Source organism: Variovorax beijingensis (assembly GCF_003951285.1).
GTDB classification, from domain to species: Bacteria; Pseudomonadota; Gammaproteobacteria; order Burkholderiales; family Burkholderiaceae_C; genus Variovorax; species Variovorax beijingensis.
Window position 1 is genome coordinate 1 of the sequence record NZ_RXFQ01000026.1, and the last position, 55984, is coordinate 55984.

Consider the following 55984-nt stretch of genomic DNA (forward strand, 5'->3'; position numbering starts at 1 on the left):
GCGTGATGAACAACTGCATCCGCCAAGCCATGCTCAACGGCACTGCCATGGCGGAGCCTGAGACAGGCCTGTGGTACATCGCAGTCCAGGTAGCACGCCTCGAGCAAGGGCAGGAGACAGCCGTTCTGGATGAGTCGCTGTTGCCGTTCTTGGGTAAGGGGCGCCTGGTGGTGCATCCCACGCCGGACTCGACGTGGTGGCACATGTTGCCCTTCACGCTGACGCTGGACACTGGCAACACGCTAGCGTTCATCCAGCGGGAGGTGCTCATCTTTGTGGTGGTCGACGTAATGCACGCAAAGGAGCTGTTCCGCCAGGCCGGCGTCCATGCGGTGGCGCTGTTCGACGGCACCTGGGCATTTCAGATTTCGCGGGACGCAGAGGACTTCTCGGCTGGCGTTTTCCGTATCGCAGAGCAGCACTTCCTACGCGTTACCCACGACTTCCTGTCTTTACGCTGGTTCGTGGAGGAAAACGCTGCGTTCCTGTCGGCATCGCTGGAAAAGTCCTTTCCGCACGCTGAGCCGGGAACCGAGGGTGAGGTAGCCGGCCGCTTCATGTTTGACGAGGGCCAAATGGCGGAGTGGAGGAGCGTCCGAGACGTTTGGGACCGCGAGGATGAGGCGACGCCCTCGGAAGAGGATGGCCGGGGGCGGCCCGACCCCACCCGCTAAGGCAGCTAATGGCTTGCACGCCGCCTTTGGTTGCGGCGTGGTGTAGCCCATTGCTCAACACACAACCTGTACATTCCAGAAAAAACACCGGCGTCGTGTGTGTGCACGTTCGCGCCGGCAGGGAGAGAACATGTACATCGAACAGGTCATGCTAGCCAACTTCCGGTGCTTCGGTCCTCAATCGCCGATGCCCGAATCCCCATAGCTTCGTCGCCCTCTTGAGCCGCAGCGGTGCATTCCGCGGTTTCCTCCTTAGAGGCTTGTCCAACACCTGCCCTCACGCCGTTGTCGTGCGCGGGCTCGCCCACGTCGGTTTGCATCACGATGGGCTGGTATCGGGGTGGCGGCTCAGCAGGCCATTCAGATCATCGGCGCCGATGACATCGGCCGGCCCCAAGATGAAAGGCTTGAAAAGCTCGATCAGCTTGTCCTTGTCAGCCGGTGAAAGCGGCAGCGAAGTCACAAGGACATAGCGCTGCGGGCGAAGCCGCTCAACCTTTGGGAGCTCGCTGCTACGCAGATGCGACAGCAAATTGCTGATGGACGATGATGCGTAGTGCTTGCACTGCACGATTGTCGTGCCGCCTGCCAGCGGCGCGTAGCGGAGATCAATGCCTTGATCGCGTCCGCACTTGAAAGCCTCCATCGCGACATGCCACTCGGCCTGCAGCAGATCCCGTGTCAGCTCTTCGAAGTCCAGGGGAGACAGCGATTTGTAGTCATAGCGGCTCATCCATCACCTGCCTTTATTCGCCGACTTCGACTTCCATTTCCGCCTCGGCCTCGATCTCTTCCGTCTGGGCTTGCAGTTCGGCAATGGCAGCGCGCAGAGGTTCGTAAATCGTGATCTCACCGCCCTGGATTTCAAACGTCACCGCAAGGGCGTAGCGGGCGACTGAACCCGGATCGTGGCTCCAACCCTGGTGACCTACCACGGCGATGCAGAAGTGGTCGGGCAGCGCGTTCGAGCGAACGATGGCCCAGTCCTTTTGCACCGTGCCGCTGTTGCGCTTGTGATCGCGGATTACGCCCCACTGCGGCTTTTCGTGCAAGGTCCATGGCAAGGTCGATCCAGGCAAAGGCTCATCGTCATTCGCGGCGTTTTTCAAGGCGCGTACCCTGAAATCGTTGAGGCCTTCGCCGAGGTTGCTGGTCTTCCAGTCAACCCAGGTCGAGAGATAACGCCGCAAGTTCCGGCGCGTGCGGCGAGGCTGAGCCACGTAGGACAGCGTGACATCAATCCGCACATCGAATTCATCCGCCTGTTGGCGAAGCTCCGGCGGGATCGGCACCTGATAGACGTGGCACTCGGCCGCGTGAATCTGGGTTTCGCCGCTGGTGATGAAGGTCGTGCGGTGATCGGTGTTCGCCGTCGCGCGTTGCTCATCAGGAATGCCGTACCCCAGGCAGCGCAGCGCATGCGATGCCGCACCCAGCAAGGCCTGCTTCTCTGCCTGAGGCTGGTTATCGGGAGGATTGCGCAGGCGCGTCAGCACGTCTTCCGCCCAGGTCGGCCATTGCGCCGATTGCACGACAAGCGCGCGGTACAGCAGCGCCGGTTCGTCGGGCAGCACGCGTTGCACGTGTGCCGCGATGCGGGCGACTTTGGGAGCGGCATAAGAGGTGCCGGCATCGTCGCGATCGGATGCCGGGCCTACTGTATGCAGCGTTGACCTGACCAGCTCGGGGCAAGCAGCCGGGATGCGGCCGCCACCTTGGATATCGGGCGGGTTGTTGGTCGTGCGGACAGCATCGCCGCCGTAAGCAACGACTTCCGGCTTGATGACGTTCCAGATGCCTGGCCCCGTCCGCGAAAAGGCAGACGGGCCATCGGGCTGGATCGCGAAGGTGCGCCATGCGCCTGATTCCGCAACGTCGTAGGCCACGGAGCCGACGGTCAGCGCTTGCAGGCTCTGACCTGGATTGGCGACCCGGACGGAATCCTCGGTGAGATAGCCGGGGTAGTCCCGGCCAGCGGCAAGGTGCTCACGGATGCCAAGCAGCGGCGCGGCCCCTTCGATTGGCAGGTTCCCCGCGCTCTGCACGACCAGCACGTCGCGCTCATTGCAAAGCTGGTCGATCTCCGCCGCCCATGCGGACATGTAGCGCGTGCGGCAATAGCCGCGCGCGTTGATGGAGTGATTGAAGATGCGCGTCTGTCGCACCCCGTCGTTGAAGCGCTCGACGGCTTGCCGTATGGCCTCCGGCGGGAAGAACGTGACGGGCATCAGGTTTTGCGCATTGAGCACGCGCGCGTTCTGAATCCAGAACGGCAGTGCCGGCGCACCGGCCGTGGGGATTTCCTCGCCGTAAAGCACGGCTCCGGCCACCCTGGTGCCGTGGCCTCCGGGCGCGACTTCATCCGCTACCGCTGTGGCGGCCGTTCCAGGCAGAAAGCAGTGCGATGCGGCCTGATCGACGGCCGGCTCAAGCAAGGCATGCCCTTCCTGAATGCCGCTGTCGATCACGCAGACCGCTGGCGCATCCGCATTGGGCGGAGTCGGAGCGACCTGTTGGCCTGCCTGACCGGACTGGGCCGCGACCGCTTGCGGCAGAACGATGTCTTCGGGCTCCAAAACTTCGAAGATGTAGGGATAGTTCAGGACGAAGTCCTTGAGCCCCTTCCCCGAAATCTTGAGCCGAACCGTGAAGCTGTCGGGCAGCACGCCGGCGCTGAACGGCGCGCCATCGATATTGTGGAGGATCTCGCCCTGGTAAACCGCGCGGAAGCTCTCAATCTGGTTCTCGCGCTCGATCTTCAGCGCTTCCCAGGTGTCGTAGGCGGCATTGCGCTTTTGCGACCAGTCGAGTTCTTTCGCGGCCCAGGAGGCGTCGGTATCGCGCTTGCCGCGCTTTGGCACCGCTGGGATTTCCTGGGTGCCGGCACAGGCGATGCCGACATCGACAATGAAGTCTTGAGCGTCGGCGATGTTGCCCCATTCGGCAAAGAGCCGGTCCGACAAGATGCGGCCGAGCCGGTCGGTCTGATTGGGGTCATCAAACAACTGATGGATGCTGGCAATCGTGGCCGAGCCATGAACGTTCACGGCAAAGCCATTGACCATGGCGAGGAACGACGCCACGTCGATGTCTGCCGACGCGACGATGACATAGCCCTCTTCCTGCTCCGCCACGATCTCGAAATCGAAGTACTCCCGCAGCACATCGAGGTCCAGCCTCGGGTCCACCTTAAGCAGGATGGGGATGCCGTTCGGTATGACCGGCAGTGCTTGGCCTTGGCGTTGTGCCTGGCGCTGCTTCCAATTGCCCGACAGTGCTTGTGCGGCACCTTGCAGCGTGGCGCTGTGCGCCTGCCGGGCGTTCTTGTTGGCAAGCGTTTGGGGATTGGTCTTGCCTCCACTGGGCAGGCGCGCACGACCTTGATAGCGGAGTAAGAGCGGCAGGTGTTCGAAGTTGTGCTGGCCGGGCATGCCTTATCCCCTGTGCGCCCCGTCGTGCCGCTGCAGTTCTTCGATGGTTTGCGCCAGCATGCCATGCGCCAGGGTCTGGCCGCCTGCGAGAACAGCGGCCTTTGCCGCATCCTGCGCTGCTTTGACCACCATCGCCGCAGAAGAGCCGTTCAGCTTCGAAGCCAATTGGCCCCAATGCATCGGCTGTTCAAAGCGCACAGTGGAGAGCGTCATGCGCAGCAGCTTTTCGATCTCCCCGGGGCCTGGCAGCGGGATCGAGAACACATCATCAAAGCGGCGGAACAACGCGGGGTCGAGAGCCGATTCCAGATTGGTTGTTGCCACCAGCAGGCCCGGTGCGTCGTACTCCTCCATGAGTTGGAGCAGCGAATTGACGATGCGGGATACCTCGCCGATGTCTTTTGACGCGGTGCGCGACCTCGCGATGAAGTCGCATTCGTCGAGCAGCAGCACGCAGGGCTTTTCTCGCGCGGCGCTGAAGATCGAGCGTAGGTTTTGCGCCGACTCGCCGAAGAAGGATGAAATCAGCACGTCGAACCGCACCTTCATCAGCGGCAGGCCTGTGTTCCAGGCGAGACGCTTGGCCCCCAGGGACTTGCCGCAGCCGGGTGGGCCGTAGAGCAGCACCGTCTTCCGCGGCTTGAACCCGAAGACGCGCAGGCGATCGCGCGCGGCATATTCCGCCTCGATGCGCGCGAAGCGCTGCTCGACCGCGTCCGGCAGCACCATGTGGTGCTCAAGCTGATCGTGCGGGATGAGCGTGGCCAGGTTTTCGCCATGGCGGCGGCTGAGGGGCAGCTCTTTGAGCGTCCGATCGACATTCACCGCCGCTGAGGGCGTGTCGGACCGTTTGGCCTTGGGCTGCTTCAGGATCGCTTCGAGCTGAGCGGCGAGCCGGACATGTCCGGTCTTCCGTTCAGCTTCGACGATCTTGCTCGCCAGCCGATCCAGGTCACTCTGTGAGCCATCTGCAATGGCTCGTACTACTCTTTTGAGAATATCGGCGTTCATGCGACATTACCTTTACTTGCGAGCCGTCGGACGAGTGGTAGCACGCCGACGAGCTGGATTCCATTGCCAAAGGCTGGTCCGCGCACTTGCGGCCTGATCGAGTGTTGCCGGAGCATCGCAGTCATGCGACGGCCTCCAGGCCCCGCTTCTGAACCAGATGCAGCAGCTTGAGCGCAGTGCCTGCGGGCTTCTTCTGCCCGATCTCCCACTTCTGAACAGTCGAGAGACTCGTGTTCAGTAGGCGCGCAAACACCGCTTGGCTGACATGCGCGCTTTCGCGGATGCGCTTGATCTCGGCAGGCTCCAACGGCTCGACCGGCGGCAGCCAGAGCGGGTCAAATTCGCGCAGCGTGACTTGATGATCCATCTCGCTGGCCTTATGCAGCCCTTTGGCCGTGTCGCGCACGGCTTCAATGATGGGTGACCTCGTCTTGCGCATCGCAATCCACCTCTGCCGGCACGCTATCAAGAAAACTTTGCAGTTTATAGCACCTGGTGCTACAGGCTCGCAAGCTGAGTTCCTTGGTATGGCGTCGCCACCACAGGCGGCCGGCTGCCACGCTCTGCGCGCCCCGAGCCCCGAGCCCCAGGTCTCGGTCTCCGGAAACGCCCCGCTCAGGTGGCCGACGCCGATGACAGCAGTCAGTCTCGAGCTGGTGTTCGCGAAGGTCTGCTTTGCGCGGCCGCTGACGCTCAGGAGGCCGCGGTCGACCGTCAGCAACCAGTCTGAAGCGGGCGCACGCGAAGGACGGTTGTGCAGCGATTGCCGTCTGTCGGGGCATGAGGCCCGGCTCACGCTCTGTAGACCAAATCGGTCAACGGCTCACTGGTTGACCTACGTTCACCAATGGCTGCTGTCGATGGCGGAGTAGCCGTCCAAGCATTCGGCCCGCCGCCGGCGCAGCCCGGCCGGCGAGCCGCGAATCTGCGCAGTTTGGGGCGTTAAGCTACGATCTGTTGCAAATCGAAAATGGCAAGAGGGCCGCGAATGAGTAGCGAATATCTGATGAGATTCCTCGAGATTGGTGCTATCGATCTGAAAGGCGATGACACCAAACTCGAAAAGCTGCGCGCGACAGCGAAAGACCTTTCCGCGGTCTTGAAGAAGGCCCCTGCCAAGACGGTCTGCTTCACCATGGCAGCCGCTGACCCTGGCATCGCATCGGACGATACGACCATCCAAGAGGCGATGACGGCGCTGCGCAAGCAGTGGGAGACCGTGTCCAACGCGTACGCCCGTCCTCCCGTGGCCATCCTGCGAGCAATCCTCCTTGATGCCATCGTCCTGGCCGCCCGGCTGGATGACGCAATCGCGGTTGCGTTCGTCAACACGGCGCGCAACGCCCTGGCACAGGCAGAGACCTCTGACGAGGAGGAGGTCTGGCGCGAGGCGGTTGGCGAGATTGAAACCAAAGTCGATGCCCGCGCTGAGGAGGAGTGGGCTACGCCGGAAATGATTGCCGTCGCGGCGCTGCAGTACAGCCCTCCAGCTGCTGTCACCGCTTCTTTCAAGCCCACTAAGGTCGAGCGCAGCAGTCTGAGCACCCAGATGCATGCTGCAGCTGGTCCTTGGGGCGGTACGAATTCGAACCAGTATCAGCCGAGCCACCATCCTCAGCAGTGGTCGGCAGAGTTCGCCAGCAAGATGAGCGAGGCCGTTGCCCAAGCCATCGACTCTGCAGTTGAGGGATTGAAGCCCGCTCCCGTCGACCTGTCGAAGCCATTGACGGCGTTGGCGAATGCAGTTGCGGTTCACGTGGACAACGTCCTTGCTAGCTTCAGCACTGCCACGGCCGGTCTGCAACGCCGCACCAACCTCCTTTGGTGGAAGGAAGCCCTCTACTCGCCCAGTGCCCACGAGAGTTATCTCGACCTGCCTCCCTATGAGGCGGCCGCCCTGATGGCGCTGGACCTCCATGAGCAGGTTCCGACGTACTCGCCAGCCAGCGTATCGTCGTTTCTGAAGGAATCGATCCGCTGCCTGCCCGCAGAGCCGTCTGGTGCGGATGGCGGCAAGCGGGAAGTCGCCGTGCTAGTTCAAGATGCCCGTACGACCGCATTCATGCAGCCGTTCCGCAGCCTCGCGGCGCAATACGCGCAAGCAGCGGAAGGACGTGGCCCGCTGCTGTCGGTAATTGGTCACCCGCAGAACCCTGGAGCCATCGACGCCGGGAAGTTCCGCGCGCTTGTCGGCATCGATGCAACCGCAAAGATGACGCCCGCCGAGTGGGGCACCTACCTTTTCCGAGAACTCCAGAGCGCGCGAGCGACCAACACTGGCATCAAGCGTTCGAAGCGGAAGTAGGTCGCCATGGACCGCTGTCCGCACCCCAAATGCTCCGCTGACGACAACATCACATGCTCTCTGGGCCACATCAAGCTCGCAAATTGCCCTGAGTGGAAGAAGGCCGTCCAAACCTCCACGTCCACGCAACCTAATCAACAAGACGAGCTGGCCGTGCCGTGGAGCGGCTCCGCCCTGGGCGAGTCCGACCTCAACTTCATCAGCGGCAGGGGCAAACCCATCACCGTTGGAATCGTGGGCCCGGAAAGCTCAGGCAAAACCACGGTGCTGGCCGCGTTCTACTTGGTGCTCGGTCGTGGCAACCTGACATCCGAAGACAGCCTCTTCAGCAGCTCGTACACGCTGGCTGGTTGGGAGGCTGTCGCCAATAACCTTCGCTGGAAACCTGGCCAACAAGCCCCTCACTTCCCACCGCACACCACCAGCCGGGCCGCACGAGCACCGGGCATGCTCCACCTGGCCTTCCGTCGCCAGGATGGATCGCTGCGCGATCTGCTTTTCGCTGATGCCCCGGGAGAGTGGTTCCAGAAGTGGTCCGTCAATCAGCAATCTTCGGAAGCCGAAGGCGCCCGCTGGATTGCCAAGCATGCTGACGTCACCTTGCTGATTGCCGACCGCCAAGCGCTCGCTGGGCCCGTGAAGGGAACCGCCAGAAACGAGTTCCAGCTGCTGGCTCAGCGTGCGGTCGCTGAATCACAAGGCCGGCGCTTGGCTCTTGTTTGGACCAAAGGCGATGTGGAAGTGGCGCCAGCGATGGAGGCGCAAATCAGGAAGGCATTGGGCTCCACTGCATCCAATGTGCCCGAGTTCACGGTCAGCGTTTTCAAACGCGGCGAGGTCGAAGCCGCGGAAGGCTTTCAGAAGCTGTTCAGCTGGATCCTTGAGACCAAGCGCCTAGGCGTGCAGCTGCCCACATCGGAAGTGGCCGGCCACGACCCGCTGTTCCGCTACGGTAGGAGATAACCGGTGCTCGCCCAACACAGCATACTTTTGGTCGGTGAATCGAATGTCGGCAAGACCCACTACGGCGCGCAGTTCTTGAAGCGACTGATGGTCGAGTCGTGCGCGCTCAAGCGCAATGGCGCCGCGACGAACCTGGAAGCCTTCACCACTGCGCTCAGCTGCCTGGCCGACGGCAAAGCGACCGACCACACCCCCGCCAGCACCTACGTCGAGAGCGTCTGGCCCATCAAGGACGAGGCCGGCCGCACCGCGGAACTCGTATGGCCAGACTACGGTGGCGAGCAGGTGCGCAACCTTGTGAAGCAGAGGCGCATTCCTGCTGCGTGGCGTGAGCGCGTCCTGGCCGCAACGGATTGGGTCGTGCTGCTTCGTTTGCACTCGCTGCGTGCAGAGGACGACCTGTTCTCCCGGCCGCTGCAGGCCTTTACCGGCCCTGAGATCAAAGAAGTCACCGAGTACGAGCCGTCAGACCAGGCCAGGACGATAGAGCTCCTGCAGATGCTGCTCTACCTCGCCCAGCTGAACCTTGACCGCAAGCTACGCAAGCCTCGCCTGACGGTGCTGCTGAGCTGCTGGGATGAGCTTGAAACCAGCGAGACGCCAGAGAAGATGCTTGCAGCAACGCTGCCGATGTTCTGGTCGTTTGTCCGGAGCAACTGGGAATCCCCCACCGTAATGGGGCTGTCGGCCCTAGAGAAGGCGCTCAGCAAGACCGAGTCGAATGAGGAGTACGCGATTCGCGGCCCAGAGGAATTCGGCTACGTCATCTTGCCTGATGGCAAGAAAGACAAGGACATCACGCTGCCTATCCAGCGGCTGATGGCCCAACCGGCCTGAGCGCAAATGCGAGTTGAACAGGCCGTCTACGGTCAAGTTGGCGAGCGTGGTCATGGCTTGCGGGAATCGAGCGACAAATCTCGGCTTGCGGCGGAAATCTACGGCCGGCTGGACCTTCCCGACGGCGTTCCCGGCGGGGTGCAGGGGTGGTCGCCGTTCGTCCGTGGCTTCCCCGTTGGCGACCACTATGTGATTGCCAAGACGTTCCTGGACTCCAGTGCGTCCCGCGGAGGTATGGTCCTATCTCACGCGCTCATAGTGAGCTTGGACGACCTATGTGGCCTCGGCAGCCTGGCCCCGCTGTTCGGGCTTCTGGCAATGGCCGTAGACCAGTTCCCGATTTGGATCACGACTCTCGACCTTCAACTTGCTGGCAGTCATGAGCTGTATGCACCTGATCTGGTCGGAGCGGCCAATGCGCTGGCGACGCAGCAGCAACTGCCGGTCGTGAGCGTAGGCGTGCCAGGATTTGAGGGTCTGGTCGATGCGCTTTGGCAGAACCTCAGCCTCGAGATGCGTCGCTCCTTTGCGTTTCGACTGAGCTTTGGGCCAACCGACTTGGTGGAGCAGCCGCTGCCCACAATTGTCTGCACGCCTGAGCAGCTTCGCGCTCGCTGGCTGAAGCATGCGGTGGTCAATCCGGATGACGCTGTGCCGGCGTCGGCGGTGGCTGCGGTGCTTTGTGGTCAACGGCCGCTCGCCCCCTTGGTGGCGCTCGCGGCCGACCTCGGGGTTACGCTTTCGACGGTCAAGGATTTAAGCCGTCTTGAGAGACTACACACCTTACTTGAAGGCAGGGGCGATTTCGATGACCTCCTTTCGGCGGTTCGCATGGTCGACGGTATCTCCTCGGACCCGAAAGTTGGCGTTGCCACCAAAAGCGCGCTCCTGAGCAGGCTTGTGGGACTCGTCCCTTCTGCCAGCGCTAGCCAGCTGCTCGTCTTGCGGAATCTGCTCTTGGCCGGGTTCTCGCAGGCCGAGCAGTTCTGGTCGGCTGTCGAGCTTGCTGTGGCCAAGCTGAAGTTCGAGCCGGCGCAGGACGCTGAACTCGGTGAACTCGCACAAGCCGCTGGAGATGAGGAGCTTGCGTTCGAACCGTGGCGGGCCGCTGCTACCTCGGGGCTGCTGGCCGCGTCACGCAAGGACGGTGCGCCAATTTACAACGCGGTCTGGCGGTGGGCCGAGGGCAACTCGCCCGCGTTTTCTGCGGTCGTGGATGCCCTGCCGACTGAGCGCGCATTTGAGCAGCGTCTCGCCGCTGCTGTGCCCAAGAAGCTCTCGGTCGTCAAGCCGGAGCAGGTGCTCGCGCCTATGTTGAAGAAGCGCTGGCTGGTGGCCCATGGCACCGTTCTGGCTGCGACGCTCGCACCGAGCGATGCAGCGCGCCAGCAGCTCAAGGTCGACAAGGCCGCTGGCCATTCCGAAGGCTTGAAGGCTGCGCTTGGCCACGCGAACGCTGCGCAGGTGTTGGAGTGCGCGGTCAGCGAGAAAGACTCGCGGCTAGTAGACATGGCTGCGGACATGGCGGTTTCTGACCCTAGAGTGCTCTCCGGCATCCGTGGCCAGCACGTCTCCGCTCAACAGGTCTGGGCCGCTGCAATCAAGAAGAAGTCCTCGCTGTGGAATGCGCCTAAGAAGCCCTCTGATGTTCGAGACACCGTCTTGGAGCAGCTAGTCGACGGGCATGCAGTCGAGCCGAGCCTGCTCGAAGTCTTGGCGCACACACCGCTCGCGGATGTCTGTTCGTTCCCGAGACGAGCTGAACTTTGGCATCGGCTGCCCCAACGCGATGCCTACCTGCAGGCAACAGCAGCCGGATGGCTGGAACAGGCTGGGACTAGCGGCAAAGCAACAGCGCCCGAAGACACACTCGAGCGAGCCATCATTGCAAGCCCCCACCTGCGAGCTCTCCTTGGTAGGCCGTCTGTGCCAGTCGACGCAAGCCTTTCGATCGTCGCCGCGCTTGCGTCGCTCTCGGAGTCGATGTTCATCACATGGCTCGAAACGATGCTGCGGGGCATGAGTGTGCTTTCCACCGCCTCCTCGGGGAGGCTGGGGACGCTCGTTGCATCGCGGCGCTGGGACCGTGCTGCGAATATTCTCGCCGACTTTTATTCGACGCGTCGGAGCGCCGACCTTTTGCCGGCGCTCCGCGCGTGTTCGGGGTTGCTGGGCATGTTTACCCGCTGGCGGCTGGGCGTGTCTGCTCCGACTGTCACTGAGAAATGGGCCGCTCTGGAAGATGCAGCATGCGATCTTTACCCCGCCGGTCCTGATGACGAGCAGCTTTGGTCACGGGCAGGAGGAAAGAAGTCTGACCTTCCCGGAGGATTCCAGAGCGGCGCCGCCCGTTGGCATGCGGCGCTGAGTTCAGTTCGGTTCGGTGGCCGACCTAAAGCTCGAGAGCTTCTTTTCCACATGCTGAAGGACTTCCCCGACAACGAGCAGTTGCGGCTCTACGCCAGCGACACCGACATCGTGGGCTATCGCTAACCCGCGCATCACAACCCATTTCAGTCATGAGTTCGCCTAGCTACCACCGAGGACATGCGCTGCTGGTCGGCGTTTCTACGTACCAACACATCTCATCCCTGCCGACCGCAATCCTCAACGACGTGAAGGACATCGCCGCGACGCTGTCGTCGGCTGACTACTGCGGCTACGCGCAGGACAACGTCGTGTCGCTGCTCAATGCCGATGCCACGCGACAAACGGTGTTGGCTGGTCTGGGCGCTCTGGCCGCCCGCGCCGGGGAAGATGACACCGTCTGCGTGTACTTCTCTGGCCACGGTGCAGTTCTGCCGAGCGCCGGTGGCGATGACAGTGCGCTGCTCACCGTGGACAGCGACCTTGCCGACCTCGCACGCACCGCCATCAGTTCCGCTGATCTGGCTGCCGCGCTCGGCCAAATCCAGGCAAAGCGCGTCCTTGTTTTCATCGACTCCTGCCACGCTGGCGGCGCCGCCCTTTCCAAGGGCCTGAGGGACGGCCAAGGCCACGAATTCAAGTCTGGTTACAGCCCAAGCGCTTTCGCCAAGCTCGCGGTCGGCACAGGGCGAGCCTTGATGGCATCGTGCCGCGCCGATGAGGAGTCCGGCGTCTTCTCGGGAGCGAGGAACAGCATATTTACCACGGCGTTGCTTGCAGGGCTAAAGGGCGCCGCGGAAAAAGACAACAGCGGGGTCATCAAGGTCTTCGACCTGTTCGAATACGTGGCCGAAGAGGTTCCTAAGGCTGTCTCGGACGACCAGCATCCCGTCTTCAAGGCTGACAACCTTGAGCAGAACTTCCCGATCGCGCTGAGTCGTGGCGGAAGGAAATCACCCACCAGCGCTTCCACGCCGTCAATGCCGGTCGATGCTGACCGTTGGCGCCAGCTGGAGCAGTGCCTCGTCGAACTCTTCCCGACTGGGCCGCGTGAACAGGAGTTGTGGACGCGGGCCGGTGGCGACCTTTCGAAGCTTCAACTCCATGGCTCGGGTCAAGCCATGTGGCATTCCGCGATGCGGACCCTCAAGCAAGGCGGAGGCGGCAAGAACATCAACTTTGGCTCTCTGATAGCGGCGGCGAAGGAAGACTTCCCGAATCACCAGCTGCTGACATCGCTGTAGGACCGTCGTTGAGCACAGCCGACGAGGGGCTGACCATTGACGTTGAACGTCATCTTTGCGCGGCTCATTCGCAGAACTCTACTTCCGCCTAAGGTGACATGAGTCTGCCGCGACACGAAGAAGCTGCCATTCGGACGTGTGCGCGGCCGGCCACACGGCCGAGTAACCGATTCCGAGGGTGACGCGGCCATTCGCAGCCGGCGACGCTCAATGGCTGGTGTTGGCGGATGCTGCCGTCCAAGTACGGATGCGCGAACGACTCACATCAGTCTTAAGCGGAAAGCTGAGGCCCTACTCTTCAGGGGGCCGAAGGAATGTCGGCTGTAACGCCCCCCGCACGCCAGGGACTCGTTTCAGCGGAGTCAGCGAGCTTTCCCATTTCACGATCGTTTAGTTCCAAGTTAACTGAGAAGAATTCTGAGTCAGCTGAGAACCGACACCGGTGGCGGCGAAGCGTTCATCGTCTGGTCCACCACCTCGCGCACCAGCTCGAGAACGGCCTGCTGGGTCAGCGTGGCCGGCCGCTGCGAACTGACGGCCAGCGCCAGCCGGCTGCGCAGCGGCGGATCCACGATCCGCCGGATGCCGAAAGCCTCCGGCCGAGGCGCGGTGAGCACCGCATTCGAGGACAGCACCGCCGAGCCCACGCCGTCGATGACGAGATCGAGGATCGCGGCCACGCCGTCGATCTCCATCGCGATGGCCGGGCGGCATCCGATGTTGGCCAGCTCCGCCTCGACCAGCATGCGGATGGAGTTGGGCTGGGTCGGAATGACGAGCGGCTGCGACGCCACTTCGCGCAGCGGGACCTCCCCGCCGGGCTGCGTGGCAGGTCCGACCAGGTAGAGGTCTTCCTCGAGGATAACCACGCTGTCGACGTCGGCCGAGGGCGCAGGGTTGTAGAGCAGCGCCAGGTCGATGCGGCCCGCGGTCACCGATTCCTGCAGGGCGCTCGAAAGCGCCTCGGTGATGGCAAGGCGCGCATCGGGCAGCTGCTGCCGGAAGGCGCGGGTCAGCGGCACGGCAATGCGCTTGGCGATGCTCGGCGGCAAACCTACCGCGACGCGGCCGGCCAGCGCGCCGCGCATGCGGCCGAGGTCTTCCTTGGCCCGCTCGATCTGGTGCAGGATGCCCCTGGCATGCGCCAGCAGCAGCGTGCCCGCATCGGTGAGCGTGACGCCGCGGCCATTGCGCGTCAGCAGGTTCTGTCGCAGCTCCACTTCGAGCTGGCGCACCTGCCGGCTGAGCGCGGGCTGGGCCACGTCGATCATGATCGACGCGCGCGTGAAGCTCCCCAGCTCGGCCACGCGAACGAAGTACTCCAGCTGCTTGAGGTCCATGAAGTGGAGTCTAGGCCCGCCATCCCCTGCGGCAAGCGCTTGCCGCTCTCAGGCCCAGTACAGCCGCATCGGGTTGTCCACGAGCAGTTGCTGCTGCAGCTGCGCGGTGCGCGCAATGCGCGGAATCATGTCGACCAGCGTGCCGTCGTCGGGCATGTGCGTCCTGAGGTTGGGATGCGGCCAATCGGTGCCCCACAGCACGCGGTCCGGGAAGGTCTCGACCAGGCGCTGCGCGAACGGCACGACGTCATCGTAGGCCGGCGGCCCGGAGACCGACATGCGCTCGGGGCAGCTTACCTTCGACCACACGTTCGGATGCTCGCGCATCAGCCGAACGAAGTGCTCGAACTGCGGCCCATTGATGGGCTGAGTCACGTCGGGCCGGCCCATGTGATCGACCACCACGGTCGTCGGCAGGCGGGTGAAGAAATCCCAGAGCTCTGGCAGGTCCTGCGCCTCGAAGTACACGACCACGTGCCATCCGAGCGGCGCGATGCGCTCGGCGATGTTCATCAGCACCTCGCGCGGCGTGAAGTCCGCCAGGCGCCTGAGGAAGTTGAAGCGCACGCCGCGAATACCGGCCTCGTGCAGCCGGCGCAGGTCCGCCTCGCTCACGTCCGGCGCAACCGAGGCCACGCCGCGTGCGCGCCCGTTCGAATGCGCGATGGCATCGAGCAGCGCACGGTTGTCGCTGCCGTGGCAGGTGGCCTGCACGATCACGTTGCGCTCGAAGCCCAGCAGGTCGCGCAGCGCGAAGAGCTGGTCCTGCGAAGCATCGCAGGGCGTGTACTTGCGCTCGGGCGCGTAGGGAAACACGGCCGCCGGGCCGAAGACGTGGCAGTGCGCGTCCACCGCGCCGGGCGGCGGCGTGAAGCGCGGCTTCGACGGATCCGGGTGAAAGCACAGCCAGTCCTTGTCCATCGTGCTAGCCGGCATGGCGTGCCTCCATGGCGGCATGGACCGAAAGGCAGGGAACCGGTGTTTGCATGGCTCGCATCTTGCGCAGATTGCGGCCCGCGAGCGAGCGCCAAGGCGCACTAGCAGCTAGCGCATTTCGGTATGGCTCTGCGCCTGCGCGGTGGCCAGGTACATGGCCGTGGTACCCACCGAGGCGTGTCCGAGGTTGTTCTGCACGACCTGGATCGGCACCGGCACCTGCCCTTCCCTGCCCCGCAGCGCATGGGATCCATGCGAGTGTCGCAGCCAGTGAGTGCTTGCTTTCTTTAGCTGCTGCGCTTCGGCGCCGCGCAGGCCGGCCGCGGCCTGGGCGACAAAGGCCTTGATCGCCTGGTACAGGCCCGAGGCGGACCATGCGGCCGGCCGGCGCAGTTCGGCATCGAAGCGCGCCAGCACGTGGATGCCGCGGTTGCTCACGGCGCCGACCTGCCGCTCGAAGCCGTGGCGGGCGAGCTCGTCCTCCAGCTCGGCCACCAGCGCCGACGGCACCGGCACCCGGCGGCAGCGCCCGGCCTTGCCGGCCACTGCCAGTTGCCAGCCGGTGACCAGCGCACCATCGGCGCTGCGGTACTCGATCTGCTGCAGATCCTCGCACTTGGCGCTGGTGATCTCGGCCAGCCGCAGGCCCGTCGCATAGAGCCAGCGCATGCCGCGCCGCAGCCGGCGCCTGGCTTCCGTGTCGGCATGCGCCTGAAGCAGTGCATCGACGTGGTCCCACTGCGCGAAGCTCAGCGCGCGGCTGGAGTCCAGCGGCTGCTGCAGGCTCGCGGGCGGCGCCAGGGTGGCAAAGGGGTTGCCCACCAGGTAGTTCCGGTTCACGAGGAAGGCATGCAGGCTGCGCAGGATCGCGATGGCCTGGCGCAGCGCCGACGGCGCCAGCGGCCCTTCCATCGGCCGCCACAGCGGCGACCAGCGCTGGTGATGGCGCGCGCCGCACCAGTGGGCAGGCGGATCGAGCAGGAAGTCGCGGTAGTCGATCGCATCCTCGACGGTGAGCGACGACAGGGCCTTCCCGCGCTCCAGCACGGCCCAGAGCAGCAGGCGCTCGGCCTCCTTGCGGTAGGCGCGCTGGGTGGCCGACAGGTCGCCGGTGGCCTCGCCCGCACGCTTGGCGCTGAGCCAGGCTCCCACGGCCTCGTGGTCGTTGGCGGCCATCAGAAGGCACTGCCCGCGCGGCGCGCGGTTGGTGCCTGCGCTGCCGTCGAGCTCGGCGGGGAGCACGAACTTTTCATAAGGCACGAGCGCGGTGCCGCCCGGCACCACCGCGGCCAGCGCCAGCGGGCCGAGCTGCGCCCGGGGCGTCATCGCGTGGGCGCCGATGCGCAGCCCCAGCACCTGTTCGTTGGCGCGCAGCCAGTCGAGGATGCGCGCCGCCTTCAGCTCGCCCACGCCCGGCACATGCACCCACCAGCGCGAGCCGATGCCGTTGATGTGCTCGACCAGCGCATGGAGCGTGCGCAGGCCGGCGCGCTCCAGCCGGCCTGCCACCGAGGGATTGAGCCATGCCGACACGCTGTCCAGCGGTCGCGGGTCCTGGGCGACCAGGTTCTCGAGCCAGCGCAGCGCTTCGAGCTGGCGCTCGACCACGCGCGCGCGCCGCGAGGGCCGGGCGCCCTGCCCTGTTCTGCCCGCGGCCGGGTAGGCGGCCTCGTAGGCCTCGACCTGTTCGGATTCGGAGAAATCCTCCAGGCCGTTCGCCACGGCGAACTCGGCCAGGCTCGGCAGCGCCGGCGCCGCGGAGAAACGGTCCGCATCGAGCAGGATCAGCCGGGCGGTGCCTGGCTTGTGCTCGCGCCGCGCCGCCGCCGCGAATTCGTCGCGGATCCACGCGATGGTGCGGCGCACGGTCCGCAGGTCGGTGTGTTCGCCTTCCAGGCGCAGGTAGCGGTCCCAGCTGGCCCGTTCGTCGAGCCCCTGGGCCAGCGCCCGCATGAACGCGAAATGTCCGCGGTGCAGCTTGCGCGGAATCAGGGCCTTCATGAGGCCGATGTCGGGTTCCGCTCGCCGGCCGGTTGCCAGAACTTCCACCACGGGCGCGGCGGCGGCCCGGGGTCCTCCGGCAGCTGCTGCAACTGGCTCACGCGCGTGCGCCGACGCTGCTCGACCTCGAGCGCATGCGCGATGCCGAAGGCCTCGCGGTCGCCGCGGCCCGCAAGGGCCCGCCAGCTCGACGCCAGGCGCGCGAGCTCGTCGTCATCGATGTGGGACAGTTGGGAGGGTGTGGGAACGGCAGGCATGTCTGTCGCACTCATGCGGAGGTCCATCTCGCCGGTACGGCGGGATGGACCATGGCCTTGGCAGATGCCGGCCGGCCGTCTGGTACGGGGGTCGTTGTCATGATTGGCTGATGATAACTGAAGTAATCATCAATACACATTTTGTGTTGCAACCAAGCATCTTCGCGAGCACCTTCGCCTAAGTCGTTGATTTGATTGGATTTTATCCGGGTTCGTCGAGCTGCAGATCGCCACGGGAACCCCGTGGGAAGCTTGCAACAGCCGCCGACCCCCGGGTCCCCGGCTCGAGCGGCCTCTGTCCATGCAAGCCCTGTGGCCTGTCCGTATGGGCCCCACGAGGCGCCGGCCGTGCTGCCCTCTCGTACGATATTCGGCATGGGAACAAATCACATTCGAGGTCTTTCATGAACCCCCTTGTGCGCCCCCTGGCCCTGGTTGCCTTGCTCGCCGCCGGCGTCATTGCACCCGCCGCCGCGGACCCGTACAAGGACGAGAGCGGCCACGGCCGCGGCAAAGGACGGCACGGCGGCCGCGAGTACAAGGAAGAGTTCCGGGACGGCCGGTGCAAGGTCGAGCGCAAGTGGGAGAAGCACGGCGAGTACAAGGAAAAACGCAAGTGCAAGGACCACGCCTCGCGCGCCCCCGTGTACGAAGCGCCGGTCTATTCAGGCCCGCCGCCGGGCGTTGTCGTCCAGCCCCCTGCGATCGTCATCCAGCCCCCGGCCATTGTGGTCCGCCCCTAGGCGGCGAAAGCCCGAACCGGCCGGTTCCCACGAGGCGGGCCGGGCCGGGCCGGGCCGGGCTTTGATTCCCTGCCCTGCCCGGCGACTTCCTGACGCCGGCCCGGGTGCCGTTGCGGCCGCCGGATGCCCGGGAGTCGCGGCGGAAGGAAATCCCAACGGTTCTCACATTGGCCCTGCCGTCCTCCCCCGGCAGGCGAATCTACAGCGTGCGGGCCTTGCGCAAGGCCTCAGCGATGCCGGCTTCGAGCGCGTCCTGGCTGGCCTCGGTTGCAGCGTCCGGAACGATCGTGATCGTGATCTCTCCGCTCTTGGCGCGCACCAGCGTGCCGATCTTCTGTCCCGCGGACAGGATGTCGAGCTTTTCCGAGCGTTCGAAACCGGGCTTGGCATCGAGCAGCCTGGCGACGACCATGGCCGGCGCGAGGCTGTGGCCGCGCAGCCTTTCCACGCGCTTGAGGACGCCGCGGCGGTCCTTTTCCATGGCGGCGTTGATCTGCTCGGCATGGCGAAAGCTGATCTCCAGCGGGCTGCGGAAGCACTCCACCACGGCCGTCGGCAGCTGCGCCACCATGAGCGCCTTGCGCACCCAGGTATGGCTCACGCCGAGCGCCTCGGCCAGCTGGCGCTGCGTCGGGAACAACTGCTCTTCCAGCGCGCGCTGGTACATCAGGCCCTGCTCGTAGTTGGACAGATCCGCGCGTTCGCGATTCTCCCGGTCCATGGCGGCGAAGAGCGCCGCGTCGCCGAGTTCGTCGACCCAGATGGACGCCAGCACCGGAATGCCGAGTTCCAGCGCGGCCCGATGCCGGCGATGGCCGAAGACGATCTCGAACTGGCCCGGTTCGTCCTTGAGCGGCCGCACCAGGATCGGCTGGACGTTTCCGCCGGCATGCTCGATGTCCGCCTTCAGGCCCGCGAAGGCACTGCTTGTGAACGAGGCGTCGTGGCGGTTCGCCCAACGGCTCGGATGGATGGTTTGGGGATCCATCTTGCGCGTTGGCAGCGAGCCTTCGTACTGGCTGAGCTTTTCGCGCAGTGCCGCCATCTCGCCCTCGACCTGCTGGATCTGGCCACGGAAAGCCATCATCTGGCCAGGGCCGGTGCGCGGTGCGAGCGAGCCGCCGACGGCTGGTGGAAACCTGGTTTCCACGGCGTTCGAGGCCGACGGGTGCACGGCGGGAGCGGCGGCCGGGGCCGGCGCATCGGCCGGATCCTTTGCCGCCTCGGGAAGCATCAGGCCGGCAGTCAACGCCTCCAGCCGCTTGCGGGTGCTAGCCATGATGGACACTCCTTGGCGCGGGTTGCGCCGCCGTCAATGCCGGAAAGCTGGGACCTTTGCAGCCGTGGCCCGCCGTCGTCGTACGGCGGCGCTTCGGCACCGCGGCGCCGCGGCCGGCAACGGCAGCCCGCGGCCGTGGAAACCAGGTTTCCACGGCTTGCGGCGCGGCGCGTACAGACAAGGAAGGCAGGCCGGTGGAAACCAGGTTTCCACGCGAGGCGCCTTCCGCAAACATCGCCGGCCTTCTCATTGCTTGGCCTTTCCTTGCGCCGTCCAGGCGCCGATCACCGACTGCTCCACGAGTTCCACGAACGAATCGTAGGCGTCCACTGCGCGCTTGTAGGTCTTGGCTGCGCCCTCGTATTTCTGCACGTCGTAGACCGTCGCGAATTCCGCGGCCTTGTTGCTGGTGACGCTGGTTTTCGGAATCTCGACCGGCAGCGTGTACTCGCCATAGGTGGCCTGGATCCACTGGCGCACTGCAGGCATCGCCGGGTCGGCCGCGTCCACACGGCTCAGCAGCACGTGCAGGAAGTCGAAGGCCTTGCCCTCGCGGTCCTTGCTCTGGCCGTCCAGGTTGCCGCCCAGGTCCGCGAGCAGCGACCAGAACTGCGCCGACGAGGCGAAGTCCAGGCCCGAGGGCGGCACCGGAACGACGATGCCGTTGGCCGCCCACAGCGCGTTGATCGTGACGTACGAAAGGGAAGGGGGCGTGTCGATCACGATCACGTCGTACAGGTCGCGCACCGATTCCAGGCCTTCGTTCAGCACGTCCCAGAACTTGGCGCCGGGCTGCTGCATCTGGCGCGCGGGGAGGGCGAACTCGGCCGAGAACAGGAAAGGTGCGGCGGCGACCAGATCGATGCCGTCCCAGTAGGTCGAGCGGATGGCGTAGCGGATGTCGTTCTCGGACCCGTCGCACAGCGGCCCGATGGTCATGTCCTCGGTGACCTCGGCTTCGGGCAGCAGGCCGTGCAGCGTGGTGAGCGAACCCTGCGGATCGGTGTCGATCGCGAGCACGCGGTGCCCGCGCAGGCTCAGCCCCTGTGCCAGCACCATGGCCGTGGTCGTCTTGGCCACGCCGCCCTTGAAATTGCCGACGGCGATGGTGATGGCCTTGCGGCCGGCCGGCCGCATCTTTTCCGCACGGTAGGTCCGGGTCCAGCGGCGCAGCTCGTCGAGCTCGAAGGTGCGCTTGCCGCCCGACGGGGTCAGCCGGCCGGCCGGCAGGTCTTCCTTGGTGATGCGGTAGGCCACATGCGCCTTGTCGACGCCGCACAGGGCGGCCAGCTGGGCGGTGGAGTAGGTGGGCGGGATCTTGCGGGCTTCCGGCGCCAGCAGCATGCCCCGGATCTGCTCCACCATCGACCCGGCCCGGGTCGCCAGCGCGGCGATCTTCTGCATGTTGATGGTTTGGCGGGGAGGCACCTGGACGTCGTTGGAAACCAGGTTTCCACCGGTCAAAGGAACGGGAACGGACATTTTGTTTGGCCTTATTCGACAGAATACGGCAATTCTATGAGAATCTGTCGAATGAACAAGTTTCGCGGAGAACTCAGCTACAGCGCCGCGAAGTATTGTGAGGAAGATTGGGGACCAAGAGCCCGGCGCCTCGCAGGCCAGCGGCCGCAGGACCCGAAAACCGCGGGCAGGGCGCCTCGTGCGGGTCTTTTGCGCGCCAGGCCGCCGCTGCGGGCCCCAAACAGGGGCGCTGCCCGGGGCGGGAACCCATATCCACTCACATTGGAACCCATCCGGACTCACAAAAGTGGCGCTTGTCTCCCAACCAGGCTCACTCCAAATCCCAGCCGTTCTCACATTCAATCCCAACCGATCTCACATGAGAGGGCCTAAGTGGCTGTCACGATGGAGGAAAACGGAATTCCAATTCTTCAATTCCCCAAGTGTTTATCTGCAAACATACCAAGGCACCATGGCCGGTGTAATGTGAATTGACTGAATCACAATGCAGAGGCATGATGTGAAACCATCTGATTGCCGCAGCGGACCATGGTCGAAGAAGACAATTCACAATCCCGGTCTCCGCCGCGGCAACCGCCCACGGCGGAGGAGCAGAGCGTTGCCAAGGCCAACGAAGCCATCGCCATCCGTCCCAAGCGCGGCCGGCTCACCCTGCTGTCTCGGCGCATCTACAACGCGCTGCTCTACCACTCGCAGCGCCAGGGCGTGGACGAGCCGGTCTACCGGCTGACCTTGAGCGAACTGATCGGCGACGCCCGCTTCAACTCCAACAACACCGAGCTGCTCAAGTCGCACCTGCGCGACATGCAGGCCACGACCATCGAGTGGTCGACCAGCAGCAGCTCGCTGAAGCGCTGGGTGTCCTCGCAGCTGCTCGGCACGGTCACGATCGAGGAGCAGGGCAGGGGGCGCCCCTGCATGGTGACCTGGCGCTATCCGGACGAGATCAAGGAGCGGCTGGTCAAGCCGCACCAGTACACGCGCGTGCTGCTGGAGATGAGCAGCCAGATGCGCAGCTATTCCGCCGCGGTGCTGTACGAGATCGGCGCGCGCTATCTCACCTCGCCGGGGCGGCTGTCGATGCGCGAGGACGTGGTCTGGTGGGCCGCGGTGCTCACGGGCCGCAGCGACATCAAGGAAGTCGACTACCGCTTCCTCAAGCGCGACGTCATCAGCAAGGCGCTGGCCGAGATCGACGCGCTGTGCGAGGACTTCGGGCTCGAGCTGATCGAGCACAAGCGCGGCCGCAAGATCGAGGAGATCCAGTTCCGGGTCGTTCCCAAGGTCCAGCAGCGCCTGGGCGACATCAGCGCGTCGAACCGCAACGTCTTCGACCTGGCGCTGGTCGGACGACTGATCGCGCTGGGCCTGAAACAGGACGAGGCGCAGGATCTCTACGCCACCACCGACGAAGGACAGATCCGCGCCACGCTCGACCATGTGGACCAGCGGCTGCGCAATGCCTCGATGCCGGTGCTCAAGTCGCCGGCGGCGTATTTCAAGGATGCGCTGAAGAAGGGCTATGCCGGCGTGACCGCGATGGAGCCGGCGCCCAGCAGCGGTCCGGCCCCGGCGCTGGCGCCGCCCGCGGCGGTGCTGTCGGAGGCCGACCGGCTGCGGCGCATCCGCGAGCTCTGGGAGAACGACCGCATGGGGCAGGCGCGCGCCGTATTCGCCGAGATGCCGCAGCCCATGCAGGCCGAGGTGCGCACGCGCTTCGAGGCCGAGCGGCTCGATCAGGTGGCGGCCCCCATCGCGCGCGCCTGGCGGCGCGACGGCCCCGCCAGCCGCGTGGCCGCGACCACTTTCTTCCGCTGGCTGGCCGAGGACACCTGGCCCGAAGAGCCCTCCGACCGCGTGCTGCTGGACTTCGCGCTTCAGCGCGGTGTGGCGGGTCTCTGACGGCGTCGTTTATGTGAGCGCACACTCATCGATCGAGGCGCATAACAGCGCGTGCTTCAGCCGGCCTCGCACTCGTCGATGAAGGTCTCCAGCAGCTTCTTGAGCTGGCTGGTCTTGCGCGGGCCGAGTGCCTCCTCGATCAGGTGGTGGTGCGCGTCCACGCTCTTCTTGAGCCGAGACACCGTCTCCAGCCCGAGGTCGGTGATGTAGACCAGCACGCGCCGGCTGTCGGCCGCGTCGGCCGCGCGCTGCACCAGGCCGCGGCTCACGAGCTTGTCGATGTTCTTGGTGAGCGCCGGGTGGTTGAGCAGCACCAGCTCGGCCAGCTCGCCCATGGAGCGGCCCTGCTCGTCGGCGAGCACCTGGAGGATGCGCCAGTGCTCCTCGGTGACCTCTTCCGCCGCGATCGACTGGGCCAGGCCGATGCGCATGCGCCGGTTGGCCGAGGCCAGCAGATACGCCAGGTATTGCGAAATGTCTTGCTCGGGCATGGGGCGAGGCAACGGTCTTTGTCGCGTGGTTGGAAGCCGCCAGTTTAGCAACGATCCTTTTCCCAGGAAAGTATTGGCGCGATTTTTGCGATAGCGTCTGCCCCTGTTGCCGTCTTGGTGCGTTGCCCGGGAGCTCCCGATGTTTTCATCCCCTGGATCGGTCATGCCTCGCCCGCCCGCCTTCGCGCCGGGCGGCGCGCCGCGGCGCCTGCCGCGCTTGCGCGCGCCGTTCGCACGGGCCGAGCGGCCGGCGCTCGCGCGGCAGGAACTGCAGATCGCGCTGTGCGTGCCGCTGGGCGGCACGGCCGGCATCTGGGGGCCGTCCGCGATGTCGTCGGCCAAGCTGGCGGTCGCCGAGCTCAACCGCGAGGCCGGCATCGGCGGGCGCGGCTGCCGGCTCCTGACCGTCAACGCCGCGGACGACGCCCCCGACATCGAGGCCACGCTGATCGAGCTGGTGCAGGCGGGCGACATCGACGCCATCATCGGCATGCACACCAGCGCCGTGCGCCAGCGCATCCTGCGGGCCGTCGGCGGGCAGATCCCGTTCGTCTACACCCCGCTCTACGAAGGCGGGGAGTCGACGCCGGGCGTCTTCGCCATCGGCGAGACGACCGCGCGCCAGCTCGGGCCGGCCATCCGCTGGCTCGGTGCGCGCAAGCGCCCGCGGCGCTGGTTCGCCATCGGCAACGACTACGTGTGGCCGCACGTGTCGCACCGCATGGCGCGCGGCTACATCGCCGAGGCCGGCGGCGAGCTGGTGGGCGAGATGTACGTGCCCTTCGGCACCACCGACTTTTCCGAGGCGCTCGACGCGCTGCGCCGGGGCCGCGCCGACGCGGTCGTGCTGTCGCTGGTCGGGCAGGACGCGATCGAGTTCAACCGCGCCTTCGGCGCCGCCGGCCTGTCGCGCGCGATGTTCAGGCTGTCCTGCGCGATCGGCGAGAACGAGCTGCTGGGCATCGGCGCCGACAACGCCGAGGACCTCTACGTCGCCTGCGGCTACTTCGCCACGCTCGACACCGAGGCCAACCTGGCCTTCAAGGAACGCTACCGGTCGCACTTCGGCGAGCGCGCGCCCACGCTCAACACCTTCGGCCAGTCGACCTACGAGGGCATGCACTTCCTCGCGGCGCTGCTCGAGCGCCAGCGGCGCCCGGCGGCCGGCCACGAGGGGCTGGGCGCGTCGCCGCTGCGCTACCGCAGCGCGCGCGACGCGGCCTACGGCGCCGACGGCATCACCCACACCCCGATCTACCTGGCCCGCGCCGAGGGCAATGCGTTCCGCGTGATCACGCGGCTGTGAGTGGCAGGGCGACGCATTTTATTTTCCAAAGAAAATAAAATACTTGACTTGGAAAATATCAGATTCCAGAATCCCTCCGTGCCGCGCCCCTGCCCGATGGGCAGCAGGCGAGCCCTTCCACCCGAAACACGGAGTCGTTCATGGCCATCAAGCGTCCCACCCTGGATCAGCTGCAAGACGTCGCGCTGAGCCTGGGCATCCACCTGTCCGAAGCGCAGGCGAGCAGCTACCACGCGCTGCTGCAGCCCAACTTCGATGCCTACGACGCGGTCGACGCGATGCCCGACTACCTGCCCGTGGTGAGCTACGCGCGCACGCCCGGCTACCGCCCGCTGGGCGAGGAGAACAAGTACGGCGCCTGGTACGTCAAGACCACGATCAAGGGCAAGCCAGAAGGCAAGCTCGCCGGCAAGACGGTGGTGCTCAAGGACAACGTCTGCCTGGCCGGCGTGCCGATGATGAACGGCGCCTCCACGCTCGAAGGCTATGTGCCGAACGTCGACGCCACGGTCGTCACGCGGCTGCTCGATGCCGGCGCCACGGTGGTGGGCAAGTCGGTCTGCGAGTACTTCTGCTTCTCGGGCGGCTCGCACACCAGCGCCTCGGGCCCGGTGCACAACCCGCACCGCATGGGCTACTCGGCCGGCGGCTCGTCGTCGGGCAGCGCGGCGCTGGTGGCCGCGGGCGAGGTCGACCTGGCCATCGGCGGCGACCAGGGCGGCTCCATCCGCATGCCGGCGTCCTACTGCGGCATCTACGGCATGAAGGCCACGCATGGCCTGGTGCCCTACACGGGCGTGATGCCGATCGAGCTCACCCTGGACCACACGGGCCCGATGACGGCCAACGTGACCGACAACGCGCTGATGCTCGAGGTGCTGGCCGGCCCCGACGGGCTCGATCCGCGCCAGCATGCGGGCCAGGCCGCCAAGCCCTACAGCGAGCTCATGAAGGACGGCGTGCGCGGCCTGCGCATCGGCATCGTCAAGGAGGGCTTCGGCTGGCCCCAGTCGGATGCCGCCGTCGGCGCCAAGGTGCGCAAGGCGGCCGAGGTGTTCACGAAACTGGGCGCCATCGTCAGCGAGGTGTCGGTGCCGATGCACGCGGTCGGCCCGGCGATCTGGCTGCCGATCGCGGCCGAGGGCGCGACCCAGCAGATGATGAAGGACAACGGCCACGGCTTCAACTGGAAGGGCCTCTACGTCACGAGCATGGTCGACTTCCACGCCGGCTGGAAGCAGCGCGCCGACGAACTCTCGGAAACGCTCAAGCTCACGATGGTGCTGGGCGAGTACTTCATCAAGCACTACCGCGGCCACTACTACGCCAAGGCGCAGAACCTCGCGCGCCAGCTGACCGCGGCCTACGACAGCACGCTGGCCGACTTCGACCTGCTGCTGATGCCCACGCTGCCGATCACGGCCACGCCGCTGCCGCCGCCCGGCGCGAGCATCGAGGAAGTGATCGCGCGCGCCTTCGAGGTGCTGCCCAACACCTGTCCCTTCGACGTCACGGGCCACCCGTCGATGAGCGTGCCCTGCGGGCTCGTCGACGGCCTGCCGGTCGGGATGATGCTCACCGGCCGCCACCACGACGAAGCCACCATCTACCGCGCCGCCTATGCCTTCGAGCAGGCCGGCGACTGGAAGGCCATCTGAGGCTTTCATCCGCTTTCCTTCCGTTCCTGCCTTTTTCATGAACACAGCGGCGGCTGCGCCCGCCGAACACCGAGGAGTTAGTCCCATGGATCGTCGTTCCTTCATCCAGTCGTCGGCCGCCGCGCTGGCCGGCACCGCGGTGCCGCTGTTCCCGATGGCCGCCATGGCGGCCGACGAGATCGTCGTCGGCAGCATCATCGACATGTCGGGCGGGCTGGACATCTACGGCAAGCCGATGGCCGACTGCATGGCGCTCGCGGTCGAGGAGCAGAACGCGGCCGGCGGCCTGCTGGGCAAGAAGCTCAAGCTCGCCACCTACGACCCGCAGTCGAACATGCAGCTGTATGCGCAGTTCGCGCAGCAGTCGGCGCTCAAGGACAAGTCGACGGTGGTGATGGGCGGCATCACCTCGGCCTCGCGCGAGGTGATCCGGCCGGTGCTCACGCGCAACAAGACGCTGTACTTCTACAACACGCAGTACGAAGGCGGCGTGTGCGACCGCAACACCTTCTGCACCGGCGTCACGCCCGGGCAGACCGTTGCCAAGCTCATTCCCTACGCCATGAAGAAGTGGGGCAAGAAGGTCTACGTGGTGGCGGCCGACTACAACTACGGCCAGATCACCTCGCAGTGGGTGAAGAAGTTCGTGCAGGACAACGGCGGCTCGGTGGCTTCCATCGACTTCTTCCCGCTCGACGTGACCAACTTCGGCCCGACCATCTCGAAGATCGAGGCGGCCAAGCCCGACATGATCGTCTCGGCGCTGGTGGGTGGGGCGCACATCTCGTTCTACCGCCAGTGGGCGGCCGCGGGCCTGACCAGGAAGATCCCGCTCGCGTCCACCACCTTCGCGGGCGGCAACGAGCACATCGTGCTGTCGCCGGCCGAGACCGACGGCTTCCTCATTTCGTACAACTATTTCCAGAACCTCGACACGCCGCAGAACAAGGCCTTCAAGGAGCGCTTCTACAAGCGCTTCGGCGCCGACTATCCCAACATCACCGAGCTCGCGATGGGTACCTACCAGGGCTTCAAGCTCTGGGCCGAGGGCGTGAAGAAGGCCGGCTCGCTGGACCGCGAGAAGATGATCGCGGCGCTGGAGACCGGCATCAGCATCGACGGCCCGAGCGGCAAGGTCACGCTCGATGCGGCCACCCACCACTGCGTGCTGAACGTGAGCATCGCGGAGGTGCGCAACAAGCAGCTCAACATCGTCGAGACCTTCCAGCAGCAGCCGCCGGTGGACACCAGCGCGGTGTGCAACCTCGTGAAGAATCCGAAGGACAACCAGCAGTACGTGATCAAGGCCTGAGGGCAGGGCGCCGGCATGGATCTCGCGTTCGTCGTCCTCATCCAGGTGCTCTACGCGGTGGCGAGCCTGGTCATCGTCTCGGCCGGGCTGGCCGTCATCTTCGGGATGATGAAGGTCATCAACCTCGCGCACGGCGAGTTCATGATGCTCGGCGCCTATGCCGTCATCGCGGCGCTCGGCCTCGGCATCAACCTGTGGATCGCGATCTTCGTCGTCGCGCCCATCGCGGTGGGCGTCGTCGGCGTGGTGCTGGAGCGGCTGGTCATCCGGCGCCTGTACGGCCGCATGGTCGACACCATGCTGGCCACCTGGGGGCTGTCGCTGCTGCTGGTGGGCATCGTCACCTCGGTGGCGGGCAACACCACGGCGGGCGTCTCGGCGCCGCTTGGCAGCTTCTCGGTCGGGGCCTACTCGGTCAGCGGCTACACGCTGGTGATCATCGCGGTGGCCGTGGCGCTCGCGCTCGCGATCCGCTTCGTGCTCACGCGCACGCAGCTCGGCCTCATCGCGCGCGGCACCATGCAGAAGCCCGACATGGCGAACGCGCTGGGCATCAGCCCGAGCCGCGTGTACTCGGTCACCTTCGCGGTCGGCGCCGCGCTCTCGGGCCTGGCCGGCGGGCTGCTCGCGCCGCTGACCGGGGTGGTGCCGACCATGGGCGCGGCCTTCGTGGCCAAGGCCTTCATCACCGTGATCGGCGGCGGTCCGGCCATCCTCGCGGGCCTGCTCGGCGCTTCCGGCCTGTTCGGTGCCATCAACCAGCTCGCGACCTTCGTGACCACGCCGGTGCTCGGCGAGGTGGCGCTGCTCGTCGCGGCCATCGTGATGCTGCGGCTGCTGCCGCAAGGCATCACCGGACGTTTCTTCAAGGGGTCCCTGTGAACCGTTTTGCCAAGTCCTGGGCCAGCGCGGCGGTCAGCCTGGCGGTGGGCATCGCGCTGCTCTTCGGCCTGCCCGGCGTGATGGACGACTACACGCTGATCGAGGTCACGATCTACGCCGTGATGTCGATCCTCGGCGTCAGCCTGGCCTTCATCTGGGGCTTCGGCGGCATCCTGTGCTTCGGCCAGGCGGCCTTCTTCGGCCTGGGCTCGTACACCTACGCGATCGCGGTGATGAACATGGGCGACAGCACCGTGCCCTTCCTGCTCGCGATCGTGGTGCCCGCGCTGTTCGCCGCGCTCTTGGGCTACGTGATCTTCTACGGCCGGCTGTCGGACGTGTACATGGGCGTGATCACGCTCACCGTCACGCTGATCCTGTTCAACCTGATCAACTCCACCGCCGGGCCCGAGTGGCGCATCGGCAGCGCGCCGCTGGGCGGCTTCAACGGCATCCCGGCGATACCGACGCTCAACTGGCCCGGTCGGCAGGACGAGGTGCTGACGCCGAAGGACCTGTTCTACGTCGCCTTCACCTGCCTGCTGCTGGTGTACCTCGGGCTGCGCGTGCTGATCGCCTCCAAGATCGGCCGCGTGATCGTGGCGGCCAAGGAGAACGAGCAGCGCGTGCTGCTGCTGGGCTACGACGCGCGCGTCTACAAGCTCCTGTGCTTCACGCTGGGCGGCGCGATCGCGGGCCTGGCGGGCTGCCTGTTCGCGAACTGGGGCGCGTTCACGAGCCCGACCATCTTCGGCCTTGCGCAGTCGGCGCAGATCATCATCTGGGTCATCGTCGGCGGCCTGGGCACGCTGGTCGGGCCGATCATCGGCTGCGTCGCGATCCAGTGGCTCACCTCGCAGATCGGCACGCAGCAGGCCTTCAACGCGAACCTGGTGCTCGGCGGCATCCTGGTGGTCTTCGTGCTGCTGGTGCCGCGCGGCATCGTGCCGACCCTCGGCGACCTGATCGACATGGCGTGGCGGCGCTGGCGCAAGGCGCCGGCCCACGCTCCGAACGTGGCCATGACCGCGGCGGCCGCGACGGAGACGGCGCCATGAGCACGCCCCTGATCGAGACGCGCGACCTCAACGTGCGCTTCGGCGGCGTGCACGCCACGCGCGACGTCAACTTCACATTGGCCGAGGCCGAGCTGCGCTGCGTGATCGGCCCCAACGGTGCCGGCAAGAGCACCTTCTTCAAGCTGCTGACCGGCCAGGTCAAGCCGACCTCGGGCCAGATCCTGTTCCGCGGCCAGGACATCTCGAAGATGCAGCCGCACGACCCGGGCCGCCTGGGCATCGGCATCAAGACCCAGGTGCCCAGCCTGTTCAACGGCCTGAGCGTGTGGGAGAACGTATGGCTCTCGGCGCGGCGCCTCAACAGCACCGCGCAGGCCGACCGCATCACGCGCGAGACGCTCGAGCGCGTGGGCATGCACGCTTACCGCGACGTCACGGCGGGCCTTCTGGCGCACGGCATGCGGCAGTGGGTGGAGATCGGCGTGGTGATCGCGGCCGATCCGCCGCTGATCCTGCTCGACGAGCCGGCCGCCGGCATGAGCGACGCCGAGGTGGCGCGCACGGCCGAGCTCATCCTGGAAATCAACCGCCAGCATGCGCTGGTGGTGGTGGAGCACGACATGAACTTCATCCGCATGATCGCCAGGAAGGTGACGGTGCTGCACCAGGGCGCCGTGATCAAGGAGGACACGCCGGACCGCATCATGAGCGACCCGCTGATCCAGCAGATCTACCTCGGCAAGAAGCCGCACTGAACCCGGAAGGCACGCATGCTCGAAGTCAGGGGTCTCCATGCCGGCTACGGCGCCATCCCGGTGCTGCACGATGTCTCGCTCGCCATCGCCCGGGGCGAGTCGGTGGGCATCCTGGGCCACAACGGCATGGGCAAGACCACGCTGCTGCGCACGCTGGTCGGCGCGCTGCGCGCCACCGCCGGCACCGTGCGCTTGGGCGGCGCCGACATCACGCGCCATGCGCCGCACGCGCGGGCGCGCCTGGGCATGGCCTACGTGCCGCAGGGGCGCGAGATCTTTCCGGCGCTCAGCGCGATGGACAACCTGCGCATGGGCCTGGTGAAGACCGGCGAGCGCACGATGGACACCATCGAGGCGCTGCTGGAGGACTTTCCGCGCCTGAAGCCGCTGCTCGAGCGGCCCGGCGGTTCGCTCTCGGGTGGCGAGCAGCAGCTGCTGGCGCTGGCGCGTGCGCTCGCCGGCAGGCCCACGCTGCTCCTGCTCGACGAGCCGACCGAGGGCATCCAGCCTTCGATCATCGAGGAGATCGCCGAGACGCTGGCCGCGCTGCGCGACCGCATGAAGCTCACGATCGTGCTGGTGGAGCAGAACCTCGAATTCATCGCGGCCGTGTCGCAGCGCGTGCTGGTCATCAAGCGCGGCCAGATCGGCGGCGAGATCCCGCGCGAGCACCTCGGCGATTTCGAAATCATGAGCCAATACACAGGAGTCCACGGATGAGCAACGAACTGCATTACCTCGAGCTGGTCGACGTCGGCCGGCGCATCCAGCGCAAGGAGCTCTCGCCGGTCGAGGTCACGCAAGCGCAGCTCGCGCGCATCGAGAAGGTCGACGGCGCGCTCAAGAGCTATGTGATCGTGATGGCCGAACACGCGCTGGCCGACGCGCGCCGCGCCGAGGCCGAGATCGCCCGGGGCGAGATCCGCGGGCCGCTGCACGGCGTGCCGGTGGCGGTGAAGGACCTGTGCTGGACAAAAGGCGTGGCCACGGCCGCCGGCATGACGCTCTACCGCGACTTCGTGCCCACCGAGGACGGCACGGCCGTGCGCAAGCTGCGCGAAGCCGGTGCCGTGATCCTCGGCAAGCTGCAGCTCACCGAGAGCGCCTATGCCGACCATCACCCCAGCGTCACGCCGCCGGTCAATCCGTGGAACGCGGCGCACTGGTCGGGTGCCTCGTCGAGCGGCTCGGGCGTGGCGACCGCGGCGGGGCTTTGCTATGGCTCGCTCGGCACCGACACGGGCGGCTCGATCCGCTTTCCGTCCTCGGCCAACGGCCTGACCGGCCTGAAGCCGACCTGGGGCCGCGTGAGCCGCCATGGCGCCTTCGAGCTGGCCGCCACGCTCGACCACATCGGCCCGATGACGCGCAGCGCGGCCGATGCGGGTGCGATGCTCGGCGCCATCGCGGGAGCCGATCCGAAGGACCCGACCGCGAGCCTCGCGGCCGTGCCCAACTACCTCGCGGGCATGGAGCGCGGCTTGCGCGGCCTGCGCGTGGGCATCGACGCGCGCTGGAACGCGGAGGGCGTCGATGCGGCCACCGCGCAGGTGATGGAAGGCGCGCTCGCGGCCGTGCGCGAACTCGGCGCCGAAGTGCGTCACGTGACATTCCCCGACCCGGCGCAGGTCATCGCCGACTGGTTCCCGCTGTGCGGCATCGAGGCGGCCGTGGTGCACGAGTCGACCTATCCCGCGCGCAAGCAGATGTACGGCCCGGCGCTGTCGGGCCTGCTCGAGCTGGGCCGTGCGCAAAGCGGCATCGACTACCAGAAGATCGTGCTCCGCCGCCACGCCTTCAGCGGCAGGGTGCGCGAGATGTTCGAGGGCATCGACCTGCTGCTGATGCCCTCGCAGGGCGTCGCCTCGCCCACGCTCGCGCGCATGCTGAGCTTCGGCGAGGACGCCGAACTGATGTCCGCGATGCTGCGCTACACCTGCCCGCTGGACATGAGCGGCAGCCCGACGATCACGCTGCCCGGCGGCTTCACCGATGCGGGCACGCCGGTCGCATTCCAGTTCGTCGCGCGCCACTTCGAGGAAGAGCTGCTGGTGCGCGCCGGCTGGGCCTTCCAGCAGGCGACCGACTGGCACCGGCGGCACCCGGCGCTGTAGCCCTTCCTTCATGTACGACACGATCATCGTCGGCGCGGGTTCCGCGGGCTGCGTGCTGGCCAATCGGCTGTCGGCCGATCCGGCGCGCAAGGTGCTGCTGCTGGAGGCCGGCCGCGCGGCACCGCGCAACGCCGACATCCCCGCCCACTGGCCGCTGATGCTCGACACCGAGGTCGACTGGGGTTTCCACACCGTGCCCCAGCCCGGCTGCCGGATGCGGCGCATGTACTGGCCGCGCGGCCGGATGATCGGCGGCTCGGGCGCACTCAACGCCATGATCTACATGCGCGGCGTGCCTTCCGACTACGCGCGCTGGGAGGCGGCCGGCTGCCCGGGCTGGGGCTGGCGCGAGGTGCTGCCGGCCTTCAGGAAGTCCGAGCGCAACCTGCGCTGGACCGGCTCGCCGCTGCATGGCGCCGAGGGTGAACTGGTGATCTCGGACGTCGGCCACATCGATCCCGTGGAGCGCCTGTGGCTCGACGCCGCGCAGGCCGCGGGGCTGCCGCCCAATGAAGATTTCAACGGCGATGCGCAAGAGGGCGTCGGCCTGTTCCAGGCAACCATCCAGGACGGCGAGCGCTTCGGCACCGGCAAGGCCTTCCTCCAGCCTGCGCTCGCGCGGCCCAACCTCACGGTGCGCACCGGCGCCGTGCTGCTGCGCGCGTGCTTCAGGGGCACGCGCGCGACCGGCGTGGCGTTCCTGGACAACGGTGTGTTGCAGACGGCCGAGGCGTCTTCCGAGGTCGTGCTCTGCGCCGGGGCCATCGGTTCGCCGCAACTGCTGCTGCATTCGGGCATCGGTCCGGCCGACGAGCTCGCGGCGCTCGGCATCCGTGCGCTGCTCGACCTGCCCGGCGTGGGCCGCAACCTGCAGGACCACATCAATTGCCCCGTGAGCTTCGCGACCACGCGGCGCTTCGGCATTGCACAGGCGAGCGCCGCGGAGGCTGCCGCCGACCTGGCGCAATGGGAGGCCACGCGCAGCGGACCGCTGAGCTCCAACTGGTCGGCCTGCGGCGGCTTCGCGCGCATCGGGGCAGAGGCCGAGGACCCCGACCTGCAGCTCTACTGCATCGCCACGTCGCACCGCGACCATGCGCGCTACCAGTCGACGCAGCCCGGCATCACGCTGTTCTCGGTGGCGCAGCGGCCGCAAAGCCGCGGCGTCCTGCGGCTGCGCTCGGCCGATCCGCTCGAACAGCCCGCGATCGACCCGCGCTACTTCAGCGACCCCGAAGGCGCCGACCTGCGGCTGGTGGTCGAGGGCATCCGGCTGCAGCGGCGCATCGCGGCGCAGTCGCCGTTGCGCGAGGTGATTGCCGCGGAGTTCGAGGGCAGCGCGACGGCCCGATCGGACGAGGCGCTGGCCGAGTTCGTGCGCGCCCAGGCCACCACGCTCTATCACCCGACCAGCACCTGCACCATGGGAACCCATGCCATGGCGGTGGTCGACCCGGCCTGCCGCGTGCATGGCACCGAGGGGCTCTACGTGGCCGACGCCTCGGTGTTCCCCTCGATGGTCTCGGGCAACACCAATGCGCCGACGATCATGGTGGCCGAGCGCGCGGCCGGTTTCATCCTGCGCTGACTTCGTCCAGGCGCCGGGTCACGGCGGCTGCTGCCGCGCGTAGCGGCCCGGTGGTTGGCCCACGCAGCGCCTGAACGCCGTGCTGAACGTGCTGGCGCAGCCATAGCCGACGCGTTCGGCAACTTCTGCGATGCCGACGTCGTTGCGAGCGAGCAGATCCTTCGCGATGGCCATGCGCCAGCCAAGCAGGTACGCCATCGGCGGCAGGCCGACGGCGCGCGAGAAGCGCTCGAAGAACGCCGAGCGCGACAGTGCGGCCTTCCCTGCGAGGTCGGCCACCGTCCACGGATGCGCGGGGTCGCCGTGAAGATGCCGCAGCGCGATCGACAGCCGCGGGTCTGCCAGGCCGCGAAGCAGCCCCGGCGGCGCGGCTTCGCCGGGCGTCGAGCGCAGAGCCTCGATCAGCAGCAGTTCGACAAGGCGCTCGAGCACAAGGTCGCGCCCCGGCTTCTGTTCGAGCGACTCCTCCCTCACGAGCTGCACCAGGACGGAAAGCCGCCCGATGTCGCGCACGTGCAGCAGCGTCGGAAGCAGCGACGCCAGCAGCGAGGCATCCGGCGAATCGAAGGCGAAGTAGCCGCCGAGCATGCGCATGCCGGGCGGGCCTTCGCGCCTGCCGTGGCGGATCTCGTCCGTCGGCGCGGGTGCCAGCTTGGGGTCCACGGCGACCGGCACCGCCGGCGCAAGACCCGACATGGTGAATCCCGGTGTCGCCGGCATGAGCACGAAGTCGCCGGCGACCAGGGCAAGGGGTTGCTGTCCGTCCACCGCAAGAACGCATTCGCCCTCGAGCATCGTGCAGAAGCTGGGCTCGCCGAATGCCGAATAGCGCACTGCCCACGAGCCGGCGCCGCTGATCACCTTCGCGTACACCGCGCGCGGGCGAAGCAGCTGGACGACCTGTGCGAGTGGATCAGCCATGCAGGACTCCTGCAAACAAAGTACGGACTCCGAATTATAGGAAGTCCTTCCGGCCCGCGATAACGTGACGCACCTCAACCCAAGCTCAAAGGAATTGCGATGAAGACCATCCTGATCACCGGCTGCTCGTCCGGCTACGGCCTGGAAACCGCGCGCCACTTCCAGGCCCGGGGCTGGCAGGTGATCGCCACCATGCGGACGCCGCGCGCCGAGCTCTTCCCTCTTTCGGGGCGCCTGCGCGTGCTGCCCCTGGACGTGACGAAGCCCGAAAGCATTGCCGCCGCGCTCGAAGCCGCCGGACCGATCGACGTCCTCGTGAACAACGCCGGCCTCGGACTCTTCGGGGCGTTCGAGGCGACGCCGATGGCCACCGTGCGCGACATCTTCGAGACGAACACCTTCGGCACGATGGCGATGACCCAGGCCGTGCTGCCGCAGTTCCGGCGCCGCAGGTCGGGGCTGGTCATCAACGTGACGTCGACCGTCACGCTCGCGCCGATGCCACTCGTGGCGGCGTACACCGCGAGCAAGACCGCAATCGAAGGTTTCACGGAGTCGCTGGCGCTCGAGCTCGCTGCGTTCGACGTTCGAGTGAAGCTCGTCGAGCCCGGCTATGGGCCGGGCACGCGCTTCACGGCCAATGGGGCAGAGCGCATGCAAGGCCTGATTCCCGAGGCCTATGCCCCCTTCGCGCAGTCCGTCTTCGCGGCGCTGGGCAGGCCGGCGGCAGTGACCACCGAGCCGGAGGTGGCCGAGGCCGTGTGGCGCGCCGCGGGCGACCCCGCCGCAACGCTGCGGTATCCGGCGGGTGCCGACGCGCTCGCGCTCGCACTCGCACGGAACACCGCTGCCTTGCGCCAGTCCGGCGTGTGAAGGCTCAGCGTGCCGCCATCCGCCGCGGGCGCACACCGGACGGGCTGCCTGCAGCCACCATGCCCGAGCGCCTCCTGACCAGGGCCGCAAGCTCGGCGGGCGGCACGGGGCGGCTGAAGAGATAGCCCTGCATTTCGTCGCACCCGTGGGCGCGCAGGAATTCCAGCTGCTGCTCGGTCTCGACGCCTTCGGCGATGACCTTGAGATCGAGCTCGTGCCCCAGCGAAATGATGGCCTTGGCGATGGTCTTGTCGTCTTCGTCGCCGGGAATGTCGCGCACGAAGGCGCGATCGATCTTCAGCCGGGCGATGGGGAAACGCTTGAGCGCGCTCAGGCTCGAATAGCCGGTGCCGAAATCGTCGATGGAGAACTGCACGCCCGTCGCCTGCAGGGCCCTCATCGACTGCAGGGCTTTCTCGAGGTCTTCCATGACCATGCTCTCGGTCAGCTCCAGTTCGAGGAACCGGGCTTCGAGCCCGCTGTCCTCGAGCGCCTGTGCGACCTGCTCGATCAGGGTCCGCTCCCGGAACTGCCGCGCCGACACGTTGACCGAAATGCTGAAGGCCGGCAGGCCGGCGTCCTGCCAGGCCTTGTTCTGGAAGCAGGCGGTGCGCAGCACCCATTCGCCGATGGGAACGATCAGGCCGGTCTCCTCGGCCAGGGGAATGAACTCCACCGGAGATATGAGGCCGCGCTCGGGATGCCGCCAACGGATCAGGGCCTCCGCGCCTGTCACCTGGCCCGACCCCATGTCCACCTGCGGCTGGTACAGGAGGTGGAACTCGCTGCGCGCGATGGCATGGCGCAGGCCGTCGCGCAGCGCGAGCTCGTCGCGGATCGCGCCGCTCATCTCGGCCGCATAGAACTTGAAGTTGTTGCGTCCCGAAGCCTTGGCGCGGGACATCGCGGCATCGGCGTTCATGAGCAGGGCGTCGGCATCGGCACCGTCCGCAGGATAGGTGGCCACGCCCAGGCTGCCCGTGACCTGGCCCCCCTCCTGGCCATCGATCTGGACGGGCTGCGCAATGGCCTGGAGCAGCCGTTGCAGCGCCGGCGCGACCTCGGTCCCGTCCCCGGGCTGGTCGTACAGAATGATCACGAATTCGTCGCCGCCCGTTCGCACCACCGTGTCCACGCTGCGCAGGCATTGGCGCATGCGTTCGGCCATGACCTTCAGCAATTCGTCGCCGGCCTTGCGGCCAAGGCTGTCGTTGATCCGCTTGAAGCCGTCCAGGTTGATGAACACCACCGTCATCAGCCGGCCGTAGCGATCGGCATACGAGATGGCCTGCCTGAGACGATCTTCCAGCAGTGCGCGGTTCGGAAGCCCGGTCAGCGGGTCGTGGGTGGCCTGGTGCTTCAGGGTGTCGGCGCTGCTCTGCAGCAGCGCATTGGAATTCTCGATCGACTCGGCCATCTGGTTCATGGCGTTCGCAAGGATGCCGAATTCATCCGCGCGGCCCTGCGGCGTCCTGGCACTGAAATCCCCCGCGGCGACGCGCCCGGAAAAGGCGACGAGCCGGGCGATGGAGCCCGTGATGCGCCGCGAGACGACCGTTGCGGCCGCCACGCTCAGCAGGATGGCCAGGGCGACCAGCGCGATGACCGCCCAGCGCGAGAACCTGGCTGCGCGTTCGACATCGCTGCGCGTCTGGAGCGCGCGCTTGGTCGCCTCGGTGTGCAGCGCCTCCACCGAGGATTCGATGGCCACGGCCGTGGCCAGGTAGCCTTGGCGCAGCGCATCGGCCGATTCCGGAAGGCCTTCCTTGCCATGCTGCGCGATGAACGCGAGGAATCCGTCCTCGTACTGCCGGGTCTGGATCTCGATCCGGTCGACCTGGTGCCTGAATTTCGGATCGGTCGAGAGGATCCGAAGGCTGGCAAGGTACTCCCGCATGTCCAGCAAATGGTTCTGCATGGCCGGCAAGGAGCGCTCGCTCGCCTGCGCCACGCCGAGCCGGTCCGCGGACAGCAGCAGTTCGTTCTCGGCGTCGCGGGCCTTGTACATCGCCAGCGAGCTGCGCAGGCTCAGGTCCGCCATCCGGTTGTCGCTGCCGAGCAGCTTGTCGATGGCGGCCGCGGAACGCTGTTCGCTGAGATAGAAGGACGCGCCCAATGCGAGCATCAGCACAATGACGACGCCGAATCCGAGCGCGATCTCCACCCGCAGGCTGCGCATTCTTCTCTCCCACGAGACGCCAGTCGGGAACTTGATCAATTGCGGCTCGCTCCCAAGTCGCTGTTGGAGAGATGCGTCACTGCTTTCGCTCTGCGTCGACCATCTTCAGGAACGTGCGCACGTTCTCGTCGCCCGCGAAGCGCCTGATCTCCTCGCGGGCGCCCTGGGTGGCCGCACGGAATGGCGCCGGGTCGGGGCGCGTGAGCTTCACGCCGGCGGCAACCATCTTCGCGATCAGCTCCTCCTCTTCGGCAATGATCTTCTTGCGCATGCCGTCGCCTGCCGCCTTGCTCTCTTCACGCACGATCGCCTGCTCGGCCGGCGTGAGCCTCGCCCAGGTCCTGGTGCTCATGAGGTGGAGCGTGTTGTAGTACACATGGCGGGTCAGGGCGAGGTGCTTTTGCACTTCGTACAGCTTGTTGTAGTAGATGACATTGAGTGGGTTCTCCTGGCCGTCGACCAGGCCCTGCGACAGCGCCTGGGGAAGCTCCTTGAAGCCGACCTTGCTGACCTGTGCACCCAGCGCCTGCATGGTGGCCTCGAGTTCGGCGACAGGCGGAACGCGCATCCTGAGGCCCCGCATGTCTTCGGGCACGTTGATGGGGCGCTTGTTGTTGGTGATGTTGCGGAATCCCCACTCCCAGTTGGACAGGATGACGAAGCCCTGCTTCTCGGCCAGCGGCGCGAGCCAGTTCATTGCCGGGCCATCGAGCACGCGGTGGGCATGCGCATAGCTGTCGAAGAGATACGGCATGACGACGACGGAGAACGTCTTCTCGTACTTGATGAGGTAGTTCATCGAGGTCACGTCCATGTCGACCGCGCCCAGCCGGACCTTCTGCAGCAGTTCGTTCTCGCTGCCGAGCTGGGACGCGGGAAAGATCTCCGTGCGGACCTGCCCGTGGGTGCGCTCCTCGACCCGATTGGCGAACTGGAGCGCCGCCAGATGGGCCGGGTGCACGGTGGTGGCGGCGTGCACCAGCGACAGCACCACGGGATCGGCATGCGCCGCCGGCGCCAGAGCGGCGAAGCCCCACGTCGCGGCAAGCAGCAAGAGTGCTTTTCTCATGCGGCGGCCTCGTGGTCCCCGCCCTTGCTGCGCTCGCTCTGCTCCATGGTGCCCGAGCGCAGGAAGTCGCCGGCCTCGGTGGCCATCACGGCCTCGCTGAAGTAGTAGCCCTGCGCCAGCGTGGTGGCGCCGGTCGATTGAAGAAAGGCGAGCTGCGTCTGCGTCTCCAGTCCCTCCACGATGATGCCGATGCGCGCTTCGCGCGCGAGATTCATGATGGCGCGAACCGTGGCCGCGCTGTCCGGGTCGTCGATCGCCCGCTTGAGCATCGACTGCGCGATCTTCAGGTGGTTCACGCGGTAGGTGCGCAGGTATTCGAACGACGAGTATTCGGTGCCGAAGTCGTCGATCGCAATGCGCACGCCGAGCGCCCGCAGCTTCGGCAGCACGTCGTTGTGGGTCCATGTCATCTGGGCCAGCGTCGACTCCGTCACGTCGAACTCCAGCACGGACGGATCGAGCTGCCATTTGGCGAGGCCCTCGGTCACGTCGCGGATCAACTCGCTGCCCTGCCTGAGCTGCCCGAGCGACAGGTTGATGGCCACGACGGGCGGTGCCACGCCCTGTTCGCGCCACGCGCTCATCTGCCTGCATGCCTGGTCCAGCACCCAGCGGCCCAAAACGACGATGCCGCCGGTGCGCTCCGCAATCGGCACGAACGCGGCCGCGTCGAGCAGGCCGCGCTTGGGATGGTTCCAGCGCAGCAACGCTTCCACGCCCACGATCTTTCCGGAGGACAGCTCGACCTGCGGCTGGTAGTAGAGCTCCAGCTCCTCGCGTTCGATGGCCTTCTTCAGGTCTTCGCCGAGCGCCACCCGGTCGCGGACATCCCGGTCGAGCTCTTCCGAGTGGAAGTGGTATTGGTTGCGCCCCTGTTCCTTCGAGCGGTAGAGCGCCACGTCGGCCTGTGCGAGCATTTCCTCGGGGCTTTCGCTGCCCGGGGTGTAGGGGCAGATCCCGATGCTGGCCGAGGCATGCACCTGGTTGCCGTCGATCATGTACGGGCGCGCCAGCTCCTGCTGGATCTTCGCGGCCAGCGCGCCCGCGGCGGCCGGGTCGGCCATTTCGCTTTGCAGCACGGCAAACTCGTCGCCGCCCAGGCGGGCCACCACGTCGGTCTCGCGCGTGCAGTTCTTCAGGCGCAGTGCCACCTCGCGCAGCAGCAGGTCGCCGCCCGGATGGCCGAACATGTCGTTGACCGGCTTGAAGTGGTCCAGGTCGAGACAATGGAGCGCAAACGGCACGGAGCCGCGCCGTGCCGCCGCATGGGCCTGGTGCAGACGCTCGACGAGCGTGGCGCGGTTGGCCAGGCCCGTGAGCCCGTCGGTGCGCGCCAGCCTTGCCAGTTGCTCCTCTGCCGCCTTGCGCTCGGTGACGTCGATGACGATGCCCTCGACCTCAATGAGCCGGCCGTCCTTGTCGCGCACCGGAACGTAGCGGTTCTCGACCCAGCGCCGCGCGCCGTCGCCGGTGCACAAGCGGTATTCGATCGATGCGCCTTCGGCGTCCTTCTCGAGCACGCGCGCCATCGCGGCGGCCACGCCGGGCTGGTCGGCCGGGTCGATCAGCACGTCCGCCCAGTTCGGGTTGGCCAGCAGGGCCGCCGGTTCGTGGCCGAACTTGGTGATGTTGTGCGAGATGTAGATCAGCGGGAACGCCGGCTCGCCGCGCAGGCGGTAGAGGATGGTCGGGCTGTTCTGCACGATGATGTTGGCGTCCGACAGTTCGCGCGTGCGTTCCTCCACGGCCTGCTCGAGCTGGTTCATCTTGAACGCGGCGTCTTCCGTCATCTGCCACTTCATGGTGAGGGCGCTGGCCAGCTGGCGCACCTCGATCGGATCGAAGGGCTTCTTGAGCACCAGCAGGCGGTCGCGCGCGTCCAGCCGCTCGAACACCTCGACCCACGACTGGTCCGCATAGGCCGTGCAGATCACGATCTGCAGGCGCGGGTCTTCGAGCCACAGCTGCTCGATGGTCTCGACGCCGTCCCACCCCGGAGGCATGCGCATGTCGATGAACGCCATGGCGTAGGGAGCCTCGGCCTCCAATGCCTCGCGCAGCTTCGCGAGCGCCTCCTGTCCCTGGTAGGCGCTGTCCAGCACGAAGTCCACTTCGCTTTTCCTGGCCGAGGTTCCGAACAACGCGGACTCCAGGTCGTCCAGGTTCGCGTCCGCGGCCGCCGGAAGAAGAATCTTGCGGAAGTCCTCATGGATGGCCGGCGTGTCGTCCGCCAGCAGGATGCGGCGGTTCTGCGGTTTGCTCATGGCGTCTGTCCCGCCTTTCTGATCGGAAGTTCGAGCGTGAAGGTGGCGCCGGTGCCGGGTCCGTCGCTGTGGACCGCCAGTGTGCCGCCCATCTCGCGCGCCGCGTTCGCCGCGCTGTGCAGGCCGAAGCCGTGGCCGTCCTTCTTGGTGGTGAACCCGTGCACGAATACCCGCGTGAGGTTTTCGGGGGCGATGCCGACGCCCGTGTCTGCGACGCGGATGCGCAGCATCTCGTCCCCGACGATCTCCGCATTCAGCATGAGCTTCGCGCTGTCGTCCGCCGCCGCCTCCATCGCCTGCCTGGCATTGCGCACCAGGTTCATCAGCACCTGCAGCACGCGGCCCCTGTCCAGCGGCAGCTCGGGAATCCGGGCCATGTCGCTCTCCATCACCACCTGGTGGCGCGCCAGGCCCGTGGCGTTCATGCGCAGTGCATCCTCGACCACCTCGTGGATGCGTATCGCCTCGACCAGGCCGGAGGCGCCGGCATGGGCCTGCTGCGCGGCAATGATTTCCTTGATGTGGTCGACGCTCTTGCCCAGTGCCACCAGTTCATCGACGACGGCGCGCTGCTCCGCCACCAGAAGCGGCGCCAGCTGCACCAGGTAGCCTGGGAGCATCTTGCCCTTGGGGTCGGAGGCGAGGAAGGTGCCCAGGTCGTCCGCGTGCTCGTTCATCAACTGCACCGCGCGCGCGATCCCTTCCACCTTGGACGTGCGAACCCTGGAAAGAATCAATCCGGCGGATACGTTGACGCTGTTGAGCACGTTGCCCACGTTGTGCAGCACGTTGGTGGCGATCTCGGCCATGCCGGCCGAGCGCGCGGCCGCCACCAGGTCGGCCTGCGTCTTGCGCAGCACCCGGTTGACTTGCTCGTTCTCGCGCAGCGCCGCTTCCAGTTCCGCGGTGCGGCTGAGCACCTGCTCCTCCAGCATGATCGTGGTCTGGAAGAGGTTGAAGTCGGAGCCTTGCGCGTTGGCGCTGCGCTCGGCCCGGTCCATCAGGGCCTGGATGATCTTGTTGAGCCGCGCGATCTCGTCCGTCGAGGAAAGCGCTTGCGCGCCGGGGCGCTGCAGTGTTGCGGTCTCAGACATGGCTGGCCTCCCCGCCGTTAGTGCCGAATGCAATGCCGACCAGCGTCTGGTTGACGTGCACGCCGCGGAACTGCTCCCCGTAGGTGTGGAAGCCGACCGTGTTGTTCTCCTGCAGGAGTTCGCCGATGCGGTCCTTCGCGCTGCTCTGCGCGATTTCCAGCTTGCGCAGGATGCAGTCATAGCCCAGCACCAACTGCGGCGGCCCGATCTCGGCGCGTATGCCGGCAAAGGCCTGCTCCAGGTTCTGCAGCAGGTCCACGCCCTTGGCCACGCGCAGCACCAGCCCGTTCTCGATGGCGCAGAAGAAAGTCAGGCTGCCGTCCGCGTTGGCCTTCTGGATCGAGCGCACATAGGTGGTGCCGCCGATCGTCAACACCACCGGCCAGGCCGCGAAGCGCGAGGGGTCCAGGTCGGAGGCGTCGATGCCGAGCATCCTCGCGTACTCCTGGCTCGCCGGCAGGCCGTTGATTTCCTTGACGGTGCGCGAGGCGGCATCTGCGTCGGTCACGACCAGCCTGTCGTCGGTGGCGACGACGTGCTGCGTCTTGAAGATGCGAAACGGCATGCGCGACACCACGAGCACCAGCACCGCGCAGTCGGAGCCGAACCGGCCGTCCCAGTAGACCTGGGTCCGGTCGAACTTCATGCCGTCGCCGGCCGAACCGCCGAGCAGCGGAAGCCTGCCCAGCGCGGTCTGGAATGCGCGCGTGACGGGCTCTTCGCGCAGCGACAGGCCGTCGATCAGGAGCAGCGCGAAGCTGTGGTCCGCGTCGCCGGGCGGGCCCTCGGCCAGCAGCTTGTGCAGCAGCGCCTGGGCGAAGTCCTGGCCGGCCTCCACCTTGAACTGCTGCAGTTGCTCGACCTGGCCTGCGGCCACCCTGAAGTGGCTGGCCGGAAAACTCGCACCCGCCAGGCTGTGGTCGCGGAAGCCGGCGGGGCCGATCTCCCCGGCCGTGGTGCAGCCCACCACCGGCACGTCGCCGAACAGGCGTTTCATCTCGTCGGCCAGCGTTTCGAGGTCGTAGTCGCTGGAGCAATAGAAGATCACCAGTGCCATGCCGGGCTGCGCCACCATGGCATGGAATTCCTGCGCGGCCTTGCGAGGGTCTGCCGCGCAGGAGTGGGCTTTGCGTAGGCAGTCCGTGTCCGTCATGTGGCGACTCCTTGTATGGTGAGCCCATTAGACGCTGGAAGAATTGCCGCAGTCGACCGATTCCATGCGGGACATCCCTGCCGAGGCCCTGGATCTTTCTCGACCTTCGCGAGTTGCGTAGATGAAAAGTTCTAACGCAAGGTGCCGACTGTTCAACCTACGCCGATCGAATTACTGCCTGCGCGTCTTGCCGCAGCCGCTCAGAGGCACTGCCATGCCTTCAGCGCCTGCTGCAATTGGGCGCCCGCGTCCGCGAGCGCCGCATCGTTGCGGACCTCGATGGCCGCCATGCCCGGCGGCAGCCGGAAGTCGAGCGCCCGCCGCACGCGTGCATCGACCATCTGCGACGTTTCCCGCTGGCGTGCGAGCAGACGGCGGCGCAGCGTCTCGGCGTCGGCCGTGATGTGGGCGACGACCAGTTCGGGAAAGAGCCGTGCGGCCTGGGGCAGGTAGGCGCGCGAGCCGTTCACGATCACGGTCCTGCCGTCGCAGCGTGCCGCGAGTTCCGCGCGCGCGATGCCGTAGTGCAGGGCATTGGCTTCCCAGTGCATCGCGAACGCGCCGGCCTCGCGCAGGCGCATGAACGCGGCCGTGTCGACGCTGTCGTGCTGCTCGCCCTGCGGCTGCACCGGGCGCGTGATGGTGCGGCGCGCGAAGTGCACGCGGGCGTCTTGCGGCAACTGCTGCTTCAGCCAGTCGATGACGCTGTCCTTGCCCGCGCCCGAGGGGCCGACCACATAGACCAGGCGGCCGGTCGCTGCGGCGTTCATTGGTGCACGGCTTGGCGCTGCGCTCATGCACCGAGCGCCATCTGTTCGATGCACATGAAGTCCGCTTGCGGCACGGGCTCCGCGAACAGGCTGATCGCATCGAAGCGTTGTGCAGGCAGCGCGCCGAAGTGCCGTTGCGCCGCGTCGTGCAGCGCCTGCACCTCGGCCTCGTCGGCCTCGCGCAGCGATCCGGTCAGCGAGAGGTGGAAGCGGAAGCGGTCGAGCACGAACGGGTAGCCCCAGCGCTGCAGCAGCGCGTCTTCCTCGGGCGTGAGCCCGCTCGCGCGGCGGCGCTGCAATTCGGCCGGCGGCAGCGGCGCGGCGAAGGCGTGCAGGCCGGTCACGCAGGCGCTGGCCATGGCGTTCAGCGCGCGGCTGGGCGCCACGGGCACGAGCGCGAGGAAATCGTCGAGCCGCACCACCTGCAGCGCCGGCATGTCGAAGGGCTCCCAGGCCTTGCAGATGTGGCGGATGCCGGTGCGCAGCGACGCCGCGTCCAGGTGCGAGGGCAGGGCGAAGGGCGCCTTCAGCGTGGCATGCCAGCCATAGCGCCGCGGCGCGGCCGTCAGTTCCTGCTGCCGCGCGGGCGGCATGCCGTCGATGGCGGGTTGCGGCAGCGGCTGCCCGCGCGCCGCGCAGCGTCCGAGCCAGTGGCTGCCGGCCTCCCACCACGCGCTGCCGATGGCCGGCGCGAAATAGGCCGCGTAGCGGTGCGCCGCGCCGCGTCTGCGGGACGCGGCCTCAGTCATCGTGCGCCACCGTCAGCGAGGTGCGGTCGCCCGCGAACCAGGCCCTTGCGTATTCGATAGGCACGCCCGCGGTATCGACGTTCACGCTCTCCACGAACAGCACCGGCCGGCTGACCGGCTGGCGCAACTGCGCGGCAATCGCGGCTTCGGGCATCTGCGCCGTGATCCGGCTGTGGTGGCGCGTGTAGTCGGCCACGCCGTGGGCCTCGAAGCCGGCGGTGATGGAGCCGGTCTCGCGCACCACGGCCTCCAGTCCCGCAAAGCGCGGCAGGGGAAAGAAGCGTTCGCTGCAGTGCAGCGGCTGACCCTCGGCTTCGCCGATCACTTGCAGGCACAGCAGGGAACTGCGCGCCGGCATCGCGAGCGAACGCGCCTGTGCCGCGGTGGCGCGCACGGTGCTCGCGCCGACCACGCGCAGCGCGCCGCGCAGTCCCGCCAGCGCCATGCTGCGCTGGAAGCGCGGGCGCTTGGCCAGCGCGAGGTCGACCGCGAACTCTTCCACATAGGTGCCGCTGCCCTGCGTCACGCGCAGCAGCCCCTGGCTGCAGAGGTTGGCGAGCGAGCGGCGGATGGTGTGGCGGTTCACGCCGAACTGCTCGGCCAGCGCGTGCTCGGAGGGCAGGCGCTGGCCCGGCGAATACACGCCGCGCGCAATGGCCTCGGCCAGGTCGGCCGCGATGCGGATCCAGAAGCTGTCGCGTGCGGTGCGTTCGGTGGTGGCGGGGCGTGGAGCCAGCGCGGAGGCAGGGGTCGTCGTCGTGCTTGTCATTAAACCTACTTGCGTGCTCTCTAAGCTCGCGTCAGTTGCCGAATTTGTCTATACAACTTCAAGCGTATCACTCTCATGTTTCATGCCTTTGACACAGAACCCGCCGCTCGCCCGCTGCGCCGCGCGCAGTGGCTGGCGATGCTGGCGCGTGCGCCCGTCTCGCTGCTCGAGCCGGCGCTCGCGCAGCACGCCGAGACCCCGCCGCAGTGGCTGCGCGCACCCGAGACCGGCCTGGTGATGGTGCAGGGCCGTGCCGGCGGCACCGGCGAGCGCTTCAACCTGGGCGAGGTGACGGTCACGCGCTGCGCGCTGCGCCTGGGCGGCACCGCGGCGCAGCCGGGCGCCGCAGTGGGCGTGGCCTATGTGCTCGGCCGTTCGCACCGCCATGCGCAGCTCGCGGCCGTGGCCGACGCGCTGCTGCAGGACCCGGCGCAGCAGGCCGTGCTCGATGCCCGGCTGCTGGCGCCCGTGCGTGCGCATCTCTCGGCGCTGCGCGCGCAGCGCCATGCACGCGCCCAAGGCAGCAAGGTCGAGTTTTTCACGGTGGCGCGCGAAGCCGGCGGCGCCGACATGGACGAGGACGATTCCGAATGAACGCGAACATGCTTTCCACCCTGGGCGCGGGATTCACCGATGCCGCACTCGGCAGCCAGGCGGTGTTCCGCTCGGCGCTGCACGCGCTCGCGCATCCGGGCCGCATCGTCGAGCTGTCGCACGATGCGCAGGTGCCGTCGCAGGGGCACGGCGCCTCGGCCGCGCTGCTGCTGGCGCTGCTCGACCCCGACTGCCGCCTCTGGCTGTCGCCATCGATCGCGGGCAGCGACGCGGCTGCATGGCTGCGCTTTCACACCGGCTGCGTGCTGGTCGACGAGCCTGCGCAGGCGCAGTTCGCGTGGATCGGCGAGGGCGATGCATGCCCGCCGCTCGATGCCTTCGCGCAGGGCAGCGACGCCTATCCGGACCAATCGGCCACCTGCGTGATCGACGTGGCCAACGTGATGGACGTGTCCGCACCGGCCGAAGGAAGCGCACCGCGCTGGACGCTGCGCGGCCCCGGCATCCAGGAACGCAACGCCATCGTCGTGGAAGGCCTGGCACCGGCCTTCACCACCCAATGGTCCGCGAACCACGCGCTGTTTCCGCGCGGCGTGGACGTGTTCCTGGCCGCGCCGCAACGCATCGTGGGGCTGCCGCGCACCACCCGCATCGAACAGGAGGCTTGAGATGTACGTTGCCGTCAAGGGCGGGGAAGCCGCCATCCTTGCAAGCTACCGGCTGCTGGCCGAACAGCGCCGCGGCGACACCGGCACGCCGGAGCTGTCGGTGCGCCAGATCCGCGAGCAGCTCAAGCTCGCGGTCGACCGCGTGATGACCGAGGGCTCGGTCTACGACCCCGAACTGGCTGCGCTCGCGATCAAGCAGGCTTCAGGCGACATGGTGGAGGCCATCTTCCTGCTGCGCGCCTACCGCGCGACGCTGCCGCGCCTCGGCCACAGCGTGGCGCTCGACACCTCGCGCATGGCGCTGGACCGCCGCATCTCCGCCACCTTCAAGGACCTGCCCGGCGGCCAGGTGCTGGGCGCGACGCACGACTACACGCAGCGCCTGCTCGACTTCACGCTGCTGGCCGAGGGGCGGCAGCAGGCCGCGCCGGCGCCCGCGGCCGATGCGGCCACGCCGCCCGCCGCAGCCACGCCGCGCGTGGTCGATCTGCTGAACCAGGAAGGGCTGATCGAAACCCGCGCCGTGCCGCCCGGCGATCCCGCACCGGTCGACCTCACGCGTGCGCCGCTGCGCTTTCCGGCCGACCGCGCGACGCGGCTGCAGAACCTTGCGCGCGGCGACGAGGGCTTTCTGCTGGCCATGGCCTATTCCACCCAGCGCGGCTACTCGCACAGCCACCCGTTCGTCGGCGAGATCCGCTTCGGCAGCGTGGAACTGGAGCTCGCGCCCGAGGAGCTCGACTTCACCATCTCCATCGGCGACCTGGAGATCACCGAATGCGAGATGGTCAACCAGTTCGCGGGCAGCAAGAGCGAGCCGCCCCAGTTCACGCGCGGCTACGGCCTGGCCTTCGGCCACTGCGAGCGCAAGGCCATGGCGATGAGCCTGGTCGACCGCGCGCTGCGCGCCGACGAGCTCGGCGAGCCCGTGGAGGCGCCCGCGCAGATGCAGGAGTTCGTGCTCTCGCACAGCGACAGCCTGGAGGCCTCGGGTTTCGTGCAGCACCTGAAGCTGCCGCACTACGTCGACTTCCAGTCCGAGCTCGAGCTCGTGCGGAAGATGCGCGCCGCCGCCGGCGCGGGAGACCACGAATGACGACCACCGAATACAACTTCGCCTACCTCGACGAGCGCACCAAGCGCATGATCCGCCGCGCCATCCTCAAGGCCGTGGCCATTCCGGGCTACCAGGTGCCCTTCGGCTCGCGCGAGATGCCGCTGCCCTACGGCTGGGGCACGGGCGGCATCCAGGTGACGGCCGCGGTCATCGGCCCGCGCGACGTGCTGAAGGTGATCGACCAAGGCTCCGACGACACTGTCAACGCCGTCAACATCCGCCGCTTCTTCGAGCGCACCACGCGCGTGGACACCACCACGCGCACGGCCGAAGCCACGCTGATCCAGACGCGCCACCGCATCCCCGAGGCAGCGCTGTCGGAAGGGCAGGTGCTGGTCTACCAGGTGCCGGTGCCCGAGCCGATGCAGCGGCTGGAGCCGCGCGAGACCACCACGCGCACGCTGCACGCGCTGGCCGAGTACGGGCTGATGCACGTGAAGCTCTACGAGGACATCGCGCGCTACGGCCACATCGCCACCACCTACGACTACCCGGTGCTGGTGAACGGCCGCTATGTGATGTCGCCGTCGCCGATCCCCAAGTTCGACAACCCCAAGATGCACATGAACCCCGCGCTGCAGCTGTTCGGCGCCGGCCGCGAGAAGCGCATCTATGCGGTGCCGCCCTACACGCCGGTCGAAAGCCTGAGCTTCGAGGACCACCCTTTCGAGATCCAGCGCTGGGACACGCCCTGCGCGCTGTGCGGAGCGACCGACAGCTTCCTCGACGAAGTGATCACCGACGACCAGGGCGCACGCATGCATGTGTGCTCCGACTCCGACTACTGCCAGTCGCGCCAGCAGGCGGACAGCGCCGCCGTTGCGCCCGATCCCGCGACCGATTCGGCCACCGTGGACGGAGCTCTCGCATGAGCGCCGTGCAAGTTTCCCCCTTGCCGCTGCTGCGCGTGCGCGGCGTTGGCAAGCGCTACGGCGACCGCGTGGCGCTGCACGACGCCTCCTTCGACCTCTGGCCCGGCGAGGTGCTGGCGGTGGTTGGCGAATCGGGCTCGGGCAAGTCGACCCTGCTCGACGCCATTGCCGCGCGCAGCCGCCCCGACGCCGGCAGCGTGCAGTTCCACGTGCGTGGCGGCGGCCTGCAGGACGTGTTCGCGATGACCGAGGCCCAGCAGCGCCTGCTCTCGCGCACCGACTGGGGCTTCGTGCACCAGAACGCGGCCGACGGCCTGCGCATGGACGTTTCGGCCGGCGCCAACGTGGGCGAGCGGCTCATGGGCCTGGGCGAGCGGCATTACGGCCGCGTGCGGGCCACGGCGGCCGACTGGCTGCAGCGCGTGGAGATCGATCCGGCGCGCATCGACGACACGCCGCGCACCTTCTCTGGCGGCATGCGCCAGCGCCTGCAGATCGCGCGCAACCTGGTGACGCAGCCGCGGCTGGTGTTCATGGACGAGCCGACCTCGGGCCTGGACGTGTCGGTGCAGGCCCGCCTGCTCGACCTGCTGCGCCAGCTCACGCGGCAGATGCAGCTCGCGGCCATCGTGGTCACGCACGACCTGGCGGTGGCGCGGCTGCTCGCGCACCGCATGGTCGTGATGCAGCAGGGCCGGGTGGTCGAGACCGGCCTCACGGACCAGGTGCTGGACGACCCGCAGCACGCCTACACCCAGCTTCTCGTTTCCTCGGTGCTCCAACCATGACGACCCCCTTGCTTCTTCTCCAGGGCGTGGCCAAGCGCTTCACGCTGCACCACCAGAATCAGCTGGAGCTGCCGGTGTTCGACGCGGTCGACCTCAGCGTGAGCGCAGGCGAATGCGTGGTGCTCGATGGCGCCTCGGGCCTGGGCAAGAGCACGCTGCTCAAGCTCATCTACGCCAACTACCGCGCGAGCGCGGGCCGCATCACGGTGCAGGCGCTGGCCGGCCCGGTGGACCTGACCGAGGTGGCGCCGCGCGAGCTGGTGCGCCTGCGGCGCGACACCATCGGCTACGTGAGCCAGTTCCTGCGCGTGATCCCGCGCGTGCCCGCGCTCGACGTGGTGGCCGAGCCGCTGGCCGAGGACGCCGGCGACGACCCCGCGGGCATCGAGGCCGCGCGCGCCGAGGCGCGCCGCTGGCTCGCGCGGCTGCGCATTCCCGAGCGCCTGTGGCACCTGCCGCCGGCCACCTTCTCGGGCGGCGAGCAGCAGCGCATCAACATCGCGCGCAACATGATCAAGCCCAAGCCGCTGCTGCTGCTGGACGAGCCCACCGCCTCGCTCGACGCCGCCAACACGGCCACCGTGATCGAGCTCATCCGCGAGGCCACGGCACGCGGCGCGGCCATCGTCGGCATCTTCCACGACGCCGAGGTGGGCGCGGCCGTGGCCACCCGCCGCGTCAACGTGGGCGACTTCAGGAGCACCCGGCCATGAGCACACCCATCGTCTTTTCCAACGCACGCATGGTGCTGGCCGGCGAGGTGGTGCACGGCGCGCTCTCGGTGGCCGGCGGGCGCATCGAGGCGCTGGACAGCGGCGCCACCGCGGCGGGCACGCTCGACCTCGAGGGCGACTACCTGTTCCCGGGCCTGGTCGAGGTGCACACCGACAATCTGGAGCGGCACCTGATGCCGCGTCCCAAGGTGCAGTGGGCCGAGATGCCCGCGCTGCTGGCGCACGACGCCGAGGTGGCCGCCGCCGGCATCACCACGGTGTTCGACGCGCTGGGCGTGGGCGAGGCCGATCCCGAGAGCCTGCGCGGCAGCACCTGGGACACGCTGCTCGACGTGCTCGACGGCTGCATCGAGAGCGACCTGCTGCGCGCCGACCATCACCTGCACGTGCGCTGCGAGCTGCCGGCGCCCAACACCATCGAGCTGTTCGAGCCGTTCCGCAAGCACCCGCGCCTGTCGATGATCTCGCTCATGGACCACACGCCGGGCCAGCGCCAGTGGGAGAACATCGAGGTTGCCCGCGTCTACTACACCGGCAAGAAGGGCTGGAGCGACGACAAGTTCGACCGCCGCGTCTCCGAGGCCGTGTCGCTGCAGACGCGCTATGCCCAGCCGCACCGCCGGCACTTCGTCGAGCATTGCCGCGTGCACGGCATTGCCCTTGCGAGCCATGACGACACCACCGTGGCGCATGTGGAGCAGGCGCATGCGGAGGGCGCCAGCATGTCGGAATTCCCGACCACGCTGGCGGCCGCGCGCGCGGCGAGAGAGCGCGGGCTCGCCAACATCATGGGCGGGCCGAACGTGGTGCGGGGCGGCTCGCATTCGGGCAACGTGGCCGCGGCCGAGCTGGCGCGCCAGGGACTGCTCGACATCCTTTCTTCCGACTACGTGCCCGGCAGCCTCATGAGCGCGGTGATGCGGCTGGTGGACGAGGGCATCTGCACGCTGCCCGAAGCGGTGGCGATGGTGAGCCGCGCACCCGCGCGCGCGGCCGGCCTGCACGACCGCGGCAGCCTGGAGCCGGGGCTGCGCGCCGACCTGGTGCAGGTGCGCATCACCCAGATGGCCGACGGTGCCAGGCACCCGGTGGTGCGCGGCGTGTGGCGCCAGGGCCGGCGTGTGATCTGAGGGCGTCTTCGGGGGCGTTACCGCGGCTGTCGCCGCAATGTCGCACAGCTGTCGCGCGCATGTCACGACGCCTCGCGAGACTTCACTTGTCTAGACGACTTTGGAACTCAAGATGACCGGTGTCCTGCGCATCCATCAACTGAACAAGCACTTCGCCAACGGCCGGCATGCGCTGCGCGACGTCAACCTGGCCGTGAACCGCGGCGAGATGGTGGCGTTGATCGGCGCCTCGGGCTCCGGCAAGTCCACGCTGCTGCGGCACGTGGCGGGCCTGGTGGCCGCCGATGGCGGCACCGATTCGCTGATCGAGATCGACGGTTGCTGCGTGCAGAAGGGCGGCCGCATCCACCGCGACATCCGCAAGGTGCGCTCGCAGGTCGGCTTCGTGTTCCAGCAGTTCAACCTGGTGGCGCGGCTGCCGGTGCTGGTGAACGTGCTCGTCGGCTCGCTGCACCGCATGCCGTGGTGGCGCAGCTGGCTGCGCGTGTTCACGGCGCAGGAGCGCGCACTGGCGCTCGAGGCCCTGGGGCGCGTGGGCATTGCCGACTGCCATGCGCAGCGCGCCTCCACGCTGTCGGGCGGCCAGCAGCAGCGCGCGGCCATTGCGCGCACCCTGGTGCAGGGCGCCAAGGTGGTGCTGGCCGACGAACCCATTGCATCGCTCGACCCCGAGTCCTCGCGCAAGGTGATGGAGATCCTGGCGCGCATCAACCGCGAGGACGGCTGCACCGTCATCGTGTCGCTGCACCAGGTCGACATCGCGATGAAGTACTGCCCGCGCGTGGTGGCGCTGAACCAGGGCCAGGTGGTGTTCGACGGACCTTCCTCGGCGCTGACGCCCGCGCTGCTGCGCGACCTGTACGGCGTGCAGGCCGACGAGCTGCTGCGGCCGGCCGCGCCGGCCGCGGCACCCGAGGGCGCCAACGTGCACGTGCTGAACCCGGCGGCTCCCGTGTCGTGGGCTGCGCAAGCCGCATAGCCCGCGAAGAACGCGTGTCTCTTTCCATCCCTCAATTTCCCTGGAGCCATCCATGATCAAGAAACTCATTGCCGCCACCGTGCTGGGCCTCGGCCTTGCCGGCGCGTCCCTCGCGCAGGACATCAACTTCGGCATCATCTCGACCGAGGCGACGCAGAACCTCAAGGGCGACTGGCAGCCGCTGATCGACGACATGAGCCGCCAGACCGGCCTGAAGGTCACGGCCTTCTTCGCGCCCGACTACGCCGGCATCATCGAAGGCATGCGCTTCAACAAAGTGCACATCGGCTGGTTCGGCAACAAGTCGGCGATGGAAGCGGTCGACCGCGCGGGCGGAGAGGTGTTCGCGCAGATGGTGAACGCCGACGGCACGCAGGGCTACTACTCGCACCTGATCGTGAACCGCGAGAGCCCGCTCAACACGCTCGACGACGTGCTCAAGAACGCGAAGAACCTGAGCTTCGGCAACGGCGATCCCAACTCGACTTCGGGCTACCTGGTGCCGGGCTTCTATGTCTTCGCGCAGAACAAGCTCGATGCCAAGTCGATCTTCAAGGTGACGCGCAGCGCCAACCACGAGACCAACGCGCTGGCCGTGGCCAACAAGCAGGTCGACGTGGCCACCAACAACAGCGAGAACCTCGAGAAGGTGAAGGAGCGCTTCCCCGAGAAGTTCAAGGACATCAAGATCGTCTGGACCTCGCCGCTGATTCCGCTCGATCCGCTCGTCATGCGCAAGGACCTGCCCGAGGCGACCAAGGCCAAGCTGCGCAACTTCTTCTACAACTACGCCAAGTCCGATCCGCGCGAGAAGGAGATCGTCATGAAGATCTCGAAGCTCTCGGGCTTCAAGGAATCGAGCGACAAGCAGCTGCTGCCGATCCGCCAGCTCGACCTGTTCGGCCAGCGCACCAAGATCGAGGCCGACGCCGTGCTCGGTGACGCCGACAGGAAGGCCAGGCTGGCCGACATCGACAAGAAGCTGGCCGCGCTGAACTGAGCGCCGCCACTTTTTTTTCTGCTGCACTGCTGTGTCCGCCATGCAACCCACGGTCCATATCGTCCGCCCGAGCCTGGCGCCTGCGGCGTCCGCCGCTCTCAAGCGCAGCCTCGCCTGGCAGCTCTCGTGGGCGGGCCTGCTGATCCTGCTGGCCGCGTCCTGGAAGGGCGCCGACATGCGTCCGTTCGAACTCTGGCGCGATTCCGGCAACATGGCTACCTACGCGGCCGAGTTCTTTCCGCCGAACTTCACGCAGTGGCGCATGTACCTGCAGGAGATGGTCGTCACCTTGCAGATCGCGCTGTGGGGCACGGCGCTGGCCGTGGTCACAGCCGTGCCGCTCGCGCTGCTGGCTTCCGCCAATATCGTGCCCTGGTGGATCTACCAGCCGATGCGCCGCCTCATGGACAGCTGCCGCGCCATCAACGAGATGGTGTTCGCGATGCTGTTCGTGGTGGCCGTGGGCCTGGGCCCCTTCGCCGGCGTGCTGGCGCTGTGGGTGCACACCACGGGCGTGCTGGCCAAGCTGTTCGCCGAAGCGGTGGAAGCCATCGACCCGCAGCCGGTGGAAGGCATCCGCTCCACGGGCGCCAGCGCGCTGCACGAGATCGTCTACGGCGTGCTGCCGCAGGTGATGCCGCTGTGGATTTCGTATGCGCTGTACCGCTTCGAGTCGAACGTGCGCTCGGCTTCCGTGGTGGGCATGGTGGGCGCGGGCGGCATCGGCGTGGTGCTGTGGGAGATCATCCGCGGCTTCCAGTACGCCGAGACCTGCGCGGTGATGCTGATCATCGTGGTGAGCGTGAGCGCCATCGACCTGGCGTCGGCGCGCATCCGCAAGTTCCTGATCTGAGTGCGGGGCAGGGCAGGGCGGGCCTGCGCGGGCGAGGCAGAATCCGGCAAGGACTTCCGCACGCACATGAACGCCCAGACATTGCTCCCCATTCTTCAGCTCCAGGACCTGAGCTTTGCCTACCCGGGCCAGCCCGCGCTCGCATCCGGCTGGTGCGCTTCGGTGGGCGAGGGCGTCACGCTGCTGTATGGCGACACGGGCAGCGGAAAGTCGACCCTGCTGCGCGTGATCGCGGGCGCGCTGCCTTCGGCTTCCGGAACGCTGACGCTCGCGGGCGCGCGGCTCGACACCGAGCCCGAGGCCTACACGCGCAACGTGTTCTTCTGCGACCCGGCCGCCGGAGCCTTCGAACAGCTCACCGCGCGTGCATGCACGGCCACCCTGAGCGAAGGCGACGCTGGCTTCGATGCGGCGCTGTGGCAGGTGCTGGTCGAGGGTTTTTCGCTGGCGCCGCACATCGACAAGCCGATGTACATGCTTTCCACCGGATCGAAGCGCAAGGTGGGGCTGGCGGCCGCGCTGGCCTCGGGCCGCCCGCTGGTGCTGCTCGACGAACCCGAAGGCGCGCTCGACGCGCGCTCGATCGGCTGCCTGTGGAGGGCCGTCGAGTCGTTGGCCGGGCACGCGGGCCGTGCGATCGTCATTGCCAGCAGCGCGCGCCTCGACCACGTTCCGCGGGTTGCGCTCGCCGGGTGCATCGAGCTGCCGCTTCGCTGAGTGGTCCGGCGCAAGAGGTTCATTCCAGAGCGCTGACTCCCGGGTTGCGATCCGCCGTCAGCGCTCCTTGCACTTGACCTCTTCCTTGAACACCTCGCGGCTGGCCTCGAGCTTGACCTTGCAGGGGCCGTCCCGGAACTCGTCCTTCCATTCCCCTTGCCACGTGGCCCCGACGCCGTCCTTGCACTTGACCTCGCGCTTGAACTCGCCTCGCTTCGACTCCTGCTTGACCTCGCAGGGCCTGGCCCAGCGGTCGTCGCGCCAGTTGCTTTGCCAGTCGCCGCGTCGCCAGCGCTTCTTCGAATCGTCGTCGTCGGCGAAGGCACAGGGGGCGGCGATGGCGGAAAGCAGCACGAATGCGGCGGTGGCTCGAATGGACATTGCGTTCTCCTTGACGAGATGTGGCTGCTGCGAAAGCGTGTGCCGGCGGCAAGCGCTCGCGCTCAGCGCCGATACGGATTGTGGGGGCGGCGGTCGTAGCGGTCGGGCACACCGTCGCGGTCGCTGTCCCGGCGCGCATGGCGGTAGTCGGCGCGGCGGCCATGACGATAGTCGGCATGGCGGTCGTGGCGGTGGTCGTAGCCGTGTCGCACCACGTGCCGCGGCGGGGGCGGCGGAACAACGACCACGTGCGGGCGATAGCCGTGGTCTCCATGGTGCGGCTGCGCTTGCGCAGGAGCGCTCAGGGCGGCCAGGGAGAGCAGGGCGGCCGTAGCCAATGCGAGGGACAACTTCTTCATTGCAACTCCTTCGAGTCGTTGTATTCAGGAGTTCCCATGCTGAGGGCGCAATGTGAAGGGCCGGTAAGGCTGCGGCGAATTTCCGATGAACTT

The 55984-nt window shown here is 67.2% G+C and carries 51 protein-coding genes; 29 read left to right on the plus strand and 22 right to left on the minus strand.

Features of this window, described 5'->3' with window-relative positions:
• Positions 1 to 674: hypothetical protein (locus EJO66_RS32720; RefSeq protein ID WP_206168904.1), on the plus strand; the 674-nt coding region annotated here is incomplete at its 5' end.
• 319 nt (positions 675 to 993) lie between these two features.
• On the opposite strand, the gene EJO66_RS29485 is transcribed toward EJO66_RS32720, so the two are convergent.
• The 4 genes from EJO66_RS29485 to EJO66_RS29500 form a co-directional block, all read right to left on the minus strand.
• Positions 994 to 1407: a restriction endonuclease gene (locus EJO66_RS29485; RefSeq protein WP_125966880.1), complete on the minus strand. Its 414-nt coding sequence runs from the start codon at positions 1405 to 1407 to the stop codon at positions 994 to 996.
• A 13-nt stretch (positions 1408 to 1420) separates the two neighbouring features.
• Positions 1421 to 4105: a S8 family peptidase gene (locus EJO66_RS29490; RefSeq protein WP_206168905.1), complete on the minus strand. Its 2685-nt coding sequence runs from the start codon at positions 4103 to 4105 to the stop codon at positions 1421 to 1423.
• Between the two features lie 3 nt (positions 4106 to 4108).
• Positions 4109 to 5116 carry an AAA family ATPase gene (locus EJO66_RS29495; RefSeq protein WP_125966881.1) on the minus strand — a complete coding sequence of 336 codons (1008 nt, stop codon included), beginning with the start codon at positions 5114 to 5116 and terminating at the stop codon, positions 4109 to 4111.
• Positions 5117 to 5237: 121 nt separating this feature from the next.
• The gene (locus EJO66_RS29500; protein WP_125966882.1) at positions 5238 to 5555 is read right to left on the minus strand and encodes a helix-turn-helix domain-containing protein; all 318 of its coding nucleotides are present in this window, start codon (positions 5553 to 5555) and stop codon (positions 5238 to 5240) included.
• A gap of 549 nt (positions 5556 to 6104) precedes the next feature.
• On the opposite strand from EJO66_RS29500, the gene EJO66_RS29505 reads away from it, so the two are divergent.
• The 5 genes from EJO66_RS29505 to EJO66_RS29525 are packed head-to-tail and all read left to right on the plus strand — an operon-like array spanning position 6105 to position 12832.
• Positions 6105 to 7421, plus strand: a complete 1317-nt coding sequence (locus tag EJO66_RS29505; RefSeq protein ID WP_125966883.1) for a GTPase-associated system all-helical protein GASH — start codon at positions 6105 to 6107, stop codon at positions 7419 to 7421.
• 6 nt (positions 7422 to 7427) lie between these two features.
• Positions 7428 to 8384, plus strand: a complete 957-nt coding sequence (locus tag EJO66_RS29510) for a TRAFAC clade GTPase domain-containing protein (RefSeq protein WP_206168906.1) — start codon at positions 7428 to 7430, stop codon at positions 8382 to 8384.
• 3 nt (positions 8385 to 8387) lie between these two features.
• Positions 8388 to 9221: a TRAFAC clade GTPase domain-containing protein gene (locus tag EJO66_RS29515; protein WP_125966884.1), complete on the plus strand. Its 834-nt coding sequence runs from the start codon at positions 8388 to 8390 to the stop codon at positions 9219 to 9221.
• Between the two features lie 6 nt (positions 9222 to 9227).
• Positions 9228 to 11714 carry a GAP1-N1 domain-containing protein gene (locus EJO66_RS29520; protein WP_125966885.1) on the plus strand — a complete coding sequence of 829 codons (2487 nt, stop codon included), beginning with the start codon at positions 9228 to 9230 and terminating at the stop codon, positions 11712 to 11714.
• 26 nt (positions 11715 to 11740) lie between these two features.
• Positions 11741 to 12832 carry a caspase family protein gene (locus tag EJO66_RS29525; RefSeq protein ID WP_125966886.1) on the plus strand — a complete coding sequence of 364 codons (1092 nt, stop codon included), beginning with the start codon at positions 11741 to 11743 and terminating at the stop codon, positions 12830 to 12832.
• 422 nt (positions 12833 to 13254) lie between these two features.
• On the opposite strand, the gene EJO66_RS29530 is transcribed toward EJO66_RS29525, so the two are convergent.
• The 4 genes from EJO66_RS29530 to EJO66_RS29545 all read right to left on the minus strand — a co-directional run bounded on the left by EJO66_RS29530 (position 13255) and on the right by EJO66_RS29545 (position 17381).
• Positions 13255 to 14172, minus strand: a complete 918-nt coding sequence (locus EJO66_RS29530) for a LysR substrate-binding domain-containing protein (RefSeq protein WP_125966887.1) — start codon at positions 14170 to 14172, stop codon at positions 13255 to 13257.
• A gap of 48 nt (positions 14173 to 14220) precedes the next feature.
• Complete coding sequence (locus EJO66_RS29535) at positions 14221 to 15108, minus strand: amidohydrolase family protein (protein WP_125966888.1); 888 nt, start codon at positions 15106 to 15108, stop codon at positions 14221 to 14223.
• A gap of 108 nt (positions 15109 to 15216) precedes the next feature.
• Positions 15217 to 17109, minus strand: a complete 1893-nt coding sequence (locus EJO66_RS29540) for a phage integrase family protein (protein WP_125966889.1) — start codon at positions 17107 to 17109, stop codon at positions 15217 to 15219.
• Positions 17106 to 17381 (minus strand): hypothetical protein, encoded by a 276-nt coding sequence (locus tag EJO66_RS29545; protein ID WP_124959901.1) that lies wholly within the window; start codon positions 17379 to 17381, stop codon positions 17106 to 17108. The genes EJO66_RS29540 and EJO66_RS29545 overlap by 4 nt, the downstream gene beginning before the upstream one ends.
• A 389-nt stretch (positions 17382 to 17770) precedes the next feature.
• On the opposite strand from EJO66_RS29545, the gene EJO66_RS29550 reads away from it, so the two are divergent.
• Positions 17771 to 18109 carry a hypothetical protein gene (locus EJO66_RS29550; protein WP_125966890.1) on the plus strand — a complete coding sequence of 113 codons (339 nt, stop codon included), beginning with the start codon at positions 17771 to 17773 and terminating at the stop codon, positions 18107 to 18109.
• Positions 18110 to 18308: 199 nt separating this feature from the next.
• Here EJO66_RS29550 and EJO66_RS29555 read toward each other — a convergent pair whose 3' ends face one another.
• Both EJO66_RS29555 and EJO66_RS29560 read right to left on the minus strand, forming a co-directional pair.
• Positions 18309 to 19388 carry a ParB/RepB/Spo0J family partition protein gene (locus tag EJO66_RS29555; protein ID WP_124959903.1) on the minus strand — a complete coding sequence of 360 codons (1080 nt, stop codon included), beginning with the start codon at positions 19386 to 19388 and terminating at the stop codon, positions 18309 to 18311.
• 246 nt (positions 19389 to 19634) lie between these two features.
• Positions 19635 to 20792 carry an AAA family ATPase gene (locus EJO66_RS29560; RefSeq protein ID WP_240648882.1) on the minus strand — a complete coding sequence of 386 codons (1158 nt, stop codon included), beginning with the start codon at positions 20790 to 20792 and terminating at the stop codon, positions 19635 to 19637.
• Between the two features lie 606 nt (positions 20793 to 21398).
• Here EJO66_RS29560 and EJO66_RS29565 point away from each other — a divergent pair.
• On the plus strand, positions 21399 to 22772 hold the full coding sequence (locus tag EJO66_RS29565) for a replication initiation protein (RefSeq protein ID WP_124959905.1): 1374 nt from the start codon (positions 21399 to 21401) through the stop codon (positions 22770 to 22772).
• Between the two features lie 56 nt (positions 22773 to 22828).
• Here the strand turns inward: EJO66_RS29565 and EJO66_RS29570 are convergent, their stop codons facing one another.
• Positions 22829 to 23263, minus strand: coding sequence for a MarR family winged helix-turn-helix transcriptional regulator (locus tag EJO66_RS29570; protein WP_124959906.1), 435 nt, complete (start codon positions 23261 to 23263; stop codon positions 22829 to 22831).
• A 163-nt stretch (positions 23264 to 23426) separates the two neighbouring features.
• Here EJO66_RS29570 and EJO66_RS29575 point away from each other — a divergent pair, with 163 nt between their 5' ends.
• The 9 genes from EJO66_RS29575 to EJO66_RS29615 all read left to right on the plus strand — a co-directional run bounded on the left by EJO66_RS29575 (position 23427) and on the right by EJO66_RS29615 (position 33897).
• On the plus strand, positions 23427 to 24569 hold the full coding sequence (locus EJO66_RS29575; RefSeq protein ID WP_223262320.1) for a substrate-binding domain-containing protein: 1143 nt from the start codon (positions 23427 to 23429) through the stop codon (positions 24567 to 24569).
• 140 nt (positions 24570 to 24709) lie between these two features.
• Positions 24710 to 26227, plus strand: coding sequence for an amidase (locus EJO66_RS29580; RefSeq protein WP_124959907.1), 1518 nt, complete (start codon positions 24710 to 24712; stop codon positions 26225 to 26227).
• Between the two features lie 85 nt (positions 26228 to 26312).
• Positions 26313 to 27539 carry an urea ABC transporter substrate-binding protein gene (locus tag EJO66_RS29585; RefSeq protein WP_124959908.1) on the plus strand — a complete coding sequence of 409 codons (1227 nt, stop codon included), beginning with the start codon at positions 26313 to 26315 and terminating at the stop codon, positions 27537 to 27539.
• Between the two features lie 15 nt (positions 27540 to 27554).
• Positions 27555 to 28421, plus strand: a complete 867-nt coding sequence (locus EJO66_RS29590) for an ABC transporter permease subunit (RefSeq protein WP_124959909.1) — start codon at positions 27555 to 27557, stop codon at positions 28419 to 28421.
• Positions 28418 to 29479 carry a branched-chain amino acid ABC transporter permease gene (locus EJO66_RS29595; protein WP_240648886.1) on the plus strand — a complete coding sequence of 354 codons (1062 nt, stop codon included), beginning with the start codon at positions 28418 to 28420 and terminating at the stop codon, positions 29477 to 29479. Before EJO66_RS29590 ends, EJO66_RS29595 begins: the two co-directional genes overlap by 4 nt.
• Positions 29476 to 30195, plus strand: a complete 720-nt coding sequence (locus EJO66_RS29600; RefSeq protein WP_124959910.1) for an ATP-binding cassette domain-containing protein — start codon at positions 29476 to 29478, stop codon at positions 30193 to 30195. Before EJO66_RS29595 ends, EJO66_RS29600 begins: the two co-directional genes overlap by 4 nt.
• Positions 30196 to 30210: 15 nt before the next feature.
• The gene (locus tag EJO66_RS29605) at positions 30211 to 30915 is read left to right on the plus strand and encodes an ABC transporter ATP-binding protein (RefSeq protein WP_124959911.1); all 705 of its coding nucleotides are present in this window, start codon (positions 30211 to 30213) and stop codon (positions 30913 to 30915) included.
• Positions 30912 to 32309, plus strand: coding sequence for an amidase (locus tag EJO66_RS29610; RefSeq protein ID WP_125966891.1), 1398 nt, complete (start codon positions 30912 to 30914; stop codon positions 32307 to 32309). Before EJO66_RS29605 ends, EJO66_RS29610 begins: the two co-directional genes overlap by 4 nt.
• A 10-nt stretch (positions 32310 to 32319) precedes the next feature.
• Positions 32320 to 33897, plus strand: coding sequence for a GMC family oxidoreductase (locus EJO66_RS29615; protein WP_125966892.1), 1578 nt, complete (start codon positions 32320 to 32322; stop codon positions 33895 to 33897).
• A gap of 18 nt (positions 33898 to 33915) precedes the next feature.
• On the opposite strand, the gene EJO66_RS29620 is transcribed toward EJO66_RS29615, so the two are convergent.
• Positions 33916 to 34818 carry an AraC family transcriptional regulator gene (locus EJO66_RS29620; RefSeq protein WP_125966893.1) on the minus strand — a complete coding sequence of 301 codons (903 nt, stop codon included), beginning with the start codon at positions 34816 to 34818 and terminating at the stop codon, positions 33916 to 33918.
• Between the two features lie 99 nt (positions 34819 to 34917).
• Between EJO66_RS29620 and EJO66_RS29625 the strand changes: the two genes are divergently transcribed.
• Positions 34918 to 35691: an SDR family oxidoreductase gene (locus EJO66_RS29625; RefSeq protein ID WP_125966894.1), complete on the plus strand. Its 774-nt coding sequence runs from the start codon at positions 34918 to 34920 to the stop codon at positions 35689 to 35691.
• A gap of 4 nt (positions 35692 to 35695) precedes the next feature.
• Here EJO66_RS29625 and EJO66_RS29630 read toward each other — a convergent pair whose 3' ends face one another.
• The 8 genes from EJO66_RS29630 to phnF form a co-directional block, all read right to left on the minus strand.
• On the minus strand, positions 35696 to 37870 hold the full coding sequence (locus EJO66_RS29630) for a putative bifunctional diguanylate cyclase/phosphodiesterase (protein WP_125966895.1): 2175 nt from the start codon (positions 37868 to 37870) through the stop codon (positions 35696 to 35698).
• Between the two features lie 76 nt (positions 37871 to 37946).
• Complete coding sequence (locus EJO66_RS29635; RefSeq protein ID WP_125966896.1) at positions 37947 to 38939, minus strand: TRAP transporter substrate-binding protein; 993 nt, start codon at positions 38937 to 38939, stop codon at positions 37947 to 37949.
• On the minus strand, positions 38936 to 41203 hold the full coding sequence (locus tag EJO66_RS29640) for a putative bifunctional diguanylate cyclase/phosphodiesterase (RefSeq protein ID WP_125966897.1): 2268 nt from the start codon (positions 41201 to 41203) through the stop codon (positions 38936 to 38938). The genes EJO66_RS29635 and EJO66_RS29640 overlap by 4 nt, the downstream gene beginning before the upstream one ends.
• Positions 41200 to 42297, minus strand: coding sequence for a sensor histidine kinase (locus EJO66_RS29645; RefSeq protein ID WP_125966898.1), 1098 nt, complete (start codon positions 42295 to 42297; stop codon positions 41200 to 41202). Before EJO66_RS29645 ends, EJO66_RS29640 begins: the two co-directional genes overlap by 4 nt.
• Entirely contained in the window at positions 42290 to 43450 is a 1161-nt protein-coding gene (gene nosP, locus EJO66_RS29650) for a nitric oxide-sensing protein NosP (protein WP_125966899.1), read from the minus strand. The genes EJO66_RS29645 and nosP overlap by 8 nt, the downstream gene beginning before the upstream one ends.
• Positions 43451 to 43650: 200 nt before the next feature.
• Positions 43651 to 44220 (minus strand): phosphonate metabolism protein/1,5-bisphosphokinase (PRPP-forming) PhnN, encoded by a 570-nt coding sequence (gene phnN / locus EJO66_RS29655; protein WP_164547942.1) that lies wholly within the window; start codon positions 44218 to 44220, stop codon positions 43651 to 43653.
• Positions 44221 to 44243: 23 nt separating this feature from the next.
• On the minus strand, positions 44244 to 44969 hold the full coding sequence (locus EJO66_RS29660; protein WP_125966901.1) for a DUF1045 domain-containing protein: 726 nt from the start codon (positions 44967 to 44969) through the stop codon (positions 44244 to 44246).
• On the minus strand, positions 44962 to 45738 hold the full coding sequence (gene phnF, locus EJO66_RS29665) for a phosphonate metabolism transcriptional regulator PhnF (RefSeq protein ID WP_125966902.1): 777 nt from the start codon (positions 45736 to 45738) through the stop codon (positions 44962 to 44964). Before phnF ends, EJO66_RS29660 begins: the two co-directional genes overlap by 8 nt.
• Positions 45739 to 45813: 75 nt before the next feature.
• On the opposite strand from phnF, the gene phnG reads away from it, so the two are divergent.
• From phnG to EJO66_RS29720, 11 genes are all read left to right on the plus strand, one after another.
• Entirely contained in the window at positions 45814 to 46332 is a 519-nt protein-coding gene (gene phnG, locus EJO66_RS29670; protein ID WP_125966903.1) for a phosphonate C-P lyase system protein PhnG, read from the plus strand.
• The gene (phnH, locus tag EJO66_RS29675) at positions 46329 to 46961 is read left to right on the plus strand and encodes a phosphonate C-P lyase system protein PhnH (protein ID WP_125966904.1); all 633 of its coding nucleotides are present in this window, start codon (positions 46329 to 46331) and stop codon (positions 46959 to 46961) included. The genes phnG and phnH overlap by 4 nt, the downstream gene beginning before the upstream one ends.
• Before the next feature lies 1 nt (position 46962).
• Positions 46963 to 48057, plus strand: a complete 1095-nt coding sequence (locus EJO66_RS29680; protein WP_125966905.1) for a carbon-phosphorus lyase complex subunit — start codon at positions 46963 to 46965, stop codon at positions 48055 to 48057.
• On the plus strand, positions 48054 to 48950 hold the full coding sequence (locus EJO66_RS29685; RefSeq protein WP_125966906.1) for an alpha-D-ribose 1-methylphosphonate 5-phosphate C-P-lyase PhnJ: 897 nt from the start codon (positions 48054 to 48056) through the stop codon (positions 48948 to 48950). The genes EJO66_RS29680 and EJO66_RS29685 overlap by 4 nt, the downstream gene beginning before the upstream one ends.
• A complete protein-coding gene (gene phnK / locus EJO66_RS29690; RefSeq protein WP_125966907.1) occupies positions 48947 to 49738 on the plus strand; it encodes a phosphonate C-P lyase system protein PhnK in 792 nt (263 codons plus the stop codon). Before EJO66_RS29685 ends, phnK begins: the two co-directional genes overlap by 4 nt.
• Entirely contained in the window at positions 49735 to 50451 is a 717-nt protein-coding gene (phnL, locus tag EJO66_RS29695; protein WP_125966908.1) for a phosphonate C-P lyase system protein PhnL, read from the plus strand. The genes phnK and phnL overlap by 4 nt, the downstream gene beginning before the upstream one ends.
• Entirely contained in the window at positions 50448 to 51602 is a 1155-nt protein-coding gene (locus tag EJO66_RS29700) for an alpha-D-ribose 1-methylphosphonate 5-triphosphate diphosphatase (protein WP_125966909.1), read from the plus strand. The genes phnL and EJO66_RS29700 overlap by 4 nt, the downstream gene beginning before the upstream one ends.
• Positions 51603 to 51714: 112 nt before the next feature.
• A complete protein-coding gene (phnC, locus tag EJO66_RS29705; RefSeq protein ID WP_125966910.1) occupies positions 51715 to 52581 on the plus strand; it encodes a phosphonate ABC transporter ATP-binding protein in 867 nt (288 codons plus the stop codon).
• A gap of 52 nt (positions 52582 to 52633) precedes the next feature.
• Positions 52634 to 53581 carry a phosphonate ABC transporter substrate-binding protein gene (phnD, locus tag EJO66_RS29710; protein ID WP_125966911.1) on the plus strand — a complete coding sequence of 316 codons (948 nt, stop codon included), beginning with the start codon at positions 52634 to 52636 and terminating at the stop codon, positions 53579 to 53581.
• Between the two features lie 40 nt (positions 53582 to 53621).
• Positions 53622 to 54434, plus strand: a complete 813-nt coding sequence (gene phnE / locus EJO66_RS29715) for a phosphonate ABC transporter, permease protein PhnE (protein WP_125966912.1) — start codon at positions 53622 to 53624, stop codon at positions 54432 to 54434.
• Positions 54435 to 54500: 66 nt separating this feature from the next.
• Positions 54501 to 55151 (plus strand): ABC transporter ATP-binding protein, encoded by a 651-nt coding sequence (locus EJO66_RS29720; RefSeq protein WP_125966913.1) that lies wholly within the window; start codon positions 54501 to 54503, stop codon positions 55149 to 55151.
• A gap of 57 nt (positions 55152 to 55208) precedes the next feature.
• Here EJO66_RS29720 and EJO66_RS29725 read toward each other — a convergent pair whose 3' ends face one another.
• On the minus strand, positions 55209 to 55532 hold the full coding sequence (locus EJO66_RS29725) for a hypothetical protein (protein ID WP_124959935.1): 324 nt from the start codon (positions 55530 to 55532) through the stop codon (positions 55209 to 55211).
• A gap of 62 nt (positions 55533 to 55594) precedes the next feature.
• Positions 55595 to 55891, minus strand: coding sequence for a hypothetical protein (locus EJO66_RS29730; protein WP_021004561.1), 297 nt, complete (start codon positions 55889 to 55891; stop codon positions 55595 to 55597).
• Positions 55892 to 55984: the final 93 nt, after the last annotated feature.

Bases quoted from the DNA above. Each gene is read 5' to 3' on its own strand.
- EJO66_RS29485 (WP_125966880.1), bottom strand. From the start codon at position 1,407: ATGAGCCGCTATGACTACAAATCGCTGTCTCCCCTGGACTTCGAAGAG.
- EJO66_RS29490 (WP_206168905.1), bottom strand. From the start codon at position 4,105: ATGCCCGGCCAGCACAACTTCGAACACCTGCCGCTCTTACTCCGCTAT.
- EJO66_RS29495 (WP_125966881.1), bottom strand. From the start codon at position 5,116: ATGAACGCCGATATTCTCAAAAGAGTAGTACGAGCCATTGCAGATGGC.
- EJO66_RS29500 (WP_125966882.1), bottom strand. From the start codon at position 5,555: ATGCGCAAGACGAGGTCACCCATCATTGAAGCCGTGCGCGACACGGCC.
- EJO66_RS29505 (WP_125966883.1), top strand. From the start codon at position 6,105: ATGAGTAGCGAATATCTGATGAGATTCCTCGAGATTGGTGCTATCGAT.
- EJO66_RS29510 (WP_206168906.1), top strand. From the start codon at position 7,428: ATGGACCGCTGTCCGCACCCCAAATGCTCCGCTGACGACAACATCACA.
- EJO66_RS29520 (WP_125966885.1), top strand. From the start codon at position 9,228: ATGCGAGTTGAACAGGCCGTCTACGGTCAAGTTGGCGAGCGTGGTCAT.
- EJO66_RS29525 (WP_125966886.1), top strand. From the start codon at position 11,741: ATGAGTTCGCCTAGCTACCACCGAGGACATGCGCTGCTGGTCGGCGTT.
- EJO66_RS29530 (WP_125966887.1), bottom strand. From the start codon at position 14,172: ATGGACCTCAAGCAGCTGGAGTACTTCGTTCGCGTGGCCGAGCTGGGG.
- EJO66_RS29535 (WP_125966888.1), bottom strand. From the start codon at position 15,108: ATGCCGGCTAGCACGATGGACAAGGACTGGCTGTGCTTTCACCCGGAT.
- EJO66_RS29540 (WP_125966889.1), bottom strand. From the start codon at position 17,109: ATGAAGGCCCTGATTCCGCGCAAGCTGCACCGCGGACATTTCGCGTTC.
- EJO66_RS29545 (WP_124959901.1), bottom strand. From the start codon at position 17,381: ATGAGTGCGACAGACATGCCTGCCGTTCCCACACCCTCCCAACTGTCC.
- EJO66_RS29550 (WP_125966890.1), top strand. From the start codon at position 17,771: ATGAACCCCCTTGTGCGCCCCCTGGCCCTGGTTGCCTTGCTCGCCGCC.
- EJO66_RS29555 (WP_124959903.1), bottom strand. From the start codon at position 19,388: ATGGCTAGCACCCGCAAGCGGCTGGAGGCGTTGACTGCCGGCCTGATG.
- EJO66_RS29560 (WP_240648882.1), bottom strand. From the start codon at position 20,792: ATGCAGAAGATCGCCGCGCTGGCGACCCGGGCCGGGTCGATGGTGGAG.
- EJO66_RS29565 (WP_124959905.1), top strand. From the start codon at position 21,399: ATGGTCGAAGAAGACAATTCACAATCCCGGTCTCCGCCGCGGCAACCG.
- EJO66_RS29570 (WP_124959906.1), bottom strand. From the start codon at position 23,263: ATGCCCGAGCAAGACATTTCGCAATACCTGGCGTATCTGCTGGCCTCG.
- EJO66_RS29575 (WP_223262320.1), top strand. From the start codon at position 23,427: ATGCCTCGCCCGCCCGCCTTCGCGCCGGGCGGCGCGCCGCGGCGCCTG.
- EJO66_RS29580 (WP_124959907.1), top strand. From the start codon at position 24,710: ATGGCCATCAAGCGTCCCACCCTGGATCAGCTGCAAGACGTCGCGCTG.
- EJO66_RS29585 (WP_124959908.1), top strand. From the start codon at position 26,313: ATGGATCGTCGTTCCTTCATCCAGTCGTCGGCCGCCGCGCTGGCCGGC.
- EJO66_RS29590 (WP_124959909.1), top strand. From the start codon at position 27,555: ATGGATCTCGCGTTCGTCGTCCTCATCCAGGTGCTCTACGCGGTGGCG.
- EJO66_RS29600 (WP_124959910.1), top strand. From the start codon at position 29,476: ATGAGCACGCCCCTGATCGAGACGCGCGACCTCAACGTGCGCTTCGGC.
- EJO66_RS29605 (WP_124959911.1), top strand. From the start codon at position 30,211: ATGCTCGAAGTCAGGGGTCTCCATGCCGGCTACGGCGCCATCCCGGTG.
- EJO66_RS29610 (WP_125966891.1), top strand. From the start codon at position 30,912: ATGAGCAACGAACTGCATTACCTCGAGCTGGTCGACGTCGGCCGGCGC.
- EJO66_RS29615 (WP_125966892.1), top strand. From the start codon at position 32,320: ATGTACGACACGATCATCGTCGGCGCGGGTTCCGCGGGCTGCGTGCTG.
- EJO66_RS29620 (WP_125966893.1), bottom strand. From the start codon at position 34,818: ATGGCTGATCCACTCGCACAGGTCGTCCAGCTGCTTCGCCCGCGCGCG.
- EJO66_RS29625 (WP_125966894.1), top strand. From the start codon at position 34,918: ATGAAGACCATCCTGATCACCGGCTGCTCGTCCGGCTACGGCCTGGAA.
- EJO66_RS29630 (WP_125966895.1), bottom strand. From the start codon at position 37,870: ATGCGCAGCCTGCGGGTGGAGATCGCGCTCGGATTCGGCGTCGTCATT.
- EJO66_RS29635 (WP_125966896.1), bottom strand. From the start codon at position 38,939: ATGAGAAAAGCACTCTTGCTGCTTGCCGCGACGTGGGGCTTCGCCGCT.
- EJO66_RS29640 (WP_125966897.1), bottom strand. From the start codon at position 41,203: ATGAGCAAACCGCAGAACCGCCGCATCCTGCTGGCGGACGACACGCCG.
- EJO66_RS29645 (WP_125966898.1), bottom strand. From the start codon at position 42,297: ATGTCTGAGACCGCAACACTGCAGCGCCCCGGCGCGCAAGCGCTTTCC.
- nosP (WP_125966899.1), bottom strand. From the start codon at position 43,450: ATGACGGACACGGACTGCCTACGCAAAGCCCACTCCTGCGCGGCAGAC.
- phnN (WP_164547942.1), bottom strand. From the start codon at position 44,220: ATGAACGCCGCAGCGACCGGCCGCCTGGTCTATGTGGTCGGCCCCTCG.
- EJO66_RS29660 (WP_125966901.1), bottom strand. From the start codon at position 44,969: ATGACTGAGGCCGCGTCCCGCAGACGCGGCGCGGCGCACCGCTACGCG.
- phnF (WP_125966902.1), bottom strand. From the start codon at position 45,738: ATGACAAGCACGACGACGACCCCTGCCTCCGCGCTGGCTCCACGCCCC.
- phnG (WP_125966903.1), top strand. From the start codon at position 45,814: ATGTTTCATGCCTTTGACACAGAACCCGCCGCTCGCCCGCTGCGCCGC.
- phnH (WP_125966904.1), top strand. From the start codon at position 46,329: ATGAACGCGAACATGCTTTCCACCCTGGGCGCGGGATTCACCGATGCC.
- EJO66_RS29680 (WP_125966905.1), top strand. From the start codon at position 46,963: ATGTACGTTGCCGTCAAGGGCGGGGAAGCCGCCATCCTTGCAAGCTAC.
- EJO66_RS29685 (WP_125966906.1), top strand. From the start codon at position 48,054: ATGACGACCACCGAATACAACTTCGCCTACCTCGACGAGCGCACCAAG.
- phnK (WP_125966907.1), top strand. From the start codon at position 48,947: ATGAGCGCCGTGCAAGTTTCCCCCTTGCCGCTGCTGCGCGTGCGCGGC.
- phnL (WP_125966908.1), top strand. From the start codon at position 49,735: ATGACGACCCCCTTGCTTCTTCTCCAGGGCGTGGCCAAGCGCTTCACG.
- EJO66_RS29700 (WP_125966909.1), top strand. From the start codon at position 50,448: ATGAGCACACCCATCGTCTTTTCCAACGCACGCATGGTGCTGGCCGGC.
- phnC (WP_125966910.1), top strand. From the start codon at position 51,715: ATGACCGGTGTCCTGCGCATCCATCAACTGAACAAGCACTTCGCCAAC.
- phnD (WP_125966911.1), top strand. From the start codon at position 52,634: ATGATCAAGAAACTCATTGCCGCCACCGTGCTGGGCCTCGGCCTTGCC.
- phnE (WP_125966912.1), top strand. From the start codon at position 53,622: ATGCAACCCACGGTCCATATCGTCCGCCCGAGCCTGGCGCCTGCGGCG.
- EJO66_RS29720 (WP_125966913.1), top strand. From the start codon at position 54,501: ATGAACGCCCAGACATTGCTCCCCATTCTTCAGCTCCAGGACCTGAGC.
- EJO66_RS29725 (WP_124959935.1), bottom strand. From the start codon at position 55,532: ATGTCCATTCGAGCCACCGCCGCATTCGTGCTGCTTTCCGCCATCGCC.
- EJO66_RS29730 (WP_021004561.1), bottom strand. From the start codon at position 55,891: ATGAAGAAGTTGTCCCTCGCATTGGCTACGGCCGCCCTGCTCTCCCTG.